A 57671-nucleotide genomic window follows, 5' to 3' on the forward strand; every position below is an offset into this window, starting at 1 on the left:
CAATGACTTGGTTTTTACCCGCTTTTGGCATTGCTACTTCTTTTTCTTTTAACTCTTCTTTACCACCATAATTTTCAATTACAACTGCTTTCATTTTAACTTCTCCTCCAATTTCTCTACATTATTCATCATTTTTGTGACTGATTTAAGTAAGGCACTGACTTCATCCTCAGAAAATTCTTCTAAAGCCCCAGTTTGGAATTTTTCTTTTTCCGTAAGTAAGGAAGCTAATTCCGCCTCGCCAGCTGGTGTTAAAAATAAATACGTATAGCGTTTATTCTCATCTTGCTTTTTACGAACGATAAGCCCTTGCTCTTCCATGCGCTTCAAATGACGGGTAATACTTGCTGAATCAATATACAGCTTTTCTTTTAATCTGTTCTGACTTTGACCAGGCGTTTGTTTAATATGAAATAAAATCTCTACTTTCGTAAAACTCATATTCGTCTGTTGTTCAAATACATGACTTATTTCTTTAGATAACAAATGCATCCGGTAAAGCAGTTCTGAACGTTTCGTACATGGTTCCAGCATTTCCACCTCCATAGTTGACATGTCAAATGATATATCAACTATTATACGCTTCCTTTTTTAAATCACAAAATATCTGCTCAAATATTAGTGGCTAATTTTTTGTAAGCAATATACTTGCCGTTAATAGCCAAAATGAGCTACACTTAATAGATAATTCAAAAAAAATGGAGGCAAGATGTAATGACAAACGTACTTTTCATAAAAGCAAATGGTTTACCTGCCGAACGCTCAGTCAGCGTGGCACTATACGAAATTTTCCTAGCTGAATACAAAAAATCCCATCCGGACGATAATGTAACAGAACTAGATTTATTCGAAGCGGATCTACCTTATTATGATGTAACAATGATGAGTGGATTACATAAAGAAGTAGCTGGTGAGACTTTAACTCCGGAAGAAAAACGATTAGCTGATATTGCAAATGGGTATTTAGAACAATTTCTAGCTGCTGATAAAATCGTTATGGCGTTCCCACTTTGGAACTTCAGTATCCCAGCACAATTTTTAACTTACTTATTCTATTTAAATCAAGCTGGAAAAACTTTCAAATATACAGCAAACGGTCCAATTGGATTAGTAACAGATAAAAAAATCGCCTTACTTAATGCTCGCGGCGGTATTTATTCCGATGGCCCACTGCAAAGCTTTGAAATGTCCTTAAACTATGTTAAAAACGTTTTAGCTCACTTCGGCATCTCTGAACCAGAAATGGTCATTGTAGAAGGTCACAACGCAAAACCCGATCAAGCTAAAGACATTATTTCTGCTGGTGCAAAAGAAGCAGCTGAATTAGCAAAAATCTTTTAATTTTAAATAACCGTACTGGAGGAAACCTCTGTTACGGTTATTTTTTTGTCTCATTTTTCACAATATCGACATATTTAGGGTTTAAAACACTCATATTAGTGGAATTGTTTTAAGAATCCGTATGGTATTATAAAACAAATATTGCTTAGAGGAGGAATAAATTAATGCGAAAAATGGGAATCAAAATTGGCTTATGCGCTCTTTTAGTATCTCCATTTATTATACCGTTTTCAGCTAATGTTTCAGCAGAAGAAAACATAGGTATCAAGGCTGCGCAAGATATTGTCAACATTCCCGACCCAGTGTTAAAAAGCTATTTAAATGGGCTGTTAGGTCAACCAAGTACAAGTGACATTACCGAAGCGCAAATGGACACAATCACAAACGTCACTATTAGTAATAATAGCCTAACTGATTTAACTGGACTTGATTACGCGCATAATTTAACGCTTTTACATTTATCAAATACGGGGGTAACAGACTACGCTTTAGTTGCAAAAATACCTAGTCTAACTAATCTTAGTATTGATGGGAATAACTTAACAACTGATTCATTACCAGATTTAAATGGTTTAACGAACATCACCAACTTAAATCTAAGTCCTGGTAAGCTCGACAATAGTGCATTAACTAAATTTAATAAAATGCCGAACTTAACTTATTTAAATTTAGATAGTAATCCTTCAATTACTGACATCATGCCACTAAAATCTATACCCAAGTTAGCTACCTTATTTGTCCAATTTTGTGGAATTAATGATTTTCGCGGGATTGACTCATTCCCTAAATTACTTAATTTATCTGCTTACGGACAAAATGTTGGTAGAACCGTTTTAATCAATAGCACAATTAAAAGCTCCTCATTAAACTTTGATGAAGCTAACCAAACGCTTTTTGTACCATTTACTTTAATGACACAGCGAAGCGTAAATTTCGATGGCTATATGTTCCCTTTTACAACTAACGCTGGATCTAGTGGTACATATTTTACTTTAAATAATACTAAAATTGATGGTAGCCGTTTAAGCATTAACGACAAAGGAATTACAGTGAGCGGAATTACAAAAGATTACTTTGATTCTATTACAAAAATGGAATATAATGCGCTTTACAATAATCCCGCTGGATCTTATCAAACACCACCAGGTTTCAATAGCTACTCTGTGTCAGGTGGGTCATATGATCACTACTTTGACATCGATCACACATTAAATATCACTAGCGATTCTACAATAAGTTACACGGAGCAAACAACTGTTACAGAAGAACAATTTTTAATAGATATTCACGCTGAAACAGATGATGGCACACCTGTTACTAGTGATTTTGATAGCGTTGTAGATCTTAATAAACCAGGCGTTTACACAGTAACATTAAATGCCGAAAACGCTGGTTTAAAAGCAGCTCCAAAACAAGTAACTGTTACTATTCTTGAAAAACCAGTAATTACAGCAAATAATAGCATCACTTACACGAAAGATACTACTAAAACTGCCCAACAATTCCTAAAAGATATTTCAGCTAAAACAAGTGATGGCAGTGCAGTCACAAGTAACTTTGATAGTGAAGTAGATTTAACCCAAGTCGGAACTTATGAAGTAACATTAAATGCAGTAAGTTCAGATGGCGTTGAAGCGGATCCTGTTACTGTCCTAGTAAATGTTGTTTTAGGAAACGAACCACCAACACCGCCGGGACCAGGACCAGATCCTAATCCTGACCCGAATACTCCAGCTATAAATGATGATAATAATGATGATCTTGTGCTATCCGAAGATTCTAATGATACGCCAAACAACCAGAATAAATCTTCTGAAAAACCAGCCCTTCCAAACACTGGTGACTCAAGTCAAACAACGATTGTCTTAATCGGTATTATTTTAATAGGCATCGGAGTAATCTTTTTCCGCAAAAGAAAACATAGTTAAATAAAAAAGCGAGACTTCAAAATGGAAGTCTCGCTTTTTTTATTTAGTTACAGAGCCGTGAAAAGCTCCCATGCCGCCCATTACATTCGTTACTTCAAAACCTTCTGCCGCTAAAAATTGACTTGCGCGCTCAGAACGACCTCCTGCGTAACAAATAATTGTGTAAGGCTTCTCTTTATCAAGGGACGTTAGTTTTTCTGGTAGTTCATTAATTGGAATATTTATCGCATCCGGAATGTGTCCTTCAACAAAAGCATCAGCATCTCTCACATCGAGTATATTAAGCTGTGTGTTTTTTAATTCTTGTTCTAAATCATTTGCCGTAATCGATTGATACATCTATTTTCACCTCTTCAATTTCTTCTTTATTAACCATACCTCCTTATCCAAAATCAAACAAATTTTTTGCTCAAAAAAAGACAATGCAGCAAGAAGCCACATTGCCTTTATTATTAAACTGCTTGAGCTCCGGTAAACTGGCTATTGTAAAGGTCTGCATAAAATCCTTTTGCATCAAGTAATTCTTGGTGTGTACCTTGCTCGATTACACTACCGTGATTCATAACGAGAATTAAGTCAGCGTCACGAATAGTTGAAAGCCTATGCGCAATAACGAAACTTGTGCGACCTTCCATCAAATTCCCCATCGCAAGCTGAATATTTAATTCAGTACGCGTATCTACACTAGAAGTCGCTTCATCTAAAATTAATATAGATGGATCCGATAAAATCGCGCGGGCAATCGTTAGAAGTTGTTTTTGACCTTGAGAAATATTTGAACCTTCTTCGTTCAAGATAGTATCATAACCATTTGGAAGTCTCCGGATAAAATCATCTGCATAAGCGGCTTTTGCTGCTCCAATAACTTCATCTTTCGTTGCGCCTTCACGACCATATGCGATATTATCTGCAATAGTTCCGTTAAATAACCAAGTATCTTGCAGTACCATTCCGAATTTCTCGCGAACAGCATCTTTGGTCATATCACGTGTATCGATACCTCTCATACGAATCTCCCCGCCATCCACGTCATAAAAACGCATTAGCAAGTTGATTATCGTCGTTTTACCAGCACCTGTTGGACCAACAATCGCCACCATTTGACCTTCTTCAACATGAATATTTAAATCTGTCATAAGTGGTTTATCCGGAGTGTAACCGAATTTCACGTGGTCGAACACAATACTATGTTCTTCACCAGCAACTTGATTAACATTAGCTGGAATTTCATCTTTTTCTTCTTCTTCATCCATCATTTCAAAAACACGTTCTGCTGAAGCAATAGTGGATTGAATGATATTAGCAATATTTGCCACACTTGAAATTGGCTGAGTAAACAATTGAACATATTGCGTAAATGATTGAATATCCCCAACTTGTAGCGTTCCGTTAGTAACAAAAATCCCGCCGGCCACACAGACACCGACATAACCTAAGTTACCAACAAATTGCATTACTGGCATCATAATCCCAGAAATAAATTGCGCTTTTTTCGCTGCTTTGAAATAATCTGCATTTACTTCATCAAATTTTACTAGTGTTTTCTTCTCTTGACCAAAAGCTTTAATAATAGTTTGACCACCGTAAGTTTCTTCTACTGTATCATTTAAAATACCTAAGTTGCGTTGTTGTGCACCGAAGTAACGTTGTGATCTACCAGCAATAATTGCGACTAGAATAATACTGATTGGAACAGTTACTAGTACGATTAAAGTCATTTGCCAGCTAATCGTTAGCATCATGATTAAAACACCAATCATTTGGACAATCGCTGTAATTGCTTGGGTTAGTGACTGTTGCAAGGTGTTCGCAATGTTATCCATGTCATTAACTGAACGACTTAGAATATCACCATTTGAGCGTGTATCATAATATTTTAGCGGAAGTCGGGCCATTTTTGCTTTTAAATCTTTCCGCATGTCATACACAGTTCGTTGCGCCACACTAGACATCACATATTGTTGAATAAAACTAAATAATGAACTACCAAGATATAACACTAAAACAATCATTAATATATTGAAAATCTTATCGTTGTTAATTCCCTCAGGACTCATAACACCTTTAAAAATTTCTGTTGTCGCTTTCCCGAGTTCTTTCGGGCTAAAAATATTAAAAATCGTGGATAGAATCGCAAAGATAAAGACGACAATAATTGCGACAGAGCGAGGTTTCATATAGCCAAGAAGTCGGAATAGTGTTTGTTTAAAGTTCTTTGGTTTTGCGGCTGTTTGCATTCTCATGCCACCACCTGGACCTGGACCACTCATGCGATTTCCTCCTCTGACAGCTGTGACTTCATAATTTCTTGATAAATTTTGTTTGATTCTTTCAATTCTTCATGTGTTCCAATTCCAGCAATTTTACCTTCATTAAGAACAATAATTTGATCGGAATTTACGACTGAAGTAATCCGCTGTGCCACTATAAGTGTTACGGCTTCTGTTGTTTCAGCTTTCAAAGCCTCGCGTAGTTTAGCATCGGTTTTAAAATCGAGCGCTGAGAAACTATCATCAAATATATAAATTTCTGGTTTTCTAATTAGTGAACGCGCAATTGAAAGTCGTTGTTTTTGACCACCTGAGAAGTTATTACCACCTTGTTCAACGCGACTGCCTAAGCCATTTGCAAGTTTAGATACAAAATTCTCAGCTTGAGCAGTTCGAAGCGCCGCCCAAATTTCTTCATCGGTCGCATCTTCTTTTCCGTAGCGCATATTGGAAGCAATTTTTCCAGTGAATAACACAGCTTTTTGCGGAACAAGTCCAATTTTTTGGCGTAATTTAGATTGATCCATTTCACGCACATCTATTCCATTAATTTTCACAACGCCACTTTCGACATCATAAAACCGCGGAATCATATTAATTAAAGTCGACTTCCCAGCTCCGGTACTACCAATGATAGCAATCGTTTCGCCAGCTTTTGCTTCAAAAGTAATATCTTCAATCACTGGTTTTTCAGCACCTTCATAACGGAAAGTAACATGTTCAAATGATAGTTTTGCTGGTGGTGTACTTGTTTTTGGATTTTCAGGGTTAAGTATTTCTGCTTTCATATCTAAAACTTCATTAATACGCTCAGCTGAAGCTCCAGCACGTGGAATCATAATAAATACAGCAGAAAGCATCATAAAGGACATCATGATTTGCATCGCGTATTGAATAAACGCCATCAAGTCCCCTACTTCCATATCACCATTACCAATAAAAATCGAACCAATCCAGACAATAGCAATCGATGTTAAGTTCATTAGTAACATCATCAATGGGCTCATTAGTGATAACAAGCGATTGACTTTAATTGCAGTTGTTGCATAGTCAGCATTTGCTTCTTCAAATTTTTCCAGTTCATCTTCATTTCGGTTGAAAGAACGAACAACCCGAATCCCGGTTAAACCTTCACGAATAACACGGTTCAATTTATCCATTTTCTTTTGAAGTGATTTAAACATTGGCATTGCTTTGCCACCTAGAATAACTACAAGTAGAAGCAGTAGCGGTAGAACAACAACAAAAATAAGTGATAGTTTCGCATCTCGCCCAACAGCCATAATAATACCGCCGAGTAGCATGATTGGCGCCATCACCATAAGTCGCATCATCATATAAAGAACGTTTTGGATTTGAACAACGTCATTCGTCGTTCTAGTAATCAGTGAAGAAGTCCCTACTTTATCAAATTCTTGTAAGGAAAAGTCCTCTACTTTTGTAAAAATTTTATCGCGCAAATCTTTCCCGAATCCCATCGAAATTCTCGATGCGAGATAAACGACAATGACCGACAAAATAACTGAAGCGAACGATATAAGTAACATTTGCATTCCAGTGCTCCAAATGTAATCTGTATCGCCTTTTACAACGCCTTTGTCAATAATGTTAGACATCAATGTGGGTAAAAAAAGCTGCCCAATAACTTGCCCGAAAGTAAGGACTAATACGGCCGTAATGCTCAGCCAATAAGGTTTTAATCTTTTCATCAATTTCATCATTTGCGGTTTATACCTCCTTATTTTCGGATTTTGTGTTTAAGTAATCTGTAAGTTTCTCTAGGAGTGTAATCAATTTTTTCATATCGTCTTCCCCTAAAAATTCCTGCATATCTTCAAAACTAGCTTGAAACTCATCGAACATTTTTTTCGATACACCTGCTCCGACTTCTGTTAGTTCCACATACATCGAGCGCTTATCTTCTGGGTTCTGAACTCGCTTAATTAGCCCTTTCCCTTCCAAAGATTGTATCATTTGCGTGACGCTTGGTTTTGAAATTCTAAGCATGTGACCAAGATCGGAAACACGAATTTTTGGCCCTCTGCTTTTAAGCCCACGAGATAAAATAAAAATAAATCTTGTTTCAGATTTACTGTAACCTGGAATTTGGAAACTCTTTATTTCAGCATGCTTAAAATTCATGAAAGCCTTGATTACTGAGTGCCCCAAGTCTTGATTTTTTGAAGACATTTCTCCACTTCTTTCTATCATTTGATTAGTTTACCTAACTAATTATATGAGTTATTCATTTTTTGTCAAGCAATATCTTAGTGTTATTTTGAAATTAATCTATACTTTTAACTTTAATTACCTTATAATGGCTTTAATTGTATTTAAAACGAAGGGAGGGAAACAATTGAATTCAGTGAATAAAGTTGCTAGTCTTAGTCTTTTTACACTTGCTTGGCCGATATTTCTAGAGCAATTTTTACGACTGATGATTAGTTATATTGATGTCTTTATGTTGGGGCATTATTCAGATGATGCTGTAGCTGCGACAGGGGTTGCCAATCAGATTCTTGTCATTTCGATTATTATTTATGGTTTTATTAGTGTCGGTGTCCAGATTATCGTCGCACAAATGATTGGAGCGAAAAAACATAAAGAAATCGAGAATGTGATTACAAATGGCTTAGTGGTCGCTTTCTTAATTGGGATTGCGATGAGTATTATTTTCATTTTTATGTCGAAAAACTTCCTGACTTGGATGGGAATTGATCCTCATTTAGTCCAAGTTGGCGCGCCATTTTTAGAAATTATTGGTGGGAGTTCAGTTGTTATCGCGATTCATGCATCCATTTTACCTATTCTCCGGGCGCATGGTTATGTAAGACAATCCATTCTCGTCCCTGTGACAATCAGTATTATCAATGTTGTCGGTAATTACTTATTTCTTTACGGACCACTTGCTTACTTAGATTACGGCGTGGCAGGTGTTGGGATTTCTACTGCTGTCGCGAATTTTGTCGGAATGGTTCTAGCTATCTGGATGTTAAAAAAATACATCGGTTACACATTTCATTTCAAAAAATTGGAGCAAGTGTCCAAAAAACTACTTTATTCGATTTTACGTCTAGGCCTTCCCTCTGCCGGTGAAAACTTATCCTATGCTGGCTCACAACTTGTCGTTACCGCAATCATTGCTATTTTAGGTACAGAAGCACTTACGACCAAAGTTTACGCTTCAACAGTTAGTCAATTTGTTGCCCTCTTTGCTATCGCGCTCGGACAAGCCTCGCAAATAATTATCGGCCGTGCGGTTGGCGCAAAAGAAATTGATAAAGCTTATAAACAAGGTCTCCGCAGTTGGAAAATAGGATTAGTCGTTGCCATTGTAGTTAGTGTTTCGATTTATCTATTTGCCGAACCGATTATGAGTCTATTTACAACAAATACCGAAATCATTGCAATGACAAAAGAATTGTTCTTACTTTCGATTTTCCTTGAGCTTGGACGTGCCACCAATATTATTATCATTAGTAGTCTTAACTCTACTGGTGATGTCCGCTTTCCGTTCATATGTGGGCTTATCGTTATGTGGATTGTTAGTTTGCCATTCTCCTATGTACTTGGAATTTCCGCTGGGCTTGGTCTTGTCGGTGTTTGGCTTGCCTATATTATCGATGAAGGTGTTCGCGCCGTTCTAATGTACCGAAGATGGCGCAGTAAAGTTTGGTCCTTAAAATCAGTCATATAAAGAAACGTCTCTTTGATTTTTTCGAAGGGGCGTTTTTTTATACATGACAAAACTGTCATTTTCATTTTAATATCGTCACCTAATTCGATGGTTTCATTTCTATTTCCCCGCTATACTAGACTTATAAACAAATGAGAGGATAGATGAGAAATGTTAGATAAAAAAATTATTAGCGCACTTAGTTATTTTAGCCTTTTCTTTGCCCCGGTTATCGCACCTATTATTATCTGGTGTACAAATAAAGATAAAGAAACACGTCATCACGTGAAATGGGCTTTACTGACACAGACCACTTTTGTCGCTGGGATGGTTGTAATGATTTTGCTTTATAATAACGTTCCTTTTAGTACAAATAGTGCTGATACTATTAACTTTTTGGCTCTAGCTACAGTTTTTTTCATCGTATTTCTTAATGTATCGATACTCATTTTCAACTTGATTCGAGGTATTACACGCGTCGTAAAGCATAGTGATGATAACTGGGCTAGATGTTAAGCTAACTTCCTAATTTATGCTATAATATAGTGTACTTTAGGAGGTTTTTTTGATGCGTTTTATTATTGCTTATTTATCGATTTTTGTTTTAGGTATTTTTTCTGCACTTTTAGTCGAAACAATCCTCTATGAAAATGTCACACCGCAGCTCGTTTTTTCAGCAATTCTCTTTGCTGCTCCCGTCATCTTAGTCGCTTCCACGTTGGGCGAAATATTTTATGGCTTTAGCAAAAAAGCGAGCTATTCAACATTTGCGCTATGGGGATTTGCATACGGAGTTGTTGTAACAGTCATCATCCTTAGCATTATCCAAGTCTCTGGCATGATCATCTCTGTTGGTGTTTCTGTTTTAGCAGGAATAATTATGGCAATCCTAGCTGTTATTTTCTTCTATTTACGAGGCGGAAAATCGACAAGTGGAAAAGCTGCGACAAAATAAAAAAATGTCTATCCTAATTGATTATTCAACTAGAATAGACATTTTTTTATTCCTCTTCAAATGCATGATGATTCAAATTAAACCGAATTGTTTCCAGTGGATAGCCGTAAAAATCTTCGGTAAATTCCTCCACTTGAACAAACCCTTTCGCTTTATAAAAATGAATTGCTGTTTCGTTACCTTTTTCCACGTTAACAAACATTGGTAGTGGCACATGAAATAACGTCATTCCAACTTCTAATAATTCCGTACCAAGTCCGCGCTGGGTCACTTCTGGTAGTAAATAAAAAGCCGCAAGTTCACTTTTCCCCTTCTCAAGCTCAATAAAATTCGCAAAGCCAATTACTTTATCCGCTTGTTCTAAAACAGCAAAAGGAGTCGCTGAAATCCGATTATGAAGCGTTTCAACATTATAAAATCTTTTCAAAAAATCGTCTTGTACATCACTTGGAATTAAATCTTGATAAGTATGGTGCCATGAAGTAGTCGCCACATGCTGAATAGCTTCAGCATCTGAATTAGTCGCTTTTCTAATATGAAAATCCATGATCCATTCTCCTTCCAATTACGCAAATTGTTAAAACAGTTTATCTGACTTTACCCCATTTTAACAAAAAGAATGCGCTAATTAAGTAATTAGCGCACTGATTTTTTATTTTTCGATTGTAATATCTCCGGAACTAGTTTTCACAGTTACACGGTTAGCGGTATTAGAATCACTTGTTGGTGCTTTAATGCTACCAGAGTTACTTTTTGTTTCATAAATAGCTTTAAAATCACCTGGTAGTTTCAGCTCTACTTCGCCAGAATCTGTATTGACTTCGATATTTTCTACTTGTTTGTTAAAGGCAACATCAATATCGCCTGAGCTCGTTTTCGCAGTTACATTATTCGTTACGCCAGCAAGTTCAATCGCTCCTGAGTCAGATTCGGCTTGTACTTTCCCTTTTGTATTTGCATCAATATCTCCGGAACTAGTTGTTAAAACGGCTAAGTCTGTAACGGTACTATTTGTCAGTTCGATATCACCAGAATCAATAGCAATTTTAAGTTTTTTCGCTTTAACGCCAGTAGCATTAACATCCCCTGAACCACCATTTATTTCTAAATCGCCCGTCAAACTAGTAAGTTCAGTTTTTCCTGAACCTGTTTCAATTGATGTATTTGCTTTAATATTCGATAAATCTAAATCTCCAGAAGAAGTAGCCATTTGAGCGCTATTTGCTTCTAAATTATTCACTTTTAACTCACCAGAATTTGTAGAACTAACAAATTTCTTTACTTTAAAATCAGAAACATCAATATCTCCTGAATGAGATTTTACTTTTAAATCAGCTAATTTCGTATCTTTTGTTAAAAAGACAGTTACTTTTTGTTGCCCGTAAGCGTAGATTTTGCCAAAGTTGTTATACCAATCATCCTCTTCAGGAACTGTTATATTAAATGAGGTTCCGTCTTCAGAGACTGGTTCTAATTTTTGAATGGCTTTTTTGTCATTTGCAGAGTAATTTCCTTTGAGTTCAATATAATTCTTGCCTGTTGTACTTTCTTTCCATTCAATTAGTACATCTCGCTCGGAAGAAAAGGCAATTGTATTAATATTTTCAGCTGATAAGTCCCACTGTTTTGTTAGTGGTTCGCCTTTTTCAATCATAGTACCTGATTTCATTGTGACCGCCACGCCGATAGCTCCGATAATAAATAGCACCAAACCGGCGAAAAATAATTTCTTACTTAAATGATGTTTACGCATTTTTTCCGCCTCCTTTGACCGCATATTTGTGCCACTGGATAATTGCCATAGTAGCTTTACTTGTAAACTTAGTAAGTGCATTTGCTACAAACAGCAGCATAAGACCCAGTCCTACAAGCCCAATGGAAATAAACATTTGATAAAATTCAAAATCAGCGCCAAATAATAGTTCTACGCCAAGTATTACCGGTGAAAGCAAGAATCCACCAACCGTTGCCCAAAGTGAAATAACGAGTGACCATAGCGAAACCATAATCGGAATAATAAGACAGATGTCTAGGAAAAATAAACCTATTCCAATTAAAACTTGTTTACTCACAGATCTATTTTCATTTTGATTTTTTCGAGGTACATAATAATAATCTGCTTCTACTTGTTCTTCGCGAATATCTCTTTCACTTAAAATATCTGCAGCAATTTCTTCCGGTTTTCCAAGATCAAAGACGATTTGTTCTTCGCTTTTCCCAGCTTCCACACCATTTCTAAAATGCTCTTGATAGTCAGATAATAGTTCTCTCCGCTCTTTTGGATCCAGCAATTCTAAGCGCTGGTTTAATTCATTTAAAAAATCTTGTTTATTCATTTACTGCTTCCCCCTCTGTTAAAAGCTTAGCAACACTATCTGTAAAATTATTCCATTCAGAGATAAGCTCATTCAAGTAAATTTCTCCTTTTACCGTCAGCTGATAATATTTTCTTGATGGACCTTCATTTGATTCTACTAAATAAGTGGAGCAATACTCTTCTTTTACTAATCTTCTAAGTACCGGATAAATAGCTCCCTCTGCAACCTCAATATATTTAGAAACTTGATTTGCTAATTCATAACCATAACAATCTTTCTTTTGAATTAAAAACAAACAGCATAGTTCTAACACACCTTTTTTGAATTGCGGGTTAACCTCCATGCTAACTCCTCCATTCTGCTAAATTACCACTAGTAATAAGTAACCACTACTATATATTGTTCACTACCACTATAGTTTATCATACACTAGTGTTCATTGCAAGGTACTGATTAGAAAAAAATAGTATTGTTTTTTTATTTAATAAATGTTAACCTAATTTAGTATTAAGTTTACATTAAGGAGAGATACGTTTATGCGTGATCAGAAATTGAAATTTTTAGTCGTAGATGCTTTATTCGCAGTCATCATTGCTTTACTCGCACAAGTTGCTATTCCACTTGGCCCTATTCCGCTTACTGGGCAAACATTTGCAATTGGTTTAGCAGCAACAATTCTTGGAGCTCGTCACGGTACCATATCTGTTTTAGTTTATATCGTGCTTGGAGCAGTTGGTATTCCGGTTTTTCAAGGTATGACAGCAGGAATTGGGATTCTTTTTGGGCCAACTGGCGGATTTATTGTCGGATTTATTTTTAATGCACTACTTACAGGTTGGTTGCTCGAAAAAACAAAATTCACTGTTCCTTATGCAATCGTTGCTAATATTTTAGGAGCCATCGTTACGTTAATTTTCGGTGTTTTATGGCTTAAAGTTAGCACAGGTCTTGACTGGCCGACTGCATTTTTGACTGGGATGGTACCATTTATTATTCCTGGTATTATTAAAGCGGTGTTCGCTGCATTATTAGGTATTCTCATTCGTGATCGTCTAATTAAAGCAAAATTACTTAGAGCATCATAAGTCCCATTAATACACATTTCGACTCATCTCCTATATAATGATAATGATTAACACTGAGAAAAGGGGACTCGGTATATGTCATTACTGAATGAGGAAAATAATTTTTACAACGTAGATTTACTCGACTTGTTAAAAGATTCAAATGAAGCGGTTCTTCCATATAAGAGAATTCGTTTTAGACGCAACCAAAAAATCTTAACAGAAGGCGCGGAAACAACTTACTTTTATATTATTGAAGACGGGGTCGTTTCGATGAGTAAAAATACGTGTAAAGAAGATAGTATTATTAGCTTCTTAGGTAAACAAGATTCTATCGGTCCGCTTACATTACTTGGAGGAGCCAAATCACCTGCAAACTATACGTCTATTAGTGAAGTTAGTGTTTATCAATTTGAACGTAAATATGTTTTGAATAAACTCTTAAGCTCACCAGATGTATTTTGGCAAATGAATGCACTTATGCAAAGTATGGTTACACCTATGTTAGAACGGGAAGGTTACGTTAATTTACCTTCTAGCGAGAAAGTTTTAGCGGGATTAATTGCTTGTGGGGAGAGATTTGGAAGAATCGAGTCGGATGGTTCTTGTTTGATTCCCTATTATTTCACCCAAAAAATCTTGGGAAATTATCTAAATTTAGCTCGAGCTTACGTTGCAACTAACCTGCGAAAGCTAGAAGAAGATGGAATTATTGCGCTTTCGCCAAAACCTTGGCGTGTTAATAATTTCGAGATTCATAAGCAAAAACTAAAAGAAAATCACGAACCTTACATATGAGTGTAAAATGAATACTTTTTTTCTAATAGTATTTCGTAAAAATATGCATAATGAAAAGAAGCTATCTTAGTTAGATAGCTTCTTTTTTATTAACTATTTTTACCAATAAAGAAGAATGTCGCGATTGCGCCGATACCTTGAACGATGAAGAATGTTGCTACAACAATTATTACTCCAATCACAGAAACAATTGGATTAAACAGAGCGATAAATCCTACAACGATACCAATAAGACCAATGGTTAAAATCCAACCCCAACCTTGTATATTGTTTTGCTTGGCTGTAAATGCACCAACAGTACGCATGATACCAGCGAATAATACCCACATGCTAAAAAGTAATACAATTATTTCTGGTCCAGCAAATTCATTAAATAATAACAAGAAACCTAGTAAGATGGATAAAATCCCGTCAGCTAGTACCCAACCAGAAACATTTTGTGATTTTCTGTCTGAAAAGTAAGAGAATGTGTGGAAAATACCAGAAATCAGTAATAAGAAACCAAGCATAAAAGCTGATGTTAATAATGAAATAGCCGGATGGAATAAGAACCAAATTCCAAGTACAATCATCGCAATCCCTGCTAATAAAACAAGAATACGTGTAAATGTCTTCATTTTTATTTCAACTCCCCTTTATTTGTGCTAATCTAACCCCACTTTTAATGAAATATAATTAGTCTTAACTATAATAGCCTAAAAAATGGATTTTAAAACCTTTTTAAAATGAAATATTAGTCTAAAAAACAGCTTTGTCACAAAAATTCCACACACAAGTGCTATTTTTGGACTTTTTAAATACTTAGTTGACAATTTGTTTCATCCAGCGTAATATATAACTTAATTTAATAGTATTTTCTTATCACGAAAGGTGGAGGGACTGGCCCTTTGAAGCCTTAGCAACCGGAATTTATTTTCACGGTGCTAATTCCAGCAGTATATTCTGAAAGATAAGTCGGAAATCCAAGTTTAGGAAACTCTATCCTCTCTGGCGGCTTATATACTGCTAGGGAGGTTTTTTGATGGAAATTACTGATAAATACATATTAAAGAGGAGTGGATTTTATGAGTAATGAGTATAAATTCGAAACAATTCAAGTACACGGCGGACATACACCGGACGGAGATACGCATTCTAGAGCTGTGCCAATTTATCAAACAACATCGTATACATTTGATAGCCCAGAACATGCCGCAGCCTTATTTGGTTTACAGGAAACTGGAAATATTTATACACGAATTATGAATCCGACTACAGCTGTTTTAGAAGAACGATTAACTTTACTTGAAGGTGGCATTGGCGCTGTTGCAACGGCTTCTGGCATGGCCGCTATTACTTACTCGATTTTAAATATTGCTGGTTCCGGAGATCATATCGTCGCAGCAGCAACGCTTTATGGTGGCACACACACTCTTTTCTCTCATACATTTAAAACATTTGGCATTGATGTTACTTTTGTAGACCCTAACGAACCTGAAAATTTTGAAAAAGCAATTAAAGAAAATACGAAAGCCGTATTCATTGAAACGATTGGGAATCCTGATATTAATATTATTGATATTGAAAAAGTAGCTGAGATAGCGCACGCATCGGATGTCCCGCTAATTGTTGATAATACTTTTGCGACCGCTTATTTAAATCGCCCATTTGATTTTGGCGCAGATATTGTCGTTTACTCGGCAACGAAATTTATCGGTGGTCACGGGGTTGCAATTGGTGGCGCTGTTATTGACTCCGGTAAATTTAACTGGGCAAATGGGAAGTTTCCAAAACTCGTTGTACCTGATGATAGTTATAACGGGCTGTCTTATACAAATGATGTTGGTGCAGCGGCCTATATTACCAAGCTCCGTGTCTCGCTCCTTCGTGACACTGGTGCCGCACTTTCCCCGTTCAACGCCTTCTTGCTCATTTTAGGGCTAGAAACATTATCTTTACGACTTGAGCAACACGTGAAAAATGCGAAACAAGTAGCGAATTTCTTAAATGACCATCCAAAAGTTGCTTGGGTTAATTATCCTGGCTTAAAAGACAACAAATACCACGATTTAGCGCAAAAATATTTACCAAAAGGACCCGGTTCCATTTTCACTTTTGGCGTTAAGGGTGGTTACGCGGCTGGGAAAAAGGTTATCGAATCTGTGGAGTTATTCTCACATCTAGCAAATGTGGGTGATGCCAAGTCGCTTATAATCCACCCAGCATCAACGACTCATCAACAACTAAGCGAAGAACAACAATTAACAGCTGGCGTTAAACCAGAATCCATCCGTCTTTCTATCGGAATCGAAAATGCGGATGATATTATTCAAGATTTAACGAAAGCACTAGAGCAAATTTAGGAGGAAGTGAAGAGAAGTGACCTTACAGCAAAAAGAACTATTTCAAAAAAGTCCTCTTCTACTTGAAAACGGGGAAACATTAAGTCCAGTTTTAGTTGGCTATGAAACGTATGGGACACTTTCTGCCTCACGCGATAATTGTATTTTGTTAGAACATGCGCTCACTGGGACGGCACATGCGGCGAAACATTTTGAAGATGACGCCCCTGGTTGGTGGGATGATTATATTGGTCCGGGGAAAACGATTGATACAGACAAATATTTTCTTGTTTGTACGAATGTATTTGGTGGTTGTAGTGGAACGACTGGCCCCTCCTCTATTAATCCAAAAACAGGCGAGCCTTTCCGGTTACAATTTCCCGGATTTTCAATTAAAGATATTATTAAAGTGCAGCGTGAACTTTTGGAGCAACTTGGGGTTACGAGGATTGTTTCGGTAATTGGGGGTTCGATGGGTGGAATGCAAGCTACTGAATGGGCGATTGATTATGCCGATATAACAGATAGCATTATCAACATCGCCTCCCCGCTCGCTGCCGGACCTGATGCGATTGGCTATAACTTAATTATGCGGATGGCGATTCTGAATGATCCCGATTTTAATGGCGGCAACTATATTGGTCAACCTGAGGGCGGGCTTGCTACTGCGAGAATGGTTGGAATGATGACTTACCGGACGAGCGAACTTTTCTCCAAGCGGTTTGAACGTTTCACTGTCGCCGAGTCTTCGCCTGCCGCTTTCTCAAAAGAGCATTTTCAAATTGAATCGTATTTACAATATCAAGGGGATACTTTTGTCGAGCGGTTTGACGCGAATAGTTATCTATATTTAACAAAGGCGATTGATTTATTTGACGTTACGGCTCCCGCAAAAGATGATTTACCCGCTTTTTCAAAAATTAAAATTCCGTATTTGCTGATTGGCATTACGACCGATCAGCTTTTCCGAATTCACGATTTGCGCCGTGGTTATGAGCTTTTAAAAGAATGGGATGTGCCGGTTACTTATCATGAAGTGGCCTCTGAATACGGTCATGACGCTTTTCTAGTTGAAAAGGAAGTACCGAAGTTCGAGCCACTCATTCGGTCATTTTTAAGCAATTTACCTGTTAAAAGCATATAAAAAAAGTTACCTCGGAAAATTTCTGAGGTAACTTTTTTATTAGTCTTTATAAATTGATTTCGTTCGGTTAAGCCACGCATAGCCTAGTCCGATAACAAGGCCACCACCTACAAAATTCCCAAGTAAAGCAAGGACTAAATTGACGGTCACATTGCCCGCTGTCATTGCAGCAAGTGTTCCACCAGAAGCGAAAAATGCTAATGAGAATGATGAGAAGTTGGCGATAACGTGCTCGAATCCTAAGAAGGCAAAGATGAAAATAATGAAAATCATCGCAATGACTTTACCAGCATCATCTTTCATTCGAAGTGTACAAAGCACGGCCGTATTTACAACAATATTGGCGAAAATACCTTCTACAAAAATTTGTAATGGCGCTTTTTCAAGTTTACCGCTAACGGCAGTAAATAAGAAATGGTCAGCAGGTAAATTATGGAAAACAGATGTCAGAGAAACTAAGTACCCTGCAAGAATTCCACCCAATAAATTACAAACAATACATAAAATCAAAATTTGTAATGCTTTTCCAGGTTTAACAATTTTTTGATAAACACCTGTTGTCATATACATCATGTTAGAAGTACCCAGCTCAGCATTCATATAAATAATCATAACGAGCGACCAACTAAACATAAATGCATAGGTGATTTTACCAAGTCCAGGTGCAAAATGATCGACTTTATCACCAATCATTACAGCGACCGCAGTCCCTAGTGTTAAGAATAAACATGCTAACATCGCGCGCACAATATAACGAAGAATACTATTATTTACTAAATCAATTTTTTTGCGCGTACTATAATCAATTTTCTGCATTAATGGACTACTTTCAACATCCAAATTATTTCATCTCCAAACAAAAAATTTTCTTGTGAAATTCACAACTTGTTTATTGTAGCATGTTTTTAATTTGATGCAAATAGTTTTCAGAAAATAAAAATGAGTTAAGCGTTACCATCTTGAAAAAAGTTTCTATCTGACTGTTTTATGTTGTTTATTTCCCCATTTTATCCTTATTAAAACAAAAAAGAGAACAGATTTCTCTGTCCTCGTTTAACTGATTTATTTTCCAAACCAATGTTTTTTAGCAGAATCTTTTGCTTTTCCTTCTGTTTCTTGAGCGCTTTTAATTTCTTCGGCCACAATTGCTTCATCCATGCGTTGTACACGACCATGTAACTCATCCATTACAACATCGTTTACATTAGCTAATTCTTGCTCTGTCGCAATTAAGATAACGCCTGTCGAACCTTCTGGAATTGTTTTTAACGTTCTTTCAAATACGGATAGAGCGTTTTTCACTTCGCCAGCATCTTGCATGGAACCAACGATAGCTCCAACCATCCAACCAATCAAAATACCAAATGGTCCACCTAAAATACCAATTAGCATACCAATAAGGCTATCTTTCATGTTTTTATCGGCACCAGTAAAATCAAGAAAATCTTGTGCAACAAGTTTATTTCCTGGCTCATGTTTTACAACTGCCATTTGATAACCAATGATTTTGCGCTCTTGGTGCAATCTTTTCATTTCAGAGAAAGCTTGATAAGAAATACTTTCTTCATCGAAATTCATAATTAACACTGTTTTTTCTTTTTTCATCTGTTGTACCCCTCTCGCCTCATAAGTATTGTATTTAGGCATGTTATTTCATACCCAACTCTTATTCTACTCGCACTAGTCGGCAAATAGCAATTAATAGCACCTTCCTACTTAAATCAGTTCTTTTACAGACCTTTTTTACCAATAAAAGGGAAGAATTTAGAGGTTTTTTGGGCATAAGCTTGAAAGTCTTCGCGGTCTTGGTATTTTTTTTCAAGTAGTGGGACGCCGGACACAAATAGTAATAATAAAGTGATAACAATAGGACTAGTAATCAGCCAAAGATCTGTTATTTGTGTTAATGCGACTAAAAATACACCCCACCAACTAAGAGCTTCACCGAAATAATTAGGATGTCTTGTAACAGACCAAAAACCTGTCGTTAGTAGTTTTCCTTTATTAGCTGGGTTCTTTTTAAAGTTTTCTAACTGGAGGTCGCCACCAACTTCAAACACAAAACCGATAATCCATATTACAATTCCTGCGATTTGCCACCAAGTAAATTCCGCTGATTCATTAGCAAAAGTATGCGTGATTGGTAAAGCAATAATAAATAAGAGAACACCTTGCAAAACGAAAACATTTAAAAAGGCTTTTAAATTAACCAATGTCGTTCCCCAGCGTTTGCGCATATTAACGTAGCGATAATCTTCTGGCTTGTTCCAATTTCTACGTGCTAAATGCCAAAATAAACGTACACCCCATAAAGTAACTAAAATAAGAATCGTCAAACTTTGCATCGTTACACTAAAAGTAGTTAAAAACCCGGTCCAAGCAACAACAACAAATCCCCCGCCCCAAGCAATATCTACTAGTGAATATTTACCTTTTATTTTTGAAATGATAAACCATAGCACAAAATAGACAAGTAAAGCGAGTGCTACTATCCAATACATCATATTGTTTCCTCCTTTTTAATCCCTGCGACCGCGACACTAGAAAGTCCGGCACTGATTGCAATTGCAGCTGAACTATCCACTAAATAGCTATTTCCTCCTATTTTCGCCTCAAGTTCTTTCTGCCAAAGTTTCGCGTCACGTTCTGAAGAAACATGCGTAATAGCAAGCTCTTTCAGTTGTAATTTTGCAACTTTTTTAATGATTTTTTTCATACTTTGTTTTTGACTAAATGACACACCTATCAATTTCCCTTCGCCATTTCTGTCCAGACTGACAATTGGATATAATGAAAGTTTCTGTGCCAACTTGCCTAAAATTCGCGGTATCCGACCAGACTCAACCATTGGCGCCAAATCAGCCACTGCAACATAAATGAATGTCTGAGCAGTTAACTGTTCGATTTTCTGAGTAACTTCATCAAAAGGCTTTCCAGTTTCCACTAACTCCACTGCTTGCTTTACTAAAAGCCCTTGAGCAACGGAATTCAACTTGGAATCAATAACGCGAATCCATTCCGGCGACAAATCGCGCGCTTTAATTCGTTGCTTGATTAGTTGATACGTCCCGCTTAATTTAGCTGAAACTGCAATAACTAGTACATGTTGATACTTATTTTCTAAGAACGATAATAATGCATCGACTGTTCGAATGGTAGGTTGCGCCGTGCTCATTTTATGTTGCTGCGTTAGTTTTTGTTGTATCAAAGTTGGTCCAACTGTTAATTTATCGAGAAAATTTTCTTCCCCGGCTAAAATATTCATCGGTAAAACGTGCACTTGATGTTCTAACAAGAAATCTTCGGGTAAATCAGCAATCGAATCGGTTACAATCGCGATGTTTGCTCGTGGATTTTTTGTTACCTCATATTGAAGCCGCATATCATCTACTTTTTGATAAGTCATTTTTCCAAATTCTGATAGTAAACTTAATATTTCTTGTGGTTCATTTGTATGAATGTGTATTTTTGTTTGTTTTTCATTGCCTGCAATCACTAAGGAATCCCCTTTTGGCGCAAGGATTTCACGTAATGTTTGATGGGAAATGGTCGCTTCTTTAATAATAAATTCAGAACAATAGCGATAAATCGGTTCACTTGTCTCAAAATGAGTGTGTTCTTGCGGTGTTTCCTGCTCCACATAATTATTTGGCGTAGAAACTGTTCCCCCACAATACGCATTGGTCAGCCCGGCAATGAAATAATAAAAACCTTTCGCCCCAGAATCGACTAACCGGTTCTTACGTAAAATAGCCATTTGAAATTCTGTATTAATTAACGCTTGTTCCGCAACTCTTTGCGCATTTAAGAGCGATTGTTGAAAAGAACGTTCTTGCTCATATGTCCCAGCAAGCGCCTCAGACCAAGCCTTCATCACCGATAAAATAGTACCTTCTTTTGGATCTAATAACGCTTCATAGGCTTTATGAACTGCTTTTTGAAACGCTTCGACTAATCCATCAAAGGTAGATTCCAAATGATGATAGCTTTCTGCAACCGCATTTAAATATTGGGCAAAAATCATTCCAGAATTGCCACGTGCTCCTATCAGTGCTGCGCTGGCCACTTCTTCAAGTAGTTCTTTCGTGGAATATTCTCGTGGCGAAACATTATCAATAATCGCTTGCATTAAAGAAGCTAAATTACTTCCTGTATCACCATCTGCTACGGGAAAAATATTAATTCGATTTAGCTCATCTTTTTTACTAATTACTTCAGCTGCCCCGTTCAACATGCTTTGTAATAGAAGCCTGCTCTCCGACTCCTTCAAAGCGAACCTCCTCCTGAGAAGAAATGCAGATTAATAAAGTAGACAATTACGGAAGTCACAGTCGTCACAGCCGTTCCCCAAACGAGATCAATAATGGTCATCGTAATCGGCCAATCTTTTAATGTTGCTAGGTTCGTCAAATCGTACGTAGCGTAACAAACTAAACCAAATAATGCTCCGGCTAAAATCGTATAACCTAAGCTACCTTTCTCCGTTCCAGGCATTAATACGAAAAAAGTAACCCCAACTACATAAATAAAATAAAAAATTACTGCTGGAGCAAGCCTTACATCCCCCATTAACTCCCCGATAAACTGCTGATACATTTTCTTAGAAGCTACGAGTAACCAAAAAAGATCAAAAACTAAGAAAACTACAGCACTCGTTACAAATAGCTTTAAAAATTGCGCCATTCCGACTCCCCCTTATCACTTGATAAGTGAATTTTAACATACCTAGGTTCTTACTCCTAAAAGATTGCTCAAGACTCACTCTTCTTACTTTCTACCATAAAAAAATCAATCATTTAACGCAATGATTGATTCATTATCTATATATTTCCCCTAGAATGCTCCTTGCTAAACTCATATCGCGCAATTGCTAATTTTCGCCGCTCTTTATGATCAATAATCGGAAGTGGATAATCTTTTCCTAAAATCAAACTATGCTCTTTTTGCTCTGTTTCAGACATTTTTTCTGGTTGATGAATGAATTTATTAGGCAAATCCTGTAATTCCTTTACATATTTCCGAATAAATGAACCATCTGGATCAAATTTTTCCGATTGGGTTGTTGGATTAAAAATTCTAAAATACGGTACTGCATCTGTTCCAGTCGAAGCCGCCCACTGCCAACCACCAATATTACTCGCTGGGGCATAATCAATTAGCATCTGTTGAAAATATTTTTCGCCAAAACGCCAATCAATCAGTAAATCCTTCGTTAAAAAGGAAGCCGTAATCATTCTTAGCCGATTATGCATCCAGCCGGTTTCTTTTAATTGGCGCATCGCAGCATCGACAAGCGGAAAACCGGTTTGCCCGTCTTGCCACTTCTTGAAAAATTCGCGATTATTCTCCCATTCAATAAAACGATAATTTTCTTGAATAGGCTCGTTTTTTTGCTTTGGAAAAGAAACATAAATCATATTATAAAAGTCGCGCCAACAAAGTTCTTTTTCGAATGTTGCACGTCCTTCTGTAGCTTCTTCTTTTTGAAGCGCCTGCCAAACCGTACGAATCGAAATCTCTCCCGTTCGTAAATAGCGTGATAAATGACTCGTTTTATCAAGCGCTGGGACGTCTCTTGCTTTGTCATAGTCTGCTAAATCTTCTTTTACAAAGTTTGCAAGTCTCGTATTCGCTGCTTTTTCACCGGAATCAAAGGCTGGTAAATCTTGAATCAGTTCTCTAAACTGTTCCTCATATTTTGGAAATAAGCTTTCTTTCCTAATTTTTTCTGGTTTTAAAGTGACTTTTAAAGGCATTTCCTTTATTTCTTCGCGCCATTTTTTGTAGTAAGGAGTGAAGATTTTGTAGTATTCAGTGGCGGATTTTTTCACTTCTTCGGCTGAATGAAGGTAACTATCGTGATAGCTGTGAACTGTGATTTCCTTATCAGCAAACAATGCTCGGGCAGCCTCGTCTCGACTCGCTCCGTAGCCTGTTTCATCGCGGTTGAAGAAAACTTTATCCCAAGTTGGTATTTTTTCTTTTAACTGTTTTAAGAGCTCGATTGGCTCGCCAAACATGATTTGCAAATGGGTGTTTCTATTTAGCTCTTGTTGGAAATGAGCTACACTCGCGAAAAATGCTTGGTGACTAGGGCTTCCTTTGATAAATTGTTCTGGATTTACTTGAAATAACAAAATTAAATCTTCTTCTTTACAGGCATGATAGAGAGCTTTATTATCATTTACTCGAAGATCTCTACGAAACCACATTACTGAAGTCATTTGCTCCCACCTTTCGCATATTACTTATCGTTATTATACGAGAAACGACTGGATATAGAAAAACAAAGGGCTTATAACGCAAAAAACCTGTTAACTTTAATTAACAGGTTTTCTACGGAGCATCCGTCAATGTCCATTCAATTGTTGTCTCATAGTCCTCATTAGTATAAGCGTGAGCCGCGTCTGCTTCTACAAGGATGCCTTGATTTTCTGCCCACGTAATGGGAACAATCATGTCATCCGTCGCATTGGACTGGTAAATAGTAATCGGTTCTTCTGAAAGCGGCTTTTTCTCACCATTGTTATCAACGAAAATAAGCCCATTTGGTAACGTGTGTGCTGGATTCGTTGTTGAAGTTAGCGGTGATTTCACTGATGCTGTCACGCTGAACTTGCTACCTGCTCCTCGTGAATCAAGTACAGATAAATCAAAATCCGTGTTTCGTTTCGCGATACTTTTTTGATTATTAAGTTCGGTTGATTCAAAAGACATAGTTGCTGGCACATGGTTGAATTTCAGCTCACCAGTTACTTGAATGGTAATTTCTTTTGTCAAAGTTCCAATTTGGATGGTGGCTGTGTAGGTTCCGGTTTCTTTTTTTAGATTTGTGCTTGTTACTTTCACATCTGGCGTTAAATCTTTACCGGTTACGATATTGAATGCTTTTGCTTCCGATTTATCTAGAATGAATTGTTTCACTTCTTCATCATTAAGATTAATAAGGTCTTTTACATTTACGGAAAAATCTTTTGCTCGTAATGCTTGCTCATCTTGAATTTCTGTCAAATCATCTTTAATAAAAACTGGCACATGAATATCAGCGTAATTATTCGCCTTGTCTTCTAATCTAACAATGGCTTCTGTTGGTCCAAAAACATTCGTATCTGGTTCATTTAGTATGGTAATAGTAACACCTTCACCTGTCGTACCATCTGAGTGATCAGTAATGTTCGTAACTAAATGGTGTGCATCTGGGAGCGAATCCCCTATGTTTAATACTTGCGGAACAGCATCTCCGCTTGGAGGAGTCACATCTTTTACAGTTACTGGATCTAATGTAATTCGCTTTTGGTCTTGTGTAATTGTTGTTACTAGATCGGTGTAAGGTTTAATAAAGCCATTCGGGATAGCAATTCGATAATTGCCCGTGTCATCTGCTTGTCCTGATAATAGCTTGTTTTCACCATTTTCTGTATACGCAATATTAACAAATGCATTTGGTGTCGCTGTTCCGGTGACTTCACTTTCTCCATCCGTCACTGGATTTATCGTTCCTTCAAGGCGCCCCATCGCAATCATACGCGCCGTATTTTGATTGAAATTAGTTGGCGTCATTCCAGCATTAGTAGACAGAATTTTTGTTGTTGTTCCTGAATAAGTTAGACTCCCAGTAACATTTTCCCCACTCGGTAAATTAAAAATTTGTGCTGGTTGGTCTGTCCTATCAATTGCTCCAGCTGTATTCCAGTAATTTACCAATTGTGCGTCTAAATTAAATGTATTTGCATAAGGCCAGTAAAACATCGGCGTATTACTATTCGTCGCAACCAAAAAGCTTAGAGGATCCTGAATATCTAATTTCGCGGTTGCATTATAAAATTGGATAATATAGCCAGTTCCGCCTGTTTTATTTAAAATTAAGCGAGCATTTGGACTGACGGTAATATTATCCGCTGACCAAAGAAGTGGATTAGAGCCAGCCGTTTTTGTCATTGTCACATCGGCGCCCTCAGCAATTTTAACCGCCCCACCTGGTGTATCACGAAAAATATTATTGTTAGAGGTAATATTTAATTTCGCATTCTTTTTTACATCAATATCAATTGGTTTTGTGCCTGAGCGATAAAACATCCCTGTCCCGTTAGAAAGCACGGTTACATCTGCATTTTCTTCAACTGTAAAAGTATTGACATCAGCTGTTCCACCACCAAACCAAAACGCACTATTCGCATTGCCGCTTGCGTGATTAATATTTAGTTTTCCAGAAACGTTTACTCCTTTAATTTCCGCAACTTCATTTACTGCTGCTGATCCGCTTACAACGGAGGCAATCGTTATATCATTTGTCCCTTTGAAATTAGCTATTCCATTTAGATTATAAATCATTTGCGGACCTTGATAATGAACATTTTCATAGTTTTGAACGACGTCTTTTGCAGCCCCGTAAACCGAAATAGTTCCATAGTAGTTTTTCCCAATAACATTGATATCTTTTAACGTGGTTTCTTTTGTGCCTGTATTTGTGTTAACTGTGATGACACTGCTCTGCGCCCCAGATGATGCCATTGTCTCTGTTAACGTGTGAATTTCACCAGTTGCTGGATTTTTTCCTGATAAAGTAAAAGTTTTTTTCGAAGCTGGGATGATAATACCTCCAGATAATTCAACATCTGCTCCTAAATAAACAGTATCAATCCCGTTATCTTCTGAAATGGCAGCTTTCAGTTCCGCGAAATTAGTGACTACCGCTTCATTTGCTGCTAAATTATCACTACCCGTTTCAGCATCTACTACTAGGTTAAAACTTAGAAAAAGAGCCGCTATGGTCAATACAATCATTAATTTTTTGAAAGCCAATGTGCCAGCTCCTTTCTTTATTTTTCTTGGTTATTTTTTCGTTTTCTAATTACTAGAATAATAATTAATACTATAAGTAAAACACCGGCAGCAAGCGCAACATACAGCCACTGGCTCGTTTGTTTCAAATTCACTGCTTCTTTATTTAAGTCTTGATCTTTTTTACCAATCGTAAATGTTTCATCCCAATTCCAAGTTTCCACGCCATTTGTAGCAGTCATTTTTAATCTATATTTACCTTCTTTTAACGGTTTATTCTCCCAATCAATCCCGAAGTCAAAATTGGAATTTGGTGCCATCGTCATATCTGCCTTTTTAGTTTGGTAAAGCATTTTATTCGAGCCATCTTGATACACTTTTGCATCAATGCTTAGATTTTTGATAATAACTGGTTGGTCGTTTTGTAATTTGGCAACTATCGCTGTGTGATAATTGATAAGAGTTGGTTTAATACTTAATAAATTCATATGTGGTTTGACTTGTTTGTCGGTTTCAGATAACTGCATACCAACAATATAGGAATATTCATTTTTAAGTGAGACACCTTTTGTTTTTTTGGTCTCCGTTTGATTTTTCTTTTTGAACTGTACTGCGCCCAAAACAACTCCATCGATTGATTCGTCTGGCATTTCAATCGTAACTTGAACGGTTTTTTTGCCATTCACAGGTATCGTTAGAAGTTTTTGGTCGTCTGGTATTGTAGCTAATGCGGGTAATGGGTACTTCAGGCTTTTGTCTTTTTTAGAAAGGTCATTTTTCGTGTAATCAATCACACCAGTTTGGTTGGTTGACGCGTAATTGATTGATGCTTCTACTTGAATTTCTTCATTTGAACTATTCATTACATCTATTTCTACTGTTTGCTTTTGGTTTGGTTTCATTTTTAAGTCAAAGTAGGTTTGTTTTTTGTCTATTTGATTGGCGGGAATATTAGCTTGAACGGAATAGCCGACATCTCCCTCCGCTGCTTTTGCTTCTGTAAAATTGCCGAACGTCACTAATAATGGAACAAGGAATAATATGCTAAGAAAACTTTTTTTCAATTAAACCTTCCTTTCATCGTCTTTAATAAAAATTTTGCGTCTAGAAATGAAATTCTAAACGCAAATTTTTTAAACACCTGGTGCGTCAGATAGTGTCCATGTAATTGTTGCTTCATGGTCTCCTAGAGTTGCACTTCCTGCTGGTATCGTTAACTTAACATTGTCATTTAAGCTAGCTGCATCATTAGGTGTCGCGCCAAACCAACGATTAATCCAAGTCCCCATACCTTCAGATTCTTTTGCCGAAACAACATTTACAATTGAAGTTCCGTCGGCCGGTAGTTCTACTGTTTGAACAGCAGTTGGCGTTGTTGCCGTTGTACTTGAAGAAACTGTTTCTCCGTTTTTAAATGATAGTTTAGCTCCTGATAGTGAAGCTGCTCCATCCTCGTCTTTAAAGGCAGTTGCTGTTGCAGTAACCTTCCAACCAGCACCTGTTCCGCGGCGGTCAGATACTTGAATAAACGGTTTTCTTGAAGTGGAAGAATAGCTTTGTTCCGAAGTGGATACTTCATGTTCCCCGAAATTCACAGAAGATACATAATCCATTGTTAGCGAACCAGTATTTCCAGTTCCCGGATCAGTCGGATTACTTGGGTCTAATGGATCTATCGGTTTCGTTGGATCTTCTGGGTCAACCGGATTAACTACCCCAGTTCCTGCTTTAAATTTAATTGATGCTTTTGAATCCCCTTCTGAAGATACTGCAAAAGCAGACGGTGCAAAAAGTGTGACTGAAGTTATGCCAATTAATCCTACAATTAATGTTTTTTTGAAAATCATTTTGTTTCTCCTTTCGTCATGCGTTATCTTTATATTATGACGAAAAGAGCTTCAAAAATATGTACAACTTATGAAAAATAATAAATTTTATCACATTCTTTTTAGTAAACGTTAAAAATTTTACATAAAAACCGCTCTATTATCGGACTCATCTTGTAAAGAAAAAAATTATGTCTTTTCTGTGAACACTTTTAATCATCAAAAAAAGAGCCCTATTAAGCTAGAAAATACCTTTCTAACTAATAGAACTCTTGTTAGTTTTATTCTTTTTCTTCAGGGGGCGTTACAACATACTCACTCTCAGGTTGTTCTCCGTAAAGCCCTGAAACTCGTTTGAACCAAATAAATACATGTGTTACAACTACTTTAAGCACAGCATAACCTGGTACTGCAAAGATAACTCCGAGTATACCGAAAAGATTTCCGGCTACTAAAATAACGAATAAAATTGTAATAGGGTGTACTTTTAATGTTTTACCCATTACTTGAGGCGAAATAAATTTACCTTCTAATAATTGAACAACACACCATACAATAATTAATTTAATTAATAACCAAGGAGAAGTTACAATTGCGATAATAATAGCTGGTGTAATTGCGATTGCCGGTCCTAGATATGGAACAATGCTAGTACATGCGGCAATGATCGCAAGCGTTAATGCATATGGTAAGCCAATAATTAAATAACCGATAAATAACAGAATACCAATACATAAACTAACAATAATTTGTCCACGAATATAAGAACTAATTTGGTGGTTTGCTTCACCAAGTACTTGGCGAGTATGCGCACGACCATTTACAGGCAACATTTTTAATAGGAAATCTGGTAATTTTTTCCCATCTTTTAATAAGTAAAATAATACAAGCGGTGTAGTTACGATTGCTAATACTACTTCGGTAACCGTTCCAACAATACTTCCAATACTTGTAATCGCGCTATTAATAACGGAAGTTCCTTTAGTCGAAAGAGTTTTCATAATATCGCTCATATTAGTGCTTAATTTATCTTTTATTTGATCAAACAAGCTCGAACGACTAAATTCGTCAAATTTTTGGGTGATTTGATCCCAATAACCTGGGAAAGATTTAAATAAGCTAACAATTTGATCTTTCACTGCTGGAATAACAAAACTAAATAATAGAATGATTAAACCGATAATTACTAAGTATAACAAGGCAATTGCCCAGCCTCGCTTCCACTTTTTTTTCTCAAGCCAGTCAATTATTGGGTTAAATAAGTAATAGGAAATCCCCGCTAAAATAATTGGCGCAGCAACGGTTTTAAGAATTACCATTAGTGGATCAAAAATAAAGGCAATCTTCGTTAATACATAAATATCAAGCGCTACTAGCAAGAAAATTAATAATCCTAGTACAAACTTGTTCTCAATAAAAAACTGTTTGAATTTTGTTAATGTCCCCTTCACTTTTCCACCTTCTTTTGTCTAAATTTATTTTTGTTTGTTACTATTATATAGGTTAATACCCTCGTTCTCACTAAATTACCCATAAATTTGAAAAAAATCAGGCGTAAGTTGTAATTTATCCTTGAATCAATCCATCTGGATCTAATTCAAGTAAAGCATGTGCAAAATAGAAATGATAGTCAGCTTGGAATTTCTCAAATAATTGAGCACCTTCTTTTTGATACATAACGAGCGGATCTTGCTGTCCATATGCGCGTAAATGAATCCCTTCTCGTAATTGAACCATAGCGTCAAGATGCATTACCCACATTTGGTCCATCAAGTTTAAATACACTTCTTTTTCAATTGCAGTAATTGTTTCAACTGGGAATTTATTACGTTCTTTCTTATGCCAAGAGACTATTTCTTCCACTACTTCAGCTGGATCCATCAATGTCACTTGATCGAAGGAGATTGGGAATTTAGTGCCACCAAGTAATTCTTTTTGGCGGCTATAGTATTTCTCCAACTCTTCTTCCTCAAGTTCAAGCGGATGAATAAATGAATATTCCGCGACTTCTCGAAGAATTTTTTCAGAAGACACGCCTAGTTTATTTCGTTCTAACAGTTGATCGCGCTCTTTATAAACCATTTTCCGTTGTAAATCGATTACTTCATCGTAAGAAAGCAAATCTTTTCGAATATCGTAATTTGCACCTTCTAAACGTTTTTGAGCATCTACAATGACAGAGTGAATTTTACGCGAGTTAACAGGTTTTCCATCACGAGGTGCTTTACGCTTAAGTTTCGTAGACAGTTTTTCCCAACTCTTACTTTCAAACTGCTCTAATAAATCATCTTCTAATGAAATCATAAACTTACTAAAACCGGGGTCACCACGTCTACCTGAACGCCCCATTAACTGTAAATCAATACGGCGACTCTCGTGGCGTTCTGTCCCGATTACTGCTAATCCACCGAGTTTATGAACATCCGGATCTAACTTTATATCCGTTCCTCGTCCAGCCATATTCGTTGCTAAAGTTACCATGCCACGTTTCCCGGCTTTGGCAATAATTTCCGCTTCTTGGGCGTGGTTTTTAGCATTTAAAACTTGGTGAGGAATTCCTGCAGCATCAAGTAGACTACTAATCCACTCGTTACTTTTAATAGAAGAAGTTCCGATTAGAGTTGGCTGACCTTTTTCATAACGCCAAGAAACTTCGTAAACGATTGCTCTACCCTTTTCCTTTTTCGTATAAAAAATGTCATCGGGCATATCTTCACGATTGACGCGTAAATTTGTTGGTATTACGACAACATCCATATTGTAAATTTGCCGAAATTCTTCTTCTTCAGTTTTCGCCGTACCTGTCATACCAGAGAGTCTTTTATACATTCGGAAATAGTTTTGAATTGTAATTGTCGCAAGTGTGCGTGATTCTTCTTTTACTTCCACGCCTTCTTTTGCTTCAATAGCTTGGTGAAGTCCATCATTAAAGCGACGACCTGGAAGCGCGCGACCAGTATGCGGGTCGATAATTAAAACTTCCCCATCAAGAACGACATAGTCTTTATCTTTATGCATCAAAAAATGAGCACGCATTAGAAGCATTGTAATTCGAAGTTCCACCTGTGCTTCCGCGGAATAAAGTGATTCAACGCCCCAAAATTTTTGAGCTCTTTCAATCCCCGCATCATTCAACCAGACAAAACGCTTATGTTCTTCTATTTCATAATCATCTTTCATCATCGTTTGCACGAGTTCATTTGCCGTTTGATAAAGCGATAAATCTTCTTCTTTACGATCAGAAATAAGTAAAGGAGTCCTTGCTTCATCTATTAAAATGGAATCTGCCTCATCGATTAAAACAAAATCAAGTCCACTTTGTACCTTATCTTCTTTTTGGCGGACCATATTATCACGTAAATAATCAAAGCCAAATTCAGAAGCTGTTCCATAAATGACATCTGCTGTATAAATCGCCTTTTTCTGATCTTTATCTAAACCAGATTCGTTTAAAGCAACCGAAATACCGAGATATTCTAACACTTGTCCGATTTCTTCCCGGTCCCGTCTTGCTAAATATTCATTCGCAGTAACAAGGTGAACACGGTTGCCACGCATCACTTCGATAAACATCACAAATAAAGACATCAATGTTTTACCTTCACCGGTTTTCATTTCTGCCACTTTGCCATCACCAAGAACAAGCGCACCGATTAATTGAACGACAACGGCATCCAAACCAATAATTCTACTTGCCGCTTCTCTTGCTAATGCAAAAATATTAATCTTATCTCGTTCAGTCATTGGTTTTGTTTTGAATTTTTCGCGCCAAAAATTCGTTTGTTCGCGAAGTTCATCTTGGTCCATATTTTTATATAAGCCCTCTTTTCTAACGATTTGACGGGCTATTTCTCGATACTGTTTCACAATTTTGCGATCATCATAATTCTGTCTCATTATATAATATCCTCCATACCTTCTATTATAGAATAACACAAAGTCATCTGGCAATTTATTTCAGGTTTAGAAAAAAGGAAAAACTGATGAGAATAATATTACAAATGTATTAAATTTTTCTATTAACAAAAAGCAATAGGTTTCCCATAGCGAAAGTTGTTGCTTTTTGTTCATATCTTACTTACACCTTAAAGGACTCCCCAGCAGTACATCTCAAGCCCTAAGAATGCACGTTCGCTTTTTAATTGTTACAGTTTCATTACAAATAGTTGGTATAGTCCGCTCTCTCTCTTTATAACAGCTTTTATCTATTTGTTTTTTGCGTAAAAACTGGGTAAACTAAGTATTAATCACTATAAAATTAATTCTCAATTACTAATTGCGTACTGAGATTTTCTGAAAAAAAGAGAGGAGTTTTATGAATATGAAAAAAGCAACTATCGCGGCTACAGCTGGGATTGCGGTTACAGCATTTGCTGCACCAACTATCGCATCCGCAAGCACAGTAGTAGTTGAAGCTGGAGATACACTTTGGGGTATCGCTCAGAGCAAAGGGACTACTGTTGACGCCATTAAAAAAGCAAACAATTTAACCACTGATAAAATCGTACCAGGTCAAAAACTACAAGTAAACGAGGTTGCTACTGAAGAAAAAGCAGAGAAATCTGTTAGCGCAACTTGGCTTAATGTACGTTCTGGCGCTGGAGTTGACCACAGCATTCTTACTTCCATTAAAGGTGGAACTAAAGTAACTGTTGAAACAACAGAATCAAACGGTTGGCACAAAATTACTTACAATGATGGAAAAACTGGTTACGTTAACGGTAAATACTTAACAGACAAAGCAACTAGCACTCCAGTTGTTAAACAAGAAGTGAAAAAAGAAACGACACAACAAGTTAAACCTGCTACAGAAGCAAAAACAGAAGTAAAACAACCAACTACACAACAAACTGCTCCTGCACCAAAAGCAGCTGAAACTAAAGAAGCTCCAGTAGTAGACCAAAATGCTACTACACATAACGTTAAAAGCGGCGACACAATTTGGGCATTATCCGTGAAGTACGGTGTTTCTGTTCAAGATATTATGTCATGGAATAATTTATCTTCTTCTTCTATTTATGTAGGTCAAAAATTAGCTATTAAACAACCAACTAAAACAGTAGCTCCAAAAGCAGAAACAAAAACTCAAGCTCCTGCAGCTGAAAAACAAACAGCTCCAGCAGTAAAAGAAAATTCAAATGCGAATACTGCTACTACTGAGAAAAAAGAAACTGCAACGGAACAACAAACAACTACTAAAGCACCAACTCAAGCTGCGAAACCAGCTCCTGCTCCGTCTACTAACACAAATAAAACAAACACAACAAACAACAATACTAATGCAAGCACACCATCAAAAAACACAAATACTAATACAAACACGAATACTAATACAAACACGAATACCAACACAAACCAAGGTTCCACTAACAATGCGAGCGCAAGTGCTTTAATCGCTGAAGCTCAAAAACATCTTGGAAAAGCTTACTCTTGGGGTGGTAACGGACCAACTACATTTGATTGCTCCGGTTTCACTAAATATGTATTCGCTAAATCTGGAATTTCTCTTCCACGTACTTCTGGCGCACAATACGCTAGCACTACAAGAATTTCCGAATCACAAGCAAAACCTGGTGATTTAGTATTCTTTGACTATGGTAGCGGAATTTCCCACGTTGGTATTTACGTTGGTAATGGTCAAATGATTAACGCGCAAGACAATGGCGTTAAGTATGATAATATCCACGGCGCTGGCTGGGGTAAATTCCTAGTTGGATTCGGTCGCGTATAATTATTTAATAATTTAAAGTAACCTGTGGAGCAGGAAGTTCGCTTCACAGGTTTTTTGTTGGAAATTTTATCTTAATGAAAGACGGTGCATGATGAAAAACTCGATAAAACTAAAACTATTTCCTAAGTTTACAAAAGGCTATAAAGAAGGCTATCCTTTAATTCTAAAAGAACGTTTCGAAAAATGGCCAAAAGATCTACAGGAAGGCGACCTAGTAGAATTAATAGATACGAATGGTCAATTTATAGCTCGTGGGTATCACGGAAAACAAAATAAAGGCGATGGCTGGCTTTTCACCTGGGATAAACAACAACAACTTGATGAGCACTTTTTAACAACTGTAATTACAGCAGCTATCGAAAAGCGTCAATTTTTATTTGCAGATGATTCAACTACAGCTTTTCGGATTTTCAACGGTGAAGGTGATGGCTTTGGTGGCTTCACTGCTGACTTTTATGACGGCTACCTTGTGATTCAGTGGTATAGCCTCGGCGTATATTCTTTCCAAAAAATGATTTTAGAGATTTTCTTATCTTTTCCAGAAGTTAAAGGTATTTACGAAAAAAGACGTTTCCAAGAAGATACAAAAGATGATTTTGTCGCTGGTCAAAAAGCTACTTTCCCGCTGATTATTAAAGAAAATGGCATTAACTACGCTACTTATTTAGATGATGGTTGGATGACTGGTATTTTTCTTGATCAGCGAGACGTACGGAGAAGAATAAGCGAAGACTATGCTGTTTCCAAAAACGTCCTAAACACTTTTTCTTATACTGGAGCGTTTTCCGTAGCAGCTCTATTTGGTGGTGCTAGTAAAACCACCAGTGTGGATGTTGCTGGACGGTCACTTAGTAAAACAAAAGAACAGTTAGAAGTAAATGGACTAGATCCAAATTCTCAGGATATTATCGTAGAAGATGTTTTTCATTATTTCAAATATGCTTTACGGAAAAAACTAACTTTTGATCTAGTGGTTGTTGACCCACCGAGCTTTGCGCGCACAAAAAAAGTAACCTTCCGCGCTGCAAAAGATTACCCAGCTATGCTCCGTGAAATCATTGATATTACTGCTCCAAATGGCACCATTATTGCTTCTACAAACTACGCCGGATTTGGGATGAAAGCATTTAAAAAACTAATTGCCGAAGCTTTTCAAACAAGCGATCGCACTTATAAAATTGTCGAAACGCACTCACTTCCAGCAGACTTCACAGTAAATAAAAACTTTCCTGAAGGGAATTATTTAAAAGTTCTTTTCCTCACTTTGGATAAATAAAAAACAGCGGCCAATTGCTTGGTCGCTGTTTTGTTATTATTTTTTTACTGGCTGATTTTGGTTAGGCAAGAAACTTTCAAACCAGCTGTATAAGTCGTCTTCTTCAGCTTCGTTAACATTATGGCCTACAAAATAACTATGTTTTTCTACATTACAACCCATTTTCTGGAAAAACTGAGCAATTTCTTCTGCTTCGGCTATTTGAATAACTGCATCCTCAATGCCGTGACCAATAAAAATACGTTTATCTTTCAGCATTAAATTAGCGGGTCTTTCTTCCAAATAATGTGGCAAACGACCACTAAGTAGCGCAGCAGCTTTATATTGCCCGCCATAACTTTGCATTATAGAGATTGTTAAAACGGCTCCTTGATCAAATCCAACAAGGAAGATTTGGTTTTTATCAATGGAAACATAATCATTACAAACCTCATCGATAAATTCCGCTACTCGTAAGCTTGTATAATCAACCTCACGCGGATTTGGATCGCCCTCTGTGACCATATGATAAAATCCATAAGTTGGTCCATATTCAACGTCACCGCGCATAGAAACTACTACAAAGCGGTCCATTAATAATTCTAATCGTCCCGCCATATCAAGTTCGTCTCCACCAAAACCGTGAAGTGCGAATATCACTGGAAAAATCTCCCCATCTTTTCTCCCAATTGGCTCATAAATATCATACGCATACATTTTCATTCTTTACACCAGCCCTTAATCTAACAGTTTTTTTAGTGCTTCTGCCTCTTCATCAGTTAGTGTAATCCCTTTTCCCATTTTTTCATGATCCTCTGACCAGTCGCGGATGTCATATTTAGGCGGACGACCGTTCCAGCTGACTTTGTTTAATTCCTTCCGCCAACCACGTGCATTTTCGGATAATACGCCTATTTCTTCTATGATTTCATATTCAATATTTGCCAAAATAATCCTTATCCTTTCCGAATCTATATCTACCATACTATCAAATATTTACCCCAAATTACATTGAAACAATCGTGAATTCAAAAAAAGCGCCCTTCCTACTAGAATTTTTGGATTGATTGCGTTACGATTGAGAAGTACTAAAGGGTTGGAGGTGCTTAGTTATGTCGAATGAAACAACAGATTATTTACTGGAAACATGTTTGATGGCCGGTAAAATAATGATGGAAAGTGGTGCAGAAATGTATCGTGTGGAAGATACTATGAACCGCATCGCCACCATCGCTAGTAATAAAAAAGGGATTAGTTTCGTGACGCCAACTGGGCTTTTTATGTCACTTGAAGGTGAGCGTAATGTACAATTACAGCAAATCCCAACAAGAACAATTAATTTAGAAAAAGTATCTATGGTCAATGAATTTTCCAGGGATTTCGCTGAAAAGAGAATTTCCTTAAAAGAATTACATACAAAACTCGTTAATTTAGATAAAGATGTTCGCTACTTCCCTATTTGGTTGCAAATTATTGCTGCCTCACTTGTTAGTGGATCGTTGATGGTTATTTTTGGCGGTGGTTGGTTTGATTTTATTCCAACTTGTATCATTGGTGCGATTGGTTTTATCATTTTTTACTATACGCAAATTTTTATGAAGGTGAAGTTTCTCGCGGAATTTTTAGCTTCATTGAGTGTTGGGCTTTTAGCTGTTTTGACGATTTCGATTGGATGGGGAATTAATTTAGATACGATGATTATTGGTGGCGTGATGCCGCTTGTTCCCGGGGTTCCGATTACGAATGCGGTTCGGGATTTGATTGCTGGGCATTTACTTAGTGGAATGGCACGCGGAACGGAAGCGCTACTTACTTCTTGTGCAATAGGAATTGGAATCGCGGTTGTTTTCCGCTTTTTCTTATAAAGGAGACGCTATAATGGATTTAGTTTGGACTATTATTATTCAATTAGTGCTGAGTTATGTTGCGACTGTGACGTTTGCGATTATTACAAACGTGCCAAAAAGAGCGCTGAATACTTGCGGCATCACTGGTACATTTGGCTGGATGGCTTATTGGACCTTGATGCAAATGGATTCTGGAACCGGCGCTTCTTCTTTAGCTGGAGCTTTTGTTGTCGCTGTACTCAGTCACTTTTTTGCGAAATATAAAAAATTGCCGATTACGATTTTTAATGTTCCCGGAATTGTGCCACTCGTTCCTGGGGGCCTTGCTTACCAAGCTGTACGGAATTTTGTGTTAGGTGATTATACGGAAGCAATTGGTTTTTCTGTACAAGTTACAGTGGTTGCTGGCGCTATAGCAGCGGGATTAATGCTCTCGGAAGTATTCAATCATAGTATTAGGGCATTTCGTGGACGTAAAGAACGTATTTAAAAAAGCAATCTCTAGACGAGATTGCTTTTTTATTATCGAATAATTTGATTTACTTATGGCTCAGGAATCATAACCCCATAAACAAGTATCTGATACGTAACCACCACATCTTCGCTAGTCAGTGTTCCTTCGCGATTGGTTGGTATACTTTGGTAGTTTTCCCACCTCTCAATCCCGGTACTACTGAGATCGGCATTTTGCGAAATAACATAGGGGATTTGTTTCCCTTGATCATCCAGTATATTAAAGGTCATTCTTTCCGGTAACGAATATGTTTCCCCTTCTTTAGCTGGAATAACAATATCAGGCACCGCTTCACCTTGATTATAAATTTGTTGATTGTAATTTAATCTCATATGATATTGATCTAAATTAGGATAAATAGGTACTAAATCGCCGTTTTTATAAGTTGTTAAATCCGTTAAAACAAATGGATCCCCATTGCTATCAACAAATTTAATTGTTATTTTAACATCTTGCGCTTCTTTCGTATAGATATACGTTACTTCTATAGCTTGATTAGTGAAAGTACCATTTGCATTGTTTGGCAGTTTCGTTGTATCTAATGTGTATCCATCAATTTGTAATTTGTATTTATCTGTTGAAGCATCATATGGTTCGCCAATATTACCGCTAATTGTTTGTGGATCATGGATTTTGTTTCCATCTTGATCGAGGTATTTAACAGTTACGGTAGCTAAAGGCACTTTTTGATAAACATAAGTAACAACTTGCGCTTTCTCTGTAAAAGTTCCTGTTGTATTTCCGTTCGCTTCTTTTAATTGGTATCCCTCAATATTTTTCGTTGCAGTCTGATATGGTTGGCCAATGTCGCCTTCGAGTGTTTCACTAGTCGCCAGTGAATTTCCTTGTTCATCCTGATAGTTTACAGTTACAGTCCCTTTTTCAACTACGGGCGGTGTATTATTTTTACTTGTGTGTATATATCCTACATAAGTATAGCCTTCCATTGATTCGGGTTGTTTCGTTTCTTTCGTTCCTTTTGCAACTGTTTGAGATTCTTGAGTTTTTAAGTTACTATTTTCTGTTGCTTGAACAATCGATCCGACTAACAAACTACTACCGCCAAGGACAACAAGAAATACTAGCAGCTGTCTGGCGTGTCTTTTTTTCAATGTAAGAAGTCCAATACCACTTCCGAATAAAATAAACCCTAGGATGATTAAATAACTATTTGGGCCAACATCTCCCGCTTTTAATAGTGTCCCATTTTGATTTTTATTATTGTCAGAAGTATTATCTGTATTTGTAGTTGGTTCTGATGTGTTTTTTTGATACACAAAGGAATAATTTTCATAATCATTTGTAAGTGTCTCGTTTGGATTTCCTTTGATAATACTATTTTTTTGCGTTTCTGTTAATGAGCTGATATCAATGTAATTATACGTCACATTGCTTGTATCAGTTTCAGCAGCATTCACCGGTGAATTTCCAAAAAGAAAACCTGTGAAAAATAATATTACTGCGAATACGCAAAGAAAGTATTTTTTCTTCATAGTACTATCCCTCCTCATATAACTAATTTCTCTTTTTAACTGCTCACTCTCCTAGCAAAAGGAGTACTAAACTAGCACTTAATTGAGCTCAACAATTATATATTAGGCAAAAAACATTATCAATGAGGCGAAATGTGTCTATTTTGTGAACAAAAATGATTTCTTTAAACTATTTAAATAATCTTATACTAGGAGTAATATTATTTCTTTCCACAGTTCCGTATAGCCTAAACGGTAGAACTATATTTAAAATTTGTGCGTAATTGGGTTAAATATTATATAAGAATCCTAAATTATTATCAAGTATATAAATATGTCTATTTTGTGAACAAATCCATTCTTTTGTATAGAATTGAACCTAAACTGCTTAGATATTCAAAAAAGACGCTAGACAAAATGATTGCTCACTTTGTCTAGCGTCTTTTCAACGTCTAGCAATATTAACGGTAGTAAACACGAATTTATCATAACGGTGGCGCGATCTGGAAAACTCAAACGCGAGACCGTTGTTTAAATAAACGGTTTGTTCTACTTCGACAACGGGATCATCTGAAGCACAGTCAAGATATTGCTGATCAAGCAGTGTCGCTTTATCCGCGCGAATTTGTTTGTACGAACTAGCAATTTTCAGGTTCAAATCGTCTTGAATATAAGAGTATATCGAACCTTCTAAAATTTGCTGGTTAATGCCTGGGATAACCCCAACTGGCATATACGTATGTTCTAGCACATATGGTTCATCTTTCACTAGCCGAACACGAAGAATATCATAGATTGGCGTTTCCATTTCGATATGAAGACGTTCTGCAATTTCTTCTGTTGGAAAGATGACTTTAAACTCAATTACTTTGCTAATGACCTTTTTTCCGTCTAAAAGTTTAGTGAAACCATTTACTTCTTGGTTATGAATCTGCAAACGGTCCGCGTCCAGCGCCGATTTGATAATGAAAGTACCATGCCCGCGTTTACGATATAGTAAGCCTTCAAGTACAAGTACTTCAAGCGCCTTTTTCATTGTCATTCGACTACAATCAAACTCTTTCGCCAAAGTTATCTCATCAGGAATAGGTTGATTAAGCGGATAGGCGTGATTCATAATTCTTTTGCGGATTTCTTCAGCAATAAAGCTATATTTTGTCTGGTTCTGAGCCACGGAAGTTCACCTCTTTACACATAATACTTTTATTTTATCACATTTAGTCTTCAAAACCATTGTTTTCTGAAAGTTCTTTGTACCAATGACCGGATGCTTTTACGGTACGTTTGAAATTATTGTCTAAATCAACTTCTACTAAGCCATAACGGTTTTTGTAAGCATTAGCCCAGCTCCAGCAATCCATAAATGTCCAAAGATGATAACCATGACAGTTAGAACCTTCTTCAATTGCTTTATGCAGCCATTTCAAGTGACTCTTAATGAAATCGATTCGATATGTGTCTTCAATCATTCCATCTGCATTACGGTAGCGACTTTCGCCTTCTACACCCATGCCATTTTCAGAAATGAAGAATGGAATATTATCGTAGTTATCGCGCAGATTAATTGCAATATCATAAATCGCTCTTTCGAAAATTTCCCAACCACGATATGGATTCATTTTGCGGTAAGGCATTTCATAATTATCAAAGAGATGTTCCGGCATAAATGGCGCATCCGGGTGAGCTGCGTATTCTTTCGCTTTCACACGACGCGGTTGGTAGTAGTTTACACCAAGAATATCAATAATGTTGTTTTTAATTATCGCCAAATCTTCTTCCGTATATTCTGGAAGCGCGTCATGTTCGCGAATAATTTCTACAAGGTCAGCCGGGAATTCCCCTTTTGTTACTGGGTCAAGGAAACTACGGTTGAAAATTAAATCCGCAATATGAGCTGCTTTTAAATCTGCCGGATTTTGGCTTCTTGGATATGACGGTGTTAAGTTTAAAATAATACCGATTTGGCCTTCTGGAATTTCAAGTGCGTGGAATTCTTTTACAGCAAGCGCATGAGCTAAAGTAGTATGGTACCCCACTTGTGTCGCGCGTTTAAAATCAACGACATTCGGATAGTGCATATCGTATAAATAACCTGCTTCAACAGGAACAATTGGTTCATTAAAAGTAAACCAATGTTTCACACGGTCTCCGAATAATTCAAAACAAGTTTTTGCAAAAGTAGCATATGCATCAACTACTTCACGGCTTTCGAAACCGCCTTTTTCTTGCATCGACATTGGCATATCAAAATGATATAAATTCATAAATGGTTCAACATTATTTGCAAGCATTTCATCAATAACACGATTGTAAAAATCAACCGCTTTTGGATTCACTTCGCCAATACCATCTGGAATAAGGCGTGACCACTGAATCGATGTACGGAAAGAATTATGCCCTGTTTGTTTCATTAAAGCAATATCTTCTTTATATTGATAGTAAAAATTAGATGTATTCGTAGGACCAACATCATTAAAGAAACGACCTGGTTCGATTTTATACCAGTGATCCCAAATACTTGGTTTTCTGCCATCTACATTTGCTGCGCCTTCTGTTTGTGGGCCTGATGCTGCACTTCCCCACCAAAAATTATCCGGAAATTTATAAGTCATTTTTTTACCTCCAACTATTATTTGATTTTATTATACCTTATTTATTTAAAAGTATAAACTTATTTATACAAAAGTTTGTTTTTTATTTTTATTTCACTCATGTATTGCCAAAAATCGGCTAATCGTCTACAATAATAAAGTCGTATAAGTTCGGTAATATGGACCGTTCGTTTCTACCAGGCAACCGTAAAATGCCAGGCTACGAGCTATTGTAAAATTTAATTGGGATTTTTTTGCTATTTTTATTTATCATTCCCTTTTTTACCTATGCTCTTTCCGTTATGTGCGACAACATAAATAGGGAGGCTTTTTTTAATGGATAAACTTTTCAAACTACGCGAGAACAAGACGACTGTTCGAACAGAAATACTCGCGGGGCTAACGACTTTTCTGTCTATGGCTTATGTACTTTTCGTCAACCCATCTATGCTTGCAACTACTGGAATGGAATTAAAAGCTGTTTTTGTGGCAACTATTCTTGCGTCAGTCGTTGGTTCCCTTGCAATGGGACTTATCGCTAATTACCCAATCGGGCTCGCTCCTGGTATGGGATTAAATGCGTTTTTTGCTTATACGGTTTGTGCGCAGTGGGGCATCCCGTGGCAAACTGCACTAGCTGGCGTACTTGTTTCTGGTTTAGTATTTATTTGTTTAACTCTTTCAGGACTACGCGAAAAAATTGTTAATGCAATTCCAACTGAACTAAAATTTGCTGTTGGAGCTGGAATCGGCTTTTTCATCGCCTTTTTAGGACTAAAAAATGCTGGAATTATCGTACCAAATGATTCGACGATTGTAGCGCTTGGTGACTTACATTCTGGTCCGGTGTTACTTGCTGTTTTTGGGATTATTATAACTGTAGCTTATATGACAATTGGTTGGAAAGGTGCGATTTTCTTTGGGATGGCAACTACTGCCATTGCTGGAATGTTATTTGGATTAATTGACGTGCCAACTCAAGTTGTTTCTTCTGTACCAAGTATGGAGTCAACGTTTGGTCAAGCAATTATTCACTTACCAGATATTTTCACACCACAAATGCTCATTGTTATTTTGACATTTTTCTTTATTGATTTCTTTGATACCGCTGGGACACTTGTTGCGGTTGCGACTCAAGCTGGGTTTGTAAAAGATAATAAAATCCCGCGCGCAGGTCGTTCGCTGTTTTCCGATTCGCTGGCAACAGTTTTTGGAGCGATTTTCGGGACATCAACAACTACTTCTTATGTAGAATCAACTGCCGGTGTTGCGGTTGGTGGTCGAACTGGTTTAACAGCTGTCGTTATTGCTATCTGTTTCTCACTGTCACTATTCTTCTCGCCGCTTCTTGGTGTCATTACAAGTGCGGTTACGACTCCAGCGCTTGTGATCGTAGGGATTTTAATGATTGGCAATGTCGCTCATATTGATTGGACTAAATTTGAAGTAGCTGTTCCATCGTTTTTCGTTATCTTAATGATGGTACTTACTTTTTCTATTGCAACTGGTATCGCGATTGGTTTCATTTTCTACCCAATTACAATGGTACTTAAAGGTCGTTATAAAGAAGTACATCCAATTATGTATGTGATGATGGTTCTATTTATACTGTACTTTATGTTTGTCGTTTAGACAGCAAAAAAACCGGGGATGCGGAATCCCCGGTTTTTCTTTTAATCGTAATAAACAATCATGTAATTTTTTCCTTTTTCCTCGTCATAGCCTTGGACAAAATCAGTTTCTTCCAGTTGTTCTAAGTCTTTCACGACAACTGAAATATTTTTTCCAAGTTTAATCGTTTTGCGAATTTTTTTCGATAGTTTTTCACGTTTTTCTTCATCTAATTGGAATGTTTCCGGAAAACGGACATTGTTTTCTCGTTCGAAAGTATCGACCATTGTATTGAATTCGGTAATTTCTTCCGGTTTTTCAATTGTCGTACGAGCAAATTCAGCGATATTTAACGTTTCTTCCCCTGCCAAATATTCGCTCGTCGCTTTCACAAAATTCGATTTATCAAGCAGCGACTCTTCCCGTTGCTTAATATAATCCGTACAAACTTCCACAAATCCTTCTGTATAAAATTTTTCATCTGTTATTTTATCAATACTTAAAAACTTATCTTTCCAATAAACAGAATCCCCGCGATTAAGCCGATCTAATATTAAAACTTTATTTCCTGAATCATGGTCAACATTAAAAATCAAGCAACCTTTATCGAGATCAGTTCCTGTAATACCTTTATCATAACCAATCTGGAACTCGCTACCATTAAAATCATTTTTCAGAAAAACTTCTTTATTCTCGACTTTGAAGATTCCAATCCCATTCGTAAAATCTCCATCAACTACGCAACCTTCAATAAAGAAAATCCATACATCACCACTTTTAATATTCGGGTGGGTTGTTTCACTATATAAATGCTCTAAAATTTTCTTAGATTCATCTAAAAACTCTTCTTCCGCCCCAAACATATTTGCCGCAAAAGTCCGGACCTCATTAAAATCCAAATCTGTTTCATGAGAAAATTGATAATAATCGTCTTTCGTAAATGGCTCTAAGAAAATAGAAGCCAAGGTTTGGTTCATTTCTGAGCCAATATCTTGAAGTACATTCGCTGATACTTCTGTTCCTTCTTCTCTCGCTTTATTTCCAGCAAAATGGACCACGAGTTTCGTAATTTTTGCGTAAGAAAAATCTGGCATTTACTAATCATCCTAACTTTTATAAAATAACTATTTCCTGTATACTAAATTTATTATGAACAAACGGAGGTATGTAATGGTTCCAGCAGATTTTGAAGATCGTGTTTATACGGTCGTACGCCAAATTCCACGCGGCAAAGTGACTACATATGGTCAAATCGCCTATATGATTGGCTTTCCAAAAAACGCCAGACTAGTTGGTGCTACACTGAAGCATTCAAAGCGTGACCAAATCACACCATGCCATCGGGTCGTAAATGCAGCTGGCCGACTTGTCCCGAACTGGGAAGAACAGCGTGAACTGCTACTGTCAGAAGGGGTTACATTTAAAGAAAACGGACATGTCAAAATGAAAGATCATTTTTGGCAATAAGCGTTGTAGCCACGACCAATATCAGCAACACCGTGTGAATCGGATCCGTACACAAATGGAATCTCTAACGCTCGAGCTAAAGTCACAATTTCTTTCGGTGGATAGGTTTCTTTGCAAAGTGGCTTAAATAATCCCGCCGTATTAAAATCAAGCTCATAACCCCGTTTTTTCACTAAAGCAAGAATCGCCTCAAATTCTGCGATAACTTCCGCCGAAAAATCGCGCCCGTTTGCACCAAAAAACTGTTGAAACTTCTGACACAGCGAAATATGTCCGATTCTCCGCGGTTTAAAAGCTCCTAAATCCGCTTCAATTGACTGTTTGACACCTTCTAAATAAGCAAGTTGCGCTTGTTCAAATCCACCATAAAATTGCACAATTCCTTCATTATAATCTTCCGCTGTAAAATCAATCGAACGAAAGCCACCTTGGCCTTCTAAAAAATGCAGCGATAACACACCATCATCCGTTTGCGGACCATACTCATTCAAAAAATCTCGCGTGAAATCCTCATAACCAATTAAATAATCCACTTCAAACCCAATATGTATTAATAAATCACTCGCATATTTTTTCTTCATCTGGTTCATTTTCTTAAAATAATAAGGTAAATCACTCATCGACATACTTGCCGTTGTGACAGCTTCTTGGTTTCCCGCAGTATTTTTCATAAATTCACTCGAAAGCGGCGCGTGCTCAACTATAGAATACTCATCAAAATCCAGTTCAATCGCTTTTAAAATCATTTCTTCCACATCATCATGCGTACCATGTGGACAAAATTCGGTATGCGTATGCCCGTCTCTTTTCATATTCAACCCTCTTTCAAAATTCTTTTCCCTAAGTACTCTAAATGGTACACTAATTATACCATATGAAACAATTTTTCTATTCATCATTTACAAAAACACTTTAACGTGCTAATATGCTAATAAACTAAAATATTGTAAAGGAGCTAACCAGATGAACTTAAACAAGAACTTGCCAACTGGAACTCGTGATAAGCTCTTTCGCGAAGCACGGGCCTCATACCAGATTGAGCAACAAGTGAATCATTATTTTGCGAAACGTGGATTTAAGCGTATTGAAACACCTGTTATCGAATTTGAAGATGTTTTTTCCTCTGAACATCAAGCTGACGCCAAACTATATCGCTTCTTTGATGAAAAAGGTCGCTTGACGGTACTCAGGCCAGATATGACCCTTCCAATTGGTCGAGTCGTTAGTACAACTGGTGTTACACTCCCTCTAAAACTTTCTTATAGCGGAAAAATCTTTCGTGCAAATGAAGACTTTGGCGGCGAACAAAACGAACAAACACAAGCAGGAATTGAAATCATTGGCTATCCTTCCATCAAAGCAGAAATTGAATGTATTTTAAGTGGGATTGGAGTTTTAAATGCTCTAGAAATTCCGAATTTTCAAATTGAACTTGGTCATGCGGCGATTTATAGACGTGTAATCCATCTTTTAAACCTACCCGAAACTACTGAAATTGATTTTCGTCTCCTGATTCAAAATAAAAGTCTCACTGGCATTCAACAATTTGTTACCGAGAATCCAAGTACGCTCGATGATTTTATTCTCGCCTTACCACGCTTATTTGGCCCAGCAACGACTATTTTAAAGCAAGCTAAAAATTTAACGACCGATAAAGGAATATTGACGGCACTAACTGAAATGGAAACTATCGTGGACGCTGTTTCTTACGCAGCAGATATTAGTGTCGATTTAGGACTCGTGCAAGATTTTCATTATTATACTGGTATTATTTTTAGAGGATATGCCGACCTTGCTGCTGATAATTTTTTAAGTGGCGGTCGTTACGATCACTTACTAGAACAATTCACCAGCTCTTCCTCTCCAGCAGTTGGTTTAGCTCTTAATCTCGACTCCCTCACAACCTTACAAAACCGCGCTGGTATCATCAAAAAACAAACTCCAACGACGCTTTTAATCCACTACGACCTAGATGCAATCCAACAAGCTGAAAAACTCATGCAAGAAACACCGAACAGCGAATTAAGTTTTTTTGAAACTCCAGCAAATGCCATCTCTTTCGCGAAAAAATGGCAAATCCCAACTGTCGTTCATGTTACGCGCGATAGTATCCAAACTATTTTTCATAAGGAGGCGGAATAATGAAAGCTTTAAAAATCGCCTTAACAAAAGGTCGACTCGAGAAAGACGCGGTCGCACTTTTAGAAAAAGCGGGTATTGATTGTTCTTCTATGACTGATAAAAAGCGAAAACTGATTTTCCATAGTAGCACCCAACCAATTTCTTTTATTTTAGTAAAAGCTGTTGACGTTATGACCTATGTAAAACACGGTGTTGCGGATATTGGCATCGTTGGTAAAGACGTTCTAATGGAAGCCTCCAAATCGCATTACGAAATGCTCGATCTTGAAATTGGTCAATGTCAGTTTTGCCTAGCTTCTACTCCTGATTTTGACCCAAGTAGCTACCGTCGTAAAATTATCGCAACCAAATACCCAGCTGTTTCTTCTAAATTTTTCCGTGAAAAAGGCGAAGATGTCGAAATCATCAAAATCGAAGGCTCTGTCGAAATTGCCCCAGTACTTGGACTCGCTGACGCTATCATTGATATTGTCGAAACCGGCTCGACTTTAAAAGAAAACGGCTTAGTTATTTATGAAAAAATGTATCCTATCTCCGCCCGACTGATTGTTAATAAAGCTTCCTTAAAACAAAATAAAACACAAATTTTCCAATTAATTGATCAATTAGAACAAGCGATAAAGGAGGAGCAGACGCGATGAAATTTTTAACAGGAACAACGGAGGCAATACTAAACGAACTGAGAGCAGAAAATTCAAGTAATACTTCCGACCAAATCGCAAGCGAAGTAAAAGCAATTATTGAAAAAGTAAAAAGCACTGGGGATCAAGCCTTGTTCGACTATACGGCAAAGTTCGATGGTGTTGAACTAAATGAATTGCGCGTCCCAAACAGCGACATCCAAAAAGCCACAAACAAAGTCGATCCCGCCTTTCTTGAAGCTCTTACAGAAGCAAAAGCAAACATTGAAAGCTTTCATAATAAACAAAAACAATCAGCTTTCTTGGATAGCGAAAAAGATGGTGTCATTCGCGGTCAAATAATTCGCCCACTAGAAACAGTCGGCGTGTATGTTCCAGGCGGTACAGCAGCCTATCCATCCTCTGTTTTAATGAACGTCCTCCCAGCCAAAATTGCCGGTGTAAAACGGATTGTGATGATTACGCCACCTAGCAAAAACGGCATAAATCCACATGTTTTGGCAGCCGCAAATTTAGCCGGCGTCGATGAAATTTACCAAGTTGGCGGTGCGCACGGAATCGCTGCCTTTGCTTACGGTACAGCATCCATTCCTAAAGTAGACAAAATCATCGGACCTGGGAATGTTTATGTAGCTACTGCTAAGCGTGAAGTATTTGGCTTAGTGGATATTGACATGATTGCTGGTCCATCTGAAATCGTCGTGCTCGCTGATGAAACAGCTAACCCCGCCTTTATCGCAGCCGACTTACTTTCTCAAGCAGAGCACGATACATTAGCCCGTGCTATTTTAATTACAACCAGTGAAAAAATTGCCCAACAAACAAAAATCGAACTAAATAAACAACTTGAAAATTTACCACGAAAAGCGATTGCTAAAGAAGCTACCGAGTCCCACGGAAAAATTATTATCACAAAGAGCACTGCGGAAATGTTTCATATCATGAATGAAATCGCTCCAGAACATCTAGAAGTACAACTTGAAAACCCAATGAACTACCTTTACCAAATTAAAAAAGCCGGCTCCATTTTCTTAGGAAACTATGCATCTGAACCACTTGGCGATTATTTTGCCGGTCCGAATCACGTCTTACCAACAAGCGGAACCGCCAAATTCTTCTCTCCACTTGGCGTAGAAGATTTCACGAAACGTTCAGCCTTTATTTCTTATACAAAAGAAGCTCTTGCAAAAGAAAAAGATGCTATCGTACTCCTTGCAAGTAAAGAAGGTCTTGATGCCCACGCCAAAGCCATCCAAATTCGTTTTGAGGAGGAAAATTAAATGAGATCAGCAAGTAAAACAAGAATTACCGGAGAAACTTCTATTGAACTGTCAATTAACCTAGATTCACAAGCGGATTCTACTATATCAACTGGCGTCGGCTTTTTAGACCATATGCTAACCTTATTTGCCAAACATAGCCGAATTACTTTAAATGTAAAAGCAGACGGCGATACATATGTTGATGCACATCATACAGTGGAAGACGTCGGCATTACACTGGGTCTTTGTTTAAAAGAAGCGCTTTCTGATAAAGCCAGTATTAACCGTTACGGCTCTTCCTATGTGCCAATGGACGAATCACTTGGCTTTTGCGCACTTGATTTAAGCGGCCGCTCCTATCTTGTGTTTGACGCCGAATTAACAAATCCCAAGCTTGGCGATTTTGACACTGAATTAGTAGAAGAATTTTTCCAAGCAGTTGCCTTTAACACAGAAATGAACCTTCATCTTCGCGTCCTTTATGGTAAAAATACACATCATAAAATTGAAGCACTTTTTAAAGCATTTGGTCGTGCTCTTCGCGAAGCAATCACAATAAACCCTGAAATAAAAGGTGTAAATTCTACTAAAGGAGTCCTGTAAATGATTGTTATTATTGATTATGATACAGGAAACACGAAGAGCATCAGCAAAGCACTTGATTTTATCGGTCTTCAAAATAAAATTTCTAGCAACCACGCGGAAATTTTGCAAGCGGATGGCGTTATTTTACCAGGAGTCGGAGCTTTTCCAGAAGCGATGCAAGAACTAGGTCGGCGTGGTCTGGATGTGACATTAAAAGAAATGGCAGAATCTGGCAAACCGATGCTTGGCGTTTGTCTTGGTATGCAACTGCTACTTGAATCAAGCGACGAACATCACTTTACTAAAGGACTCGGTCTCATTCCCGGACATATCGAAAAACTACCAGACGAACCTGGATTTGCCGTTCCGCACATGGGCTGGAATCATCTTGAAATAAAACGCAGCACCCCGCTCACTAAAAAACTCGGTGGTGAATATGTCTATTACGTCCATTCCTACTATGCAAATTGTCCAAACGAATACATTATTGCAACTAGCGGTTATTCTGTTGAAGTTCCAAGTATGATAAATAAGGGCAATATTTACGGCGCCCAGTTCCACCCAGAAAAAAGCGGTCAAATTGGACTTGAAATTTTAAAAGGGTTTAAGGAGGTCACTGAATCATGCAAATCTTCCCAGCAATAGATTTAAAAAATGGACAATGCGTCCGGCTTTTCCAAGGTGATTTTTCCAAAAAAATAATTGTAAATGAAGACCCGATTGCCCAAGCTAAATCATTTGCTAAAAACGGCGCCACCTATTTGCACATTGTTGATTTAGACGGAGCTTTAGAAGGACGTCCCGTTAATCTAGAAATTATCCAACAAATGAAAAAAGCAGCCATGGTTCCGGTCCAAGTTGGTGGCGGTATTCGTAGTATGGCGCAAGTTGATTATTACCTTGAGTCCGGCATTGACCGAGTTATTATCGGTTCAGCTGCACTAACAGACCCAGACTTTTTACAAGCAGCAGTGAAAAAATACGGATCTAAAATCGCAGCTGGTATCGATGCAAAAAACGGCTTTGTTGCAACGAGTGGTTGGTTAAATATCAGCCAAGTAAGCTTTTTAGATTTAGCCAAACAAATGGAAGCGATGAATGTTGAAACCATTATTTATACAGACATCAGCCGTGATGGTACGCTAACTGGGCCAAATTTAGAACAAATGGCAGCACTTCAAAAACACGTTACGATCAATTTAATTGCCTCTGGTGGCATTAGTAGTCGCGCTGATTTAGAAGCCCTTAGTGAACTCGGATTATACGGAGCAATTGCTGGAAAAGCCCTTTACAACGGAAATATTTCGATGTCAGACATAGTGGAGGTGGAACAAAGTGCTTACTAAACGAATCATCCCATGCCTTGATGTTACAGCTGGACGCGTAGTTAAAGGAGTTAATTTTGTTTCATTAACCGATGTAGGTGATCCAGTCGAAATTGCCAAAGCTTATAATGAAGCTGGAGCCGATGAACTTGTTTTCCTCGATATTACTGCAACTGTTGAACTACGCCAAACGATGATAGATGTTGTGGAACGAACGGCAGAACAAGTTTTTATTCCACTGACAGTTGGCGGAGGTATAAATAGCGTGAATGATATGAAAGAATTACTTCAAGCAGGAGCAGACAAAATATCGCTTAATTCCGCCGCAATAAAAAGACCCGAACTTATCCAAGAAGGTGCTAACAAATTTGGAAACCAATGCATTGTAGTCGCAATTGACGCTAAATGGAACGGCACCAATTGGCATGTTTTCACTAGAGGAGGACGCGATGACACTGGCTTAGATGCTATTGAATGGGCCAAAAAAGCGACTCAACTTGGCGCTGGTGAAATTCTGTTAACAAGCATGGACGGTGATGGTACGAAAAACGGATACGACATTCCACTCACAAAAGCAATTTCCGAAGCTGTCTCCGTCCCAGTTATCGCTTCAGGAGGATGCGGTAATGCGAGCCATATGGTAGAAGTTTTTGAACAAACAAACGCAACCGCCGCACTCGCTGCCAGTATTTTCCATTACGGTGAACTTAGTATCAAAAACGTCAAAGCTACTTTACTTGAAAAAGGAGTGAACATTCGCCCATGAATACCGTTGATTTTTCTAAAGGATTAGTCCCAACGATTATTTTAGATGACCAAAATGGCGAAGTTTTAATGCTCGCCTACATGAATCAAGAAAGCTACCAAAAAACACTTGAAACTGGCTATACTTGGTTTTTTTCACGCTCGAGAAATGAACTTTGGAATAAAGGCGAAACCAGTGGGCACACCCAAAAAGTAAAACAAATTTGGACCGACTGTGATAATGACACTTTGCTTATTCGCGTGATTCAAACTGGCCCAGCATGTCATACCGGCAAAAAAAGCTGTTTTTTCAACCTTATAAAGGAGGACTTTTAAATGCTTAGTGACTTATATGAAGAAATCAAACTTCGCAAAAACCAACCAAAAGAAGGCTCCTACACCAACTACTTGTTCGAAAAAGGATTAGATAAAATTCTAAAAAAAGTCGGCGAAGAAACTACTGAGGTCGTCATCGCCGCCAAAAACAATAATGAAGAGCTCATTTCAGAAATAGCCGACCTAACATACCACTTACTCGTCCTTCTAGCTGAAAAAGACATTCCATTAGAAGATATTAAACAAGAACTTCAAAGCCGAGAAGGAAAGTTAAGTAAAACAAGTGATCGTAAAGAAATTAACGATTTATAAAACATGACATTTTCGTAACCTTAAAGAATACTATTGTAAGAAAAAGCACATGATTTTAAAGAGCATATTTTATATACTTGTTTACGTGGAGGGCTTTTATTTTTTCCCAAAAGAAAGCAAGTAATGTTAGAGCAATAATTCTAGTATCCGAATTAGTCTTATCCCTTGGCTCGCTCTAACGTTATTACTCCCTAATACTCCCTTTAACCGCATCCCCCTGGTGCGGTTATTTTTTATGACATCGCTTGGCAGTTAAGAAATAGCATTAAAAATCTCCCTTCCCCCGAAAATTTTTTCATTAATTGCTTAAGCAAACGTTCTCATTAACTTGATTTTAAAAAATTTCTGAAAAATTGGTTTTTATGCTTGAAAATATTCTCAACAATGTGTAAACTAACAACATAGGTAAGAAAAGTTGACCTAATTGATGCAATTAAGCCGATGTTTTTCTCTTTTATAACATCGCTTGTATTTGTATCAGGTTTTCTACTTTTCCTTATAGTCAAAATATTTAAACAAGGAGCGATTATAGTATGGCACAAACATCTACTATCCAAAACGACACTAAGGCAGCCGAAGAATACGCAGCCCGTGTGTTTGAGACAATTAAACAACGGAATCCTGGCGAAACGGAATTCCACCAAGCAGTTGAAGAATTCTTAAACTCTGTTATCCCGGCCCTTGCAAAAGAACCTAAATACGAAGCACACGGTATTTTAGAACAGCTAACAGAACCCGAACGCCTAATTAGTTTCCGAGTTCCATGGGTAGATGATGCTGGCACAGTACAAGTAAATCGTGGTTACCGCGTTCAATTTAACAGCGCAATTGGCCCTTATAAAGGCGGCCTTCGCTTCCATCCATCCGTTACCGGGAGTATTGTAAAATTCCTTGGTTTCGAGCAAATCTTCAAAAATTCTTTAACCGGTTTACCAATTGGTGGCGGTAAAGGTGGATCTGATTTCAATCCAAAAGGCAAATCAGACGCTGAAGTAATGCGTTTTTGTCAAAGCTTTATGACAGAATTACAAAAACATATCGGTCCAGATACTGATGTTCCAGCTGGTGATATTGGTGTTGGCGGCCGTGAAATTGGTTACTTATTTGGTCAATACAAACGTCTTCGTGGCGCTTATGATGCTGGTACTTTAACTGGTAAAGGTCTATCATACGGTGGTAGTTTAGCTCGTACAGAGGCAACTGGTTATGGTCTTGTTTATTTCACGGTTGAAATGTTAGAAGCAGCTGGTGAATCCATTCGCGGTAAGAAGATTGTTGTTTCAGGCTCTGGTAATGTAGCTATTTATGCAATCGAAAAAGCACATGAACTTGGCGCTAAAGTAGTTGCATGTAGTGACTCTGCTGGATTTGTTTATGACAAAGAAGGCATCAAAGTAGAAACAGTGAAACAATTAAAAGAAGTAGAGCGTAAACGTATCAGTGAATATGTAACATTGCATCCATCTGCTGAATATTATGCAGGCGGCGATGTGTGGTCTGTTCCATGTGATATTGCCTTACCATGCGCTACTCAAAATGAAATAAATGCCGACCAAGCTCGTGCACTTGTAAAAAACGGTGTAATCGCAGTTGCAGAAGGTGCAAATATGCCATCTACGCTTGAAGCGGTTGACATTTATCACGAAAACAAAGTATTATTTGGCCCAGCAAAAGCAGCCAATGCCGGTGGAGTTGCAGTATCAGCACTCGAAATGGCTCAAAACAGCACTCGCATGAGCTGGACTTTCCAAACAGTAGATGAACACTTACAAAACATTATGAAAGACATTTATAAAAACTCAAGCAATGCTGCAAGCGAATATGGGGCGCCTGGTAATTTAGTTGTCGGGTCCAATATCGCAGGTTTCCTAAAAGTTGCAGATACAATGATTGCTCACGGAATTATTTAAATAGAAAAACCCTGCTTTCAGTGTGAAAGCAGGGTTTTTTATGTTATCTCATCAATTTTCGCAATATAAAAGAAAGTCCAAACCACAGTAAAACGCTAATAAAAATTGCAACAATCCATCCAAATGCATTATGTTCTAATGGAAGTGGCATATTCATTCCAAAAAACCCAGTGATAATCGTTGGCACTGTAAGCAAAATAGACAACGCAGTAAGTATTTTCATCGTATCATTCAAATTATTATTTAAGATGTTATTATATGTACCCGATAGTTGCTGTAATATTTGCGAGCTTAGTTCCGTCATTTCAACCAATTGTCTAGCTTCAATTAGCGCATCCTCAAACTGCTCTTTTTCCACTTCATTTAACTTTCGAAAGATTACATGTGTTTTCATTTGCTCTAATAACGCAGCATTTTGCTTAGAAGCTGACAAAAAGTACACGATGCCCGTTTCTAAATCAGATAAAGAAAGTAAATTTTTCTTCGTCGTTTTGATTTTCAGCTTATCATTAATTGTTTTACGATCAATATCCATCTCTTCCACATACGGAAAAAACGAATCCATAACAAGATATAAACTACTAAATAAAAATTGTAAAATAGTCACATCTTCATTCTCTTTTAAGTATTTATTCATTTTTTTTACAATATATTGGTTGTTTTTATTTGTAATTGTTAGTAACTGTTTATCTTTAATAATGTAAACCATTGGAATTGTTTCATAGTGATTATCGATTTTTCTTTGGTCAGGTACATTAAATACTACTACGAAAGTATCTGTTTTTTGGTCATACTCAAAATGAGCTCGTTCATTTCTATCTAAAGAATAAGCAATGACCTCCTCATCAATATCATATGTAGCATAAATATCTTCTAAGTTGTTAGCTTTATCTGTATTAATGTTAATCCAGTTATATAATTCATTTCCAAAAATTGTTTGAATAGACATTTCTTCCCCTCTCTCCCAGATGGCATAAAAAAAGAGCGCCTCTTCTCTGGCATCTCTACTAAAATATAATTATAGCACAGAACCTGGGAAATTCTGTGCTACAACTATCTTAAAAGGAGTGTTTATTTGCAATAAGCTATTAAGAACATTTCTATGGGGGAAGTGATTTATTCTTAACTAGCTTATTTCAAATGACAATCTCTATGGGATAAGTATATCTTACATTACTTTTGTTTCCAAGTCAATACTTTTATTACAAAAACATTTCATAAAAGTCTAAAATATGGTTAACTTTATGAAAAGTAATAAAAATGCAATAAACGTGATGTTTTTCTATCTTTTCTTTACTATGCTATAATTGACTAGGAAATATCTTATATATAGGAGGAATAGGCATGTCAAATAATGAAGCAACTGCGTATATTGGTACATACACCAAAGTCGAAAGCCAAGGGATCTATCGCTTAGTAATCGACAAAACTACTGGTGAAATTAAAGAAAATAAATTAGCCGGAAAAATGGATAACCCAACATATCTTAAAATTTCAGATGACGAAAAATTCGTTTACTCTGTAGCAAAAGATGGCGATAAAGGTGGAGTTGCAGCTTTTTCAATTGAAGAAGATGGCTCACTTGCTTTCATTAATCAAGATGTTCAAACAGGTAACCCACCGTGTTATGTAGATGCTTCAGAAGATGGTTCTATCGTTGTTTCTGCTAACTATCACCTAGGTACAATTGTAAGTTACCCAACAGAAAATGGCGCTTTAAAACCATCTGTTGCAACGATTCAACATACTGGTAAAAGTGTTCACGAACGTCAAGAAAAACCTCATGCTCACTTTGCTGGATTCACTCCAGACCAAAAATATGTTATCACATGTGACCTTGGAACGGACAAAGTAACTACTTACTCCGCTAATTCCGGTAAACTTGAAAAAGTAACTGAATTAGAAGTAAAACCTGGAAGCGGTCCTCGTAACCTTGTTTTCCACCCAAATGCTAAATATGTGTATATCATGACAGAATTAACTTCCGAAGTTATTTTTGCTGAATATGATAACGCAACTGGTAAATTAAACGTTATCCAAACAATCGCTTCTCTTCCAGAAGGATTTGATAAAGAAAATAAAGGTAGCGCCATTCATATTTCTCCAGATGGTCGTTTCCTCTATATTTCTAACCGCGGTCAAGATGCTATCGTAAGCTATGCTGTTGCAGAAAACGGTACTTTAACACTTGCAGCAACAACACCAGTAGAAGGCGTTGGTCCTCGTGACTTTGACCTTAACTACACTGGCGACATTTTAGTTGCAACAAACGAAAATAGTAATAACGTTACTGTTTTTGGTGTTAATAAAGAAACTGGCGCTCTTACTTTACTTCAAAAAGATGTAAAAGTTCCAGAACCAGTTTGTATTAAATTCGTAAAATAATTTAAAAATCCAGAGTAGCGTATTTCGCCACTCTGGATTTTTTTATGCTAAGACTAACTTTCCTGCTTCAATATAGCTTAAATCATTAACTGCTTCAATCGTCCATTCACCATTTTCAAATCCAAGTCTTGTAACACTCGCATTTGCTAATTCTGGATTAATTTGCGTTATATCAAAGAAAGAAATAATGGTATTAATCGCCATTCCATGAGAAACAACTAATACATTTGCATTTTCAGTTTGATTTTCTTTAGCAACTGTTTCCAAAGCATTTTTCAAGCGAGTTACCATGGAGTCCCATTTTTCGGACATTCCAGTTTCATCAATTTTTTCAACTGTTTCGGAAATGATTTGATAACCATCATAGCCGAATTTTTCAAAAGCTTCTTCCACTGACTGAAAACCAAGATGCTCGATTACTTTTCCGAACATAATGTCTTCATACTCCCCTTCAAATTTACCAAAACCGAATTCACGGAAATCGCTCAACTCACTTATTTCCAAATGGGTTTGTTTGCTTTCTCGTAAAACTATTCCAGCCGTTTCAATCGTCCGACCGCGGTCACTTGTATAAACAGCGTCAAAAGGAATTTCTCTTAACCCGCGCCCTAAAAATTCGGCCACTTCTATGCCTTCATTTGTTAGTGGTGTATCTGACCAACCTTGCACGCGACGAGATGTATTAAACATCGTCTTACCGTGCCTAACTAAGTACACATTTAGTTTTCCTGTTGCCACTTAAACTCCCCCTTGCGCTTTTTTTCCGGCTTCTACATAAAACATATTTCCAGGTTCTTCAATTGAATAAACGCCGTCTTCAAAAATCACTTTTGTCACACTAGCATTTTCGATCGTTCTTAAATTTTTACTTGGGTCAATCATTTCAATAATGCGGTGAATAACCATACCATGCGCAACAACAAGGACATCGCCACCACCACGAGTTTGCGCATCCTGAAGAATTGCATCCAGTCCGGCAGTCAATCGTTTTTCAAAAATGGCCGAGTTTTCTGTCATGCCTGTTTCATCCATTTTATGCACCGTGTCAATCACGATATTAGAATTGTTTTCAGAAGTTTTATCATAATAATTTTCGATTGACTCAAAGCCGTGAGCCTT

General features: G+C 37.3%; 58 protein-coding genes and 2 riboswitches (2 of these 60 running past the window's edge). Of the genes, 26 read left to right on the forward strand and 32 right to left on the reverse strand.

Annotated features, from left to right (window positions below):
• On the reverse strand, positions 1 to 94 hold the beginning of the coding sequence (locus OC533_RS05245; RefSeq protein ID WP_003760809.1) for an NADP-dependent oxidoreductase. 848 nt of this gene lie to the left of the window's left edge; only the first 94 of its 942 coding nucleotides appear in the window; its start codon is at positions 92 to 94; its stop codon lies beyond the left edge, outside the window.
• On the reverse strand, positions 91 to 546 hold the full coding sequence (locus OC533_RS05250; protein WP_003770776.1) for a MarR family winged helix-turn-helix transcriptional regulator: 456 nt from the start codon (positions 544 to 546) through the stop codon (positions 91 to 93). Before OC533_RS05250 ends, OC533_RS05245 begins: the two co-directional genes overlap by 4 nt.
• Before the next feature lie 168 nt (positions 547 to 714).
• Here OC533_RS05250 and OC533_RS05255 point away from each other — a divergent pair, with 168 nt between their 5' ends.
• Positions 715 to 1341: an FMN-dependent NADH-azoreductase gene (locus OC533_RS05255; RefSeq protein ID WP_003760805.1), complete on the forward strand. Its 627-nt coding sequence runs from the start codon at positions 715 to 717 to the stop codon at positions 1339 to 1341.
• 164 nt (positions 1342 to 1505) lie between these two features.
• Entirely contained in the window at positions 1506 to 3269 is a 1764-nt protein-coding gene (locus tag OC533_RS05260; protein ID WP_194323251.1) for a LapB repeat-containing protein, read from the forward strand.
• A 39-nt stretch (positions 3270 to 3308) separates the two neighbouring features.
• Here OC533_RS05260 and OC533_RS05265 read toward each other — a convergent pair whose 3' ends face one another.
• The 4 genes from OC533_RS05265 to OC533_RS05280 form a co-directional block, all read right to left on the reverse strand.
• Positions 3309 to 3608 carry a rhodanese-like domain-containing protein gene (locus OC533_RS05265; protein ID WP_194323250.1) on the reverse strand — a complete coding sequence of 100 codons (300 nt, stop codon included), beginning with the start codon at positions 3606 to 3608 and terminating at the stop codon, positions 3309 to 3311.
• A gap of 113 nt (positions 3609 to 3721) precedes the next feature.
• On the reverse strand, positions 3722 to 5539 hold the full coding sequence (locus OC533_RS05270; RefSeq protein ID WP_194323249.1) for an ABC transporter ATP-binding protein: 1818 nt from the start codon (positions 5537 to 5539) through the stop codon (positions 3722 to 3724).
• Positions 5536 to 7260, reverse strand: a complete 1725-nt coding sequence (locus OC533_RS05275; RefSeq protein ID WP_194323248.1) for an ABC transporter ATP-binding protein — start codon at positions 7258 to 7260, stop codon at positions 5536 to 5538. Before OC533_RS05275 ends, OC533_RS05270 begins: the two co-directional genes overlap by 4 nt.
• A 7-nt stretch (positions 7261 to 7267) precedes the next feature.
• A complete protein-coding gene (locus OC533_RS05280; RefSeq protein ID WP_010990512.1) occupies positions 7268 to 7729 on the reverse strand; it encodes a MarR family winged helix-turn-helix transcriptional regulator in 462 nt (153 codons plus the stop codon).
• Between the two features lie 166 nt (positions 7730 to 7895).
• Here OC533_RS05280 and OC533_RS05285 point away from each other — a divergent pair, with 166 nt between their 5' ends.
• The 3 genes from OC533_RS05285 to OC533_RS05295 all read left to right on the forward strand — a co-directional run bounded on the left by OC533_RS05285 (position 7896) and on the right by OC533_RS05295 (position 10170).
• Positions 7896 to 9236, forward strand: coding sequence for an MATE family efflux transporter (locus OC533_RS05285; RefSeq protein WP_033533324.1), 1341 nt, complete (start codon positions 7896 to 7898; stop codon positions 9234 to 9236).
• A gap of 150 nt (positions 9237 to 9386) precedes the next feature.
• Positions 9387 to 9731, forward strand: coding sequence for a DUF4870 domain-containing protein (locus OC533_RS05290; RefSeq protein WP_003770768.1), 345 nt, complete (start codon positions 9387 to 9389; stop codon positions 9729 to 9731).
• Positions 9732 to 9783: 52 nt separating this feature from the next.
• The gene (locus OC533_RS05295; protein WP_003760787.1) at positions 9784 to 10170 is read left to right on the forward strand and encodes a hypothetical protein; all 387 of its coding nucleotides are present in this window, start codon (positions 9784 to 9786) and stop codon (positions 10168 to 10170) included.
• Positions 10171 to 10216: 46 nt separating this feature from the next.
• Here the strand turns inward: OC533_RS05295 and OC533_RS05300 are convergent, their stop codons facing one another.
• The 4 genes from OC533_RS05300 to OC533_RS05315 form a co-directional block, all read right to left on the reverse strand.
• On the reverse strand, positions 10217 to 10717 hold the full coding sequence (locus OC533_RS05300; protein ID WP_003760786.1) for a GNAT family N-acetyltransferase: 501 nt from the start codon (positions 10715 to 10717) through the stop codon (positions 10217 to 10219).
• Between the two features lie 105 nt (positions 10718 to 10822).
• Positions 10823 to 11923 (reverse strand): DUF4097 family beta strand repeat-containing protein, encoded by a 1101-nt coding sequence (locus tag OC533_RS05305; protein ID WP_194322446.1) that lies wholly within the window; start codon positions 11921 to 11923, stop codon positions 10823 to 10825.
• On the reverse strand, positions 11916 to 12506 hold the full coding sequence (locus OC533_RS05310) for a DUF1700 domain-containing protein (protein WP_003760781.1): 591 nt from the start codon (positions 12504 to 12506) through the stop codon (positions 11916 to 11918). The genes OC533_RS05305 and OC533_RS05310 overlap by 8 nt, the downstream gene beginning before the upstream one ends.
• Complete coding sequence (locus tag OC533_RS05315; protein WP_003732635.1) at positions 12499 to 12831, reverse strand: PadR family transcriptional regulator; 333 nt, start codon at positions 12829 to 12831, stop codon at positions 12499 to 12501. Before OC533_RS05315 ends, OC533_RS05310 begins: the two co-directional genes overlap by 8 nt.
• Before the next feature lie 193 nt (positions 12832 to 13024).
• On the opposite strand from OC533_RS05315, the gene OC533_RS05320 reads away from it, so the two are divergent.
• Both OC533_RS05320 and OC533_RS05325 read left to right on the forward strand, forming a co-directional pair.
• Positions 13025 to 13573, forward strand: coding sequence for a biotin transporter BioY (locus OC533_RS05320; RefSeq protein ID WP_003727258.1), 549 nt, complete (start codon positions 13025 to 13027; stop codon positions 13571 to 13573).
• A gap of 75 nt (positions 13574 to 13648) precedes the next feature.
• Entirely contained in the window at positions 13649 to 14350 is a 702-nt protein-coding gene (locus OC533_RS05325; protein ID WP_070753539.1) for a Crp/Fnr family transcriptional regulator, read from the forward strand.
• Positions 14351 to 14439: 89 nt separating this feature from the next.
• Here OC533_RS05325 and OC533_RS05330 read toward each other — a convergent pair whose 3' ends face one another.
• Positions 14440 to 14967 carry an HdeD family acid-resistance protein gene (locus tag OC533_RS05330; protein ID WP_070231666.1) on the reverse strand — a complete coding sequence of 176 codons (528 nt, stop codon included), beginning with the start codon at positions 14965 to 14967 and terminating at the stop codon, positions 14440 to 14442.
• 238 nt (positions 14968 to 15205) lie between these two features.
• Positions 15206 to 15306, forward strand: a riboswitch (SAM riboswitch).
• A gap of 108 nt (positions 15307 to 15414) precedes the next feature.
• Between OC533_RS05330 and OC533_RS05335 the strand changes: the two genes are divergently transcribed.
• Both OC533_RS05335 and metX read left to right on the forward strand, forming a co-directional pair.
• Complete coding sequence (locus OC533_RS05335) at positions 15415 to 16692, forward strand: O-acetylhomoserine aminocarboxypropyltransferase/cysteine synthase family protein (protein WP_003770756.1); 1278 nt, start codon at positions 15415 to 15417, stop codon at positions 16690 to 16692.
• Between the two features lie 16 nt (positions 16693 to 16708).
• Positions 16709 to 17815 carry a homoserine O-acetyltransferase gene (gene metX / locus OC533_RS05340; protein WP_003770754.1) on the forward strand — a complete coding sequence of 369 codons (1107 nt, stop codon included), beginning with the start codon at positions 16709 to 16711 and terminating at the stop codon, positions 17813 to 17815.
• A 39-nt stretch (positions 17816 to 17854) separates the two neighbouring features.
• On the opposite strand, the gene OC533_RS05345 is transcribed toward metX, so the two are convergent.
• From OC533_RS05345 to secA2, 11 genes are all read right to left on the reverse strand, one after another.
• Positions 17855 to 18655 (reverse strand): formate/nitrite transporter family protein, encoded by an 801-nt coding sequence (locus OC533_RS05345; RefSeq protein WP_003760764.1) that lies wholly within the window; start codon positions 18653 to 18655, stop codon positions 17855 to 17857.
• A 222-nt stretch (positions 18656 to 18877) separates the two neighbouring features.
• The gene (locus OC533_RS05350; RefSeq protein WP_003760760.1) at positions 18878 to 19420 is read right to left on the reverse strand and encodes a DUF1269 domain-containing protein; all 543 of its coding nucleotides are present in this window, start codon (positions 19418 to 19420) and stop codon (positions 18878 to 18880) included.
• A gap of 125 nt (positions 19421 to 19545) precedes the next feature.
• Entirely contained in the window at positions 19546 to 20316 is a 771-nt protein-coding gene (locus tag OC533_RS05355) for a DUF1295 domain-containing protein (RefSeq protein WP_185505353.1), read from the reverse strand.
• The gene (locus OC533_RS05360) at positions 20316 to 22049 is read right to left on the reverse strand and encodes a DAK2 domain-containing protein (RefSeq protein ID WP_194323542.1); all 1734 of its coding nucleotides are present in this window, start codon (positions 22047 to 22049) and stop codon (positions 20316 to 20318) included. The genes OC533_RS05355 and OC533_RS05360 overlap by 1 nt, the downstream gene beginning before the upstream one ends.
• 32 nt (positions 22050 to 22081) lie before the next feature.
• Positions 22082 to 22498: a DUF2177 family protein gene (locus OC533_RS05365; protein ID WP_194323247.1), complete on the reverse strand. Its 417-nt coding sequence runs from the start codon at positions 22496 to 22498 to the stop codon at positions 22082 to 22084.
• Between the two features lie 137 nt (positions 22499 to 22635).
• Positions 22636 to 24039, reverse strand: coding sequence for a cryptochrome/photolyase family protein (locus OC533_RS05370; RefSeq protein WP_194323246.1), 1404 nt, complete (start codon positions 24037 to 24039; stop codon positions 22636 to 22638).
• Positions 24040 to 24151: 112 nt separating this feature from the next.
• A complete protein-coding gene (locus tag OC533_RS05375) occupies positions 24152 to 26617 on the reverse strand; it encodes a hypothetical protein (protein WP_194323245.1) in 2466 nt (821 codons plus the stop codon).
• Between the two features lie 17 nt (positions 26618 to 26634).
• The gene (locus OC533_RS05380; RefSeq protein WP_185590207.1) at positions 26635 to 27660 is read right to left on the reverse strand and encodes a DUF916 and DUF3324 domain-containing protein; all 1026 of its coding nucleotides are present in this window, start codon (positions 27658 to 27660) and stop codon (positions 26635 to 26637) included.
• A 69-nt stretch (positions 27661 to 27729) separates the two neighbouring features.
• Entirely contained in the window at positions 27730 to 28443 is a 714-nt protein-coding gene (locus OC533_RS05385; protein ID WP_194323244.1) for a WxL domain-containing protein, read from the reverse strand.
• 260 nt (positions 28444 to 28703) lie between these two features.
• The gene (locus OC533_RS05390) at positions 28704 to 29873 is read right to left on the reverse strand and encodes an AI-2E family transporter (RefSeq protein WP_003760732.1); all 1170 of its coding nucleotides are present in this window, start codon (positions 29871 to 29873) and stop codon (positions 28704 to 28706) included.
• A 115-nt stretch (positions 29874 to 29988) separates the two neighbouring features.
• The gene (secA2, locus tag OC533_RS05395; protein ID WP_045554414.1) at positions 29989 to 32319 is read right to left on the reverse strand and encodes an accessory Sec system translocase SecA2; all 2331 of its coding nucleotides are present in this window, start codon (positions 32317 to 32319) and stop codon (positions 29989 to 29991) included.
• 424 nt (positions 32320 to 32743) lie between these two features.
• Between secA2 and OC533_RS05400 the strand changes: the two genes are divergently transcribed.
• Both OC533_RS05400 and OC533_RS05405 read left to right on the forward strand, forming a co-directional pair.
• Positions 32744 to 34153, forward strand: coding sequence for an invasion associated endopeptidase (locus OC533_RS05400; protein WP_072218678.1), 1410 nt, complete (start codon positions 32744 to 32746; stop codon positions 34151 to 34153).
• A gap of 91 nt (positions 34154 to 34244) precedes the next feature.
• A complete protein-coding gene (locus OC533_RS05405; protein WP_041918362.1) occupies positions 34245 to 35429 on the forward strand; it encodes a class I SAM-dependent rRNA methyltransferase in 1185 nt (394 codons plus the stop codon).
• Positions 35430 to 35465: 36 nt separating this feature from the next.
• Here OC533_RS05405 and OC533_RS05410 read toward each other — a convergent pair whose 3' ends face one another.
• A complete protein-coding gene (locus OC533_RS05410; protein ID WP_070753644.1) occupies positions 35466 to 36125 on the reverse strand; it encodes an alpha/beta hydrolase in 660 nt (219 codons plus the stop codon).
• Positions 36126 to 36146: 21 nt separating this feature from the next.
• Positions 36147 to 36356 (reverse strand): YdbC family protein, encoded by a 210-nt coding sequence (locus OC533_RS05415; protein ID WP_003760724.1) that lies wholly within the window; start codon positions 36354 to 36356, stop codon positions 36147 to 36149.
• 164 nt (positions 36357 to 36520) lie between these two features.
• Here OC533_RS05415 and OC533_RS05420 point away from each other — a divergent pair, with 164 nt between their 5' ends.
• Positions 36521 to 37273: a threonine/serine exporter family protein gene (locus tag OC533_RS05420; RefSeq protein ID WP_003729317.1), complete on the forward strand. Its 753-nt coding sequence runs from the start codon at positions 36521 to 36523 to the stop codon at positions 37271 to 37273.
• A 13-nt stretch (positions 37274 to 37286) separates the two neighbouring features.
• On the forward strand, positions 37287 to 37745 hold the full coding sequence (locus tag OC533_RS05425) for a threonine/serine exporter family protein (RefSeq protein ID WP_033533337.1): 459 nt from the start codon (positions 37287 to 37289) through the stop codon (positions 37743 to 37745).
• A gap of 53 nt (positions 37746 to 37798) precedes the next feature.
• Here the strand turns inward: OC533_RS05425 and OC533_RS05430 are convergent, their stop codons facing one another.
• The 3 genes from OC533_RS05430 to OC533_RS05440 all read right to left on the reverse strand — a co-directional run bounded on the left by OC533_RS05430 (position 37799) and on the right by OC533_RS05440 (position 41853).
• Positions 37799 to 39262 carry a MucBP domain-containing protein gene (locus OC533_RS05430; RefSeq protein WP_194323243.1) on the reverse strand — a complete coding sequence of 488 codons (1464 nt, stop codon included), beginning with the start codon at positions 39260 to 39262 and terminating at the stop codon, positions 37799 to 37801.
• 424 nt (positions 39263 to 39686) lie between these two features.
• Positions 39687 to 40415 (reverse strand): GntR family transcriptional regulator, encoded by a 729-nt coding sequence (locus OC533_RS05435; RefSeq protein ID WP_003738260.1) that lies wholly within the window; start codon positions 40413 to 40415, stop codon positions 39687 to 39689.
• A gap of 43 nt (positions 40416 to 40458) precedes the next feature.
• A complete protein-coding gene (locus OC533_RS05440; protein WP_185520635.1) occupies positions 40459 to 41853 on the reverse strand; it encodes a glycoside hydrolase family 1 protein in 1395 nt (464 codons plus the stop codon).
• 120 nt (positions 41854 to 41973) lie between these two features.
• Positions 41974 to 42075: riboswitch (purine riboswitch) on the forward strand.
• Between the two features lie 93 nt (positions 42076 to 42168).
• Between OC533_RS05440 and OC533_RS05445 the strand changes: the two genes are divergently transcribed.
• Positions 42169 to 43464 (forward strand): NCS2 family permease, encoded by a 1296-nt coding sequence (locus OC533_RS05445; RefSeq protein WP_003770724.1) that lies wholly within the window; start codon positions 42169 to 42171, stop codon positions 43462 to 43464.
• A gap of 41 nt (positions 43465 to 43505) precedes the next feature.
• Here OC533_RS05445 and OC533_RS05450 read toward each other — a convergent pair whose 3' ends face one another.
• Positions 43506 to 44537 carry a nucleoid-associated protein gene (locus tag OC533_RS05450; protein WP_003760718.1) on the reverse strand — a complete coding sequence of 344 codons (1032 nt, stop codon included), beginning with the start codon at positions 44535 to 44537 and terminating at the stop codon, positions 43506 to 43508.
• A gap of 76 nt (positions 44538 to 44613) precedes the next feature.
• Here OC533_RS05450 and OC533_RS05455 point away from each other — a divergent pair, with 76 nt between their 5' ends.
• Positions 44614 to 44910: an MGMT family protein gene (locus tag OC533_RS05455; RefSeq protein WP_070753551.1), complete on the forward strand. Its 297-nt coding sequence runs from the start codon at positions 44614 to 44616 to the stop codon at positions 44908 to 44910.
• Here the strand turns inward: OC533_RS05455 and hisJ are convergent.
• Positions 44895 to 45722: a histidinol-phosphatase HisJ gene (gene hisJ, locus OC533_RS05460; RefSeq protein ID WP_185484795.1), complete on the reverse strand. Its 828-nt coding sequence runs from the start codon at positions 45720 to 45722 to the stop codon at positions 44895 to 44897. The genes OC533_RS05455 and hisJ overlap by 16 nt on opposite strands.
• Before the next feature lie 151 nt (positions 45723 to 45873).
• Between hisJ and OC533_RS05465 the strand changes: the two genes are divergently transcribed.
• The 10 genes from OC533_RS05465 to gdhA all read left to right on the forward strand — a co-directional run bounded on the left by OC533_RS05465 (position 45874) and on the right by gdhA (position 54167).
• Entirely contained in the window at positions 45874 to 47052 is a 1179-nt protein-coding gene (locus OC533_RS05465; RefSeq protein ID WP_262265236.1) for an ATP phosphoribosyltransferase regulatory subunit, read from the forward strand.
• Positions 47052 to 47693 carry an ATP phosphoribosyltransferase gene (gene hisG, locus OC533_RS05470; protein WP_194322452.1) on the forward strand — a complete coding sequence of 214 codons (642 nt, stop codon included), beginning with the start codon at positions 47052 to 47054 and terminating at the stop codon, positions 47691 to 47693. Before OC533_RS05465 ends, hisG begins: the two co-directional genes overlap by 1 nt.
• Positions 47690 to 48973 carry a histidinol dehydrogenase gene (gene hisD / locus OC533_RS05475; protein ID WP_262265237.1) on the forward strand — a complete coding sequence of 428 codons (1284 nt, stop codon included), beginning with the start codon at positions 47690 to 47692 and terminating at the stop codon, positions 48971 to 48973. The genes hisG and hisD overlap by 4 nt, the downstream gene beginning before the upstream one ends.
• On the forward strand, positions 48974 to 49558 hold the full coding sequence (hisB, locus tag OC533_RS05480; protein ID WP_185481815.1) for an imidazoleglycerol-phosphate dehydratase HisB: 585 nt from the start codon (positions 48974 to 48976) through the stop codon (positions 49556 to 49558). It begins immediately after the preceding gene.
• Positions 49559 to 50185 carry an imidazole glycerol phosphate synthase subunit HisH gene (gene hisH / locus OC533_RS05485; protein WP_070753557.1) on the forward strand — a complete coding sequence of 209 codons (627 nt, stop codon included), beginning with the start codon at positions 49559 to 49561 and terminating at the stop codon, positions 50183 to 50185.
• Complete coding sequence (gene hisA, locus OC533_RS05490; RefSeq protein ID WP_194323240.1) at positions 50164 to 50886, forward strand: 1-(5-phosphoribosyl)-5-[(5-phosphoribosylamino)methylideneamino]imidazole-4-carboxamide isomerase; 723 nt, start codon at positions 50164 to 50166, stop codon at positions 50884 to 50886. The genes hisH and hisA overlap by 22 nt, the downstream gene beginning before the upstream one ends.
• Complete coding sequence (hisF, locus tag OC533_RS05495) at positions 50876 to 51631, forward strand: imidazole glycerol phosphate synthase subunit HisF (RefSeq protein ID WP_194323239.1); 756 nt, start codon at positions 50876 to 50878, stop codon at positions 51629 to 51631. Before hisA ends, hisF begins: the two co-directional genes overlap by 11 nt.
• Complete coding sequence (gene hisI, locus OC533_RS05500; protein ID WP_003760704.1) at positions 51628 to 51945, forward strand: phosphoribosyl-AMP cyclohydrolase; 318 nt, start codon at positions 51628 to 51630, stop codon at positions 51943 to 51945. The genes hisF and hisI overlap by 4 nt, the downstream gene beginning before the upstream one ends.
• Positions 51946 to 52257 (forward strand): phosphoribosyl-ATP diphosphatase, encoded by a 312-nt coding sequence (hisE, locus tag OC533_RS05505; RefSeq protein ID WP_185505260.1) that lies wholly within the window; start codon positions 51946 to 51948, stop codon positions 52255 to 52257. It begins immediately after the preceding gene.
• Positions 52258 to 52790: 533 nt separating this feature from the next.
• The gene (gene gdhA / locus OC533_RS05510; protein WP_003770703.1) at positions 52791 to 54167 is read left to right on the forward strand and encodes an NADP-specific glutamate dehydrogenase; all 1377 of its coding nucleotides are present in this window, start codon (positions 52791 to 52793) and stop codon (positions 54165 to 54167) included.
• Between the two features lie 43 nt (positions 54168 to 54210).
• Here gdhA and OC533_RS05515 read toward each other — a convergent pair whose 3' ends face one another.
• On the reverse strand, positions 54211 to 55116 hold the full coding sequence (locus OC533_RS05515) for a magnesium transporter CorA family protein (RefSeq protein WP_160464177.1): 906 nt from the start codon (positions 55114 to 55116) through the stop codon (positions 54211 to 54213).
• 395 nt (positions 55117 to 55511) lie between these two features.
• Here OC533_RS05515 and OC533_RS05520 point away from each other — a divergent pair, with 395 nt between their 5' ends.
• Positions 55512 to 56552 (forward strand): lactonase family protein, encoded by a 1041-nt coding sequence (locus tag OC533_RS05520; protein WP_070753562.1) that lies wholly within the window; start codon positions 55512 to 55514, stop codon positions 56550 to 56552.
• A gap of 42 nt (positions 56553 to 56594) precedes the next feature.
• Here OC533_RS05520 and OC533_RS05525 read toward each other — a convergent pair whose 3' ends face one another.
• Both OC533_RS05525 and OC533_RS05530 read right to left on the reverse strand, forming a co-directional pair.
• On the reverse strand, positions 56595 to 57290 hold the full coding sequence (locus OC533_RS05525; RefSeq protein WP_194323238.1) for a histidine phosphatase family protein: 696 nt from the start codon (positions 57288 to 57290) through the stop codon (positions 56595 to 56597).
• Positions 57291 to 57671, reverse strand: the 3' portion of a protein-coding gene (locus OC533_RS05530; protein ID WP_045554402.1) for a histidine phosphatase family protein. 327 nt of this gene lie beyond the right edge of the window; the window shows 381 of its 708 coding nt (coding positions 328-708); the start codon falls outside the window, past its right edge; its stop codon occupies positions 57291 to 57293.

Origin of the sequence: Listeria sp. Marseille-Q6474, from assembly GCF_946902005.1 — a bacterium.
Classification (GTDB): domain Bacteria; phylum Bacillota; class Bacilli; order Lactobacillales; family Listeriaceae; genus Listeria; species Listeria innocua.

Excerpts from the sequence above, each read along its gene's own strand:
- OC533_RS05250 (WP_003770776.1), bottom strand. The coding sequence starts at position 546 with ATGGAGGTGGAAATGCTGGAACCATGTACGAAACGTTCAGAACTGCTT.
- OC533_RS05255 (WP_003760805.1), top strand. The coding sequence starts at position 715 with ATGACAAACGTACTTTTCATAAAAGCAAATGGTTTACCTGCCGAACGC.
- OC533_RS05260 (WP_194323251.1), top strand. The coding sequence starts at position 1,506 with ATGCGAAAAATGGGAATCAAAATTGGCTTATGCGCTCTTTTAGTATCT.
- OC533_RS05265 (WP_194323250.1), bottom strand. The coding sequence starts at position 3,608 with ATGTATCAATCGATTACGGCAAATGATTTAGAACAAGAATTAAAAAAC.
- OC533_RS05270 (WP_194323249.1), bottom strand. The coding sequence starts at position 5,539 with ATGAGTGGTCCAGGTCCAGGTGGTGGCATGAGAATGCAAACAGCCGCA.
- OC533_RS05275 (WP_194323248.1), bottom strand. The coding sequence starts at position 7,260 with ATGATGAAATTGATGAAAAGATTAAAACCTTATTGGCTGAGCATTACG.
- OC533_RS05280 (WP_010990512.1), bottom strand. The coding sequence starts at position 7,729 with ATGTCTTCAAAAAATCAAGACTTGGGGCACTCAGTAATCAAGGCTTTC.
- OC533_RS05290 (WP_003770768.1), top strand. The coding sequence starts at position 9,387 with ATGTTAGATAAAAAAATTATTAGCGCACTTAGTTATTTTAGCCTTTTC.
- OC533_RS05295 (WP_003760787.1), top strand. The coding sequence starts at position 9,784 with ATGCGTTTTATTATTGCTTATTTATCGATTTTTGTTTTAGGTATTTTT.
- OC533_RS05300 (WP_003760786.1), bottom strand. The coding sequence starts at position 10,717 with ATGGATTTTCATATTAGAAAAGCGACTAATTCAGATGCTGAAGCTATT.
- OC533_RS05305 (WP_194322446.1), bottom strand. The coding sequence starts at position 11,923 with ATGCGTAAACATCATTTAAGTAAGAAATTATTTTTCGCCGGTTTGGTG.
- OC533_RS05310 (WP_003760781.1), bottom strand. The coding sequence starts at position 12,506 with ATGAATAAACAAGATTTTTTAAATGAATTAAACCAGCGCTTAGAATTG.
- OC533_RS05315 (WP_003732635.1), bottom strand. The coding sequence starts at position 12,831 with ATGGAGGTTAACCCGCAATTCAAAAAAGGTGTGTTAGAACTATGCTGT.
- OC533_RS05320 (WP_003727258.1), top strand. The coding sequence starts at position 13,025 with ATGCGTGATCAGAAATTGAAATTTTTAGTCGTAGATGCTTTATTCGCA.
- OC533_RS05325 (WP_070753539.1), top strand. The coding sequence starts at position 13,649 with ATGTCATTACTGAATGAGGAAAATAATTTTTACAACGTAGATTTACTC.
- OC533_RS05330 (WP_070231666.1), bottom strand. The coding sequence starts at position 14,967 with ATGAAGACATTTACACGTATTCTTGTTTTATTAGCAGGGATTGCGATG.
- OC533_RS05335 (WP_003770756.1), top strand. The coding sequence starts at position 15,415 with ATGAGTAATGAGTATAAATTCGAAACAATTCAAGTACACGGCGGACAT.
- OC533_RS05350 (WP_003760760.1), bottom strand. The coding sequence starts at position 19,420 with ATGAAAAAAGAAAAAACAGTGTTAATTATGAATTTCGATGAAGAAAGT.
- OC533_RS05355 (WP_185505353.1), bottom strand. The coding sequence starts at position 20,316 with ATGTATTGGATAGTAGCACTCGCTTTACTTGTCTATTTTGTGCTATGG.
- OC533_RS05360 (WP_194323542.1), bottom strand. The coding sequence starts at position 22,049 with ATGTTGAACGGGGCAGCTGAAGTAATTAGTAAAAAAGATGAGCTAAAT.
- OC533_RS05365 (WP_194323247.1), bottom strand. The coding sequence starts at position 22,498 with ATGGCGCAATTTTTAAAGCTATTTGTAACGAGTGCTGTAGTTTTCTTA.
- OC533_RS05370 (WP_194323246.1), bottom strand. The coding sequence starts at position 24,039 with ATGACTTCAGTAATGTGGTTTCGTAGAGATCTTCGAGTAAATGATAAT.
- OC533_RS05385 (WP_194323244.1), bottom strand. The coding sequence starts at position 28,443 with ATGATTTTCAAAAAAACATTAATTGTAGGATTAATTGGCATAACTTCA.
- secA2 (WP_045554414.1), bottom strand. The coding sequence starts at position 32,319 with ATGAGACAGAATTATGATGATCGCAAAATTGTGAAACAGTATCGAGAA.
- OC533_RS05400 (WP_072218678.1), top strand. The coding sequence starts at position 32,744 with ATGAAAAAAGCAACTATCGCGGCTACAGCTGGGATTGCGGTTACAGCA.
- OC533_RS05405 (WP_041918362.1), top strand. The coding sequence starts at position 34,245 with ATGAAAAACTCGATAAAACTAAAACTATTTCCTAAGTTTACAAAAGGC.
- OC533_RS05410 (WP_070753644.1), bottom strand. The coding sequence starts at position 36,125 with ATGTATGCGTATGATATTTATGAGCCAATTGGGAGAAAAGATGGGGAG.
- OC533_RS05420 (WP_003729317.1), top strand. The coding sequence starts at position 36,521 with ATGTCGAATGAAACAACAGATTATTTACTGGAAACATGTTTGATGGCC.
- OC533_RS05425 (WP_033533337.1), top strand. The coding sequence starts at position 37,287 with ATGGATTTAGTTTGGACTATTATTATTCAATTAGTGCTGAGTTATGTT.
- OC533_RS05430 (WP_194323243.1), bottom strand. The coding sequence starts at position 39,262 with ATGAAGAAAAAATACTTTCTTTGCGTATTCGCAGTAATATTATTTTTC.
- OC533_RS05440 (WP_185520635.1), bottom strand. The coding sequence starts at position 41,853 with ATGACTTATAAATTTCCGGATAATTTTTGGTGGGGAAGTGCAGCATCA.
- OC533_RS05445 (WP_003770724.1), top strand. The coding sequence starts at position 42,169 with ATGGATAAACTTTTCAAACTACGCGAGAACAAGACGACTGTTCGAACA.
- OC533_RS05450 (WP_003760718.1), bottom strand. The coding sequence starts at position 44,537 with ATGCCAGATTTTTCTTACGCAAAAATTACGAAACTCGTGGTCCATTTT.
- OC533_RS05455 (WP_070753551.1), top strand. The coding sequence starts at position 44,614 with ATGGTTCCAGCAGATTTTGAAGATCGTGTTTATACGGTCGTACGCCAA.
- hisJ (WP_185484795.1), bottom strand. The coding sequence starts at position 45,722 with ATGAAAAGAGACGGGCATACGCATACCGAATTTTGTCCACATGGTACG.
- OC533_RS05465 (WP_262265236.1), top strand. The coding sequence starts at position 45,874 with ATGAACTTAAACAAGAACTTGCCAACTGGAACTCGTGATAAGCTCTTT.
- hisG (WP_194322452.1), top strand. The coding sequence starts at position 47,052 with ATGAAAGCTTTAAAAATCGCCTTAACAAAAGGTCGACTCGAGAAAGAC.
- hisD (WP_262265237.1), top strand. The coding sequence starts at position 47,690 with ATGAAATTTTTAACAGGAACAACGGAGGCAATACTAAACGAACTGAGA.
- hisB (WP_185481815.1), top strand. The coding sequence starts at position 48,974 with ATGAGATCAGCAAGTAAAACAAGAATTACCGGAGAAACTTCTATTGAA.
- hisH (WP_070753557.1), top strand. The coding sequence starts at position 49,559 with ATGATTGTTATTATTGATTATGATACAGGAAACACGAAGAGCATCAGC.
- hisA (WP_194323240.1), top strand. The coding sequence starts at position 50,164 with ATGCAAATCTTCCCAGCAATAGATTTAAAAAATGGACAATGCGTCCGG.
- hisI (WP_003760704.1), top strand. The coding sequence starts at position 51,628 with ATGAATACCGTTGATTTTTCTAAAGGATTAGTCCCAACGATTATTTTA.
- hisE (WP_185505260.1), top strand. The coding sequence starts at position 51,946 with ATGCTTAGTGACTTATATGAAGAAATCAAACTTCGCAAAAACCAACCA.
- gdhA (WP_003770703.1), top strand. The coding sequence starts at position 52,791 with ATGGCACAAACATCTACTATCCAAAACGACACTAAGGCAGCCGAAGAA.
- OC533_RS05515 (WP_160464177.1), bottom strand. The coding sequence starts at position 55,116 with ATGTCTATTCAAACAATTTTTGGAAATGAATTATATAACTGGATTAAC.
- OC533_RS05520 (WP_070753562.1), top strand. The coding sequence starts at position 55,512 with ATGTCAAATAATGAAGCAACTGCGTATATTGGTACATACACCAAAGTC.